We start from the raw sequence: 57671 nt of genomic DNA, 5'->3' as shown, positions 1-57671 counted from the left end.
TAATGATACAATTAAATCGTTAAGAATAAAAAAAGGAAATCTTGTTTATAATATAGAGTCTGATTTTTATATTGATGCTTCTCAGGATGGAGATCTTGCTGCAGAGGCAGGAGAAAAATTTTTCCTGGGTACAGCTGATATGAATTTAAAAAATAGCTGGATGGCTTCTACTCAGATCTTAAAGTTTTCCAATGTTAAACCTGCAAGACTAAAAGAGGCTCTTAAAAATAATAAATATCGGGCAAGTTATTTTAGAGATGATCATGCCTGGGGTTTTTCTGAATTTGGCAAAAGTTATCAGCCGCAGGCTTCAAACTTACGTCTGCGGGGTTTAAATATTGTTTTTATAAAGAATCAAGAAAGCTATGACGCTTATATCAATGCACTGCTTTTATTCAGGGTAAATCCTCTATTAGAATCATCTCTTAAACAGGCAAAAAAGAAGGCTGCAGTAGAAGCAGAATCAATACTCGTTTATCTTCAACAAAACTTAGCTGGCTTTAAAAACTCAGAACTTGCTGATTTACCGCCTGAACTTTATCGTAGAGAAAGCAGACATTTTTTAACAGAGTATCAGCTTGGTGTGGATGATTTATTTCGTCAGAAAATATTTTTTGATGCTATAACTCTGGCATCTTATCCGCTGGATTATCAGGCTGCGGATCATGATTATCCAGGTTTTGTGCTTTTTAATCCAGAATACTATTCTATTCCGTTAAGGTCTTTAATTGCTCGAAAAAATAACAATTTATTGATAGTTGGACGCAGTAGTGGTTATAGTTCTCTGGCAGCTGCCAGCAGTCGAGTTTTACCGGTTGGAATGAATACGGCAGAAGCAGCAGCTATAGCAGCTGCCGAGGCATTAAATAAAAATAAAAATCTGCTGGAGATTGCTAAAGATAAAGCAAGTTTAAATAAAATTCGGTTCAATTTAAATCTTGATTTAAGTAATTATCCTCTCGAAAAACCAATTATAAAAGAAGAGAAACTGTTATTGAGCCTGGAAAAATTACTTTCCTGGGGGATTACTATTGGTGGCTATAATAATAATTTTAAATTAAATATTATTCCTACGGAAAAAGAATTTACAGCTATAATTTTAAAAATCATGCAGAAAAAGGAAGCAGAAACTCTATACGAATGGGTTCCTGGTAGTCTTGAAACTTTAAGTAGAGATCAAAAATTGAGTACTTATAATGCACTAAAATTATTGCTGGCAGCAGAAAGTCAGCGGGTTTTAGAAATGGAACAGAAGGATTATTTTAAGAAAGCTCTAGAATTAAAATTAATACCTGAAGATTTAGAAGGTATTTTGGCTGAAAATAGAAATATGAGTCGCAGAGAAATGATTATTTTGTCAGCACATTTTTTAGATCGTTTTAGAACTCCATCGGAATTGAAATACATAAGGGGTGAATAATTTGACTAAAGCCAGCTACCATACATATTATCCCTCACCAATTGGTATCTTAAAAATTGAGTTTAATAACCAGGCATTATTAAGAGTTGAATATGATGATCATCTAAGGGAAGTAAAAAACAACTGTCAGAAAAATTTTTATGAAGATCCAGAAATTTTAAAGATTTATAATCTGATTTTTGATCAATTAAATCAATATTTTATGGGGCAGAGAAACTTTTTTGACATTCCTATTCAACTTAGCGGAAGTTATTTTGAGTTAAAAGTCTGGAAATTCATTCAGAAGATTCCTTATGGTAAAACATTTTCATATTCAGAACTGGCAGCAGCAATTGGAAATTCAGGTGGTGCAAAAGCAGTTGGTCATGCAAGTTCTCGTAATCCCATTGCAGTTATTATACCCTGCCACAGAGTGATTGCCGCTGAGGGTAAACTCAGTCATTATTCAGGTGGAGTCTGGCGTAAAGAATGGTTATTAAAACATGAAAATAATAGAAGTAAAAAATTAGAAAGGAAGATTTCTTTTGTCTAAAGAATTAAAACAAAGAACAGAAATTGATGATAAATATAAGTGGAATTTAAATGATATTTATGCTGATGATGAAACTTTTGAGACTGAACTGGAACTGGTATTAAAGAAAGTTAAAAATATTAAAGATTTAAAAGAAAATTTTACTGAAAGCGCTGATCAATTACTTTCTTCTTTAAATGAAATTATTGATATTGAAGAAAAAACAGCTCGGTTATACGCCTATGCTCACATGAAATATGATCAAAATACGCAACTGGAAAAATATCAGAACTACAAAAATAAAGCAATGATGTGTTATAATAGATTGTCTGACTCAACCTCTTTTATGGTTCCAGCTATTATTCAGCTGGGCGAGGATAGATTAAATAAGTATAAAAAAGAAAATAGTAAGCTGGAATTTTTCGATCATTTTTTTGATAATATCTTAAGACAGCAAAAACATTATCTTTCTGCTGAAGAAGAAAAAATTCTGGCTTTAGCGGGAGAAGTTACACAGAGTTCAGAAAACATATTTAGCATGTTAAATAACGCTGACCTCGAATTTCCGCTGATTAAAGATGAAAATAATCAAGAACTGCGTCTGACTCATGGTAGATATATTGACTTATTAAAAAATGAAGATAGAAGAGTTAGAAAAGATGCTTTTGAGGGAATGCATGGTGAATATCAGGATTTGGAAAATACCTTTGCAGCTGTACTTGACAGTTCAGTTAAGGGAGATATTTTTTATGCCCGTGCCAGAAAATATAACAGTGCACTGGAATCTGCTCTTGATAATGATAATATTAGTACAGAGGTTTATAATAATTTAATTGATACGGTTTCGGATAATCTCAAGCCACTGCATCAGTACATGGAACTAAAAAAAGAAATGCTAGATCTGGATGAGCTTCATATTTATGATACCTATACACCATTAATCAAGGAAGTTGACCTTAAGTTTGAATATGAACAAACAAAAGATATAATAAAAAAAGCAGTTAAACCGCTGGGAGAGGACTATATTAATAAGGTTGAAGAGGGTTTTAATTCGGGCTGGATTGATGTTTATGAAAATAAAGGTAAACGTTCCGGTGCTTATTCCAGCGGCTGTTATGGGGTTCATCCCTATATTCTGATGAACTATACTCAGGATATTAGCAATCTCTTCACTTTAATCCACGAGATGGGACATGCTATGCACAGTTACTATTCCAATAAAAATCAGCCCTATTTATATGCCGATTACAAGATTTTTGTAGCTGAAGTAGCCTCAACTCTAAATGAAAACTTACTTTTAGATTATATGCTAGAAAATGCAGAAAGCAGAGAGGAAAAACTCTATCTTTTAAATTACTTTTTAGAAGGTTTTAGAGGAACCGTTTACAGGCAGACAATGTTTGCTGAATTTGAAAAAATGATTCATGAGACTGTAGAGACGGGTGAAGGGTTAACTTCTCCGAAAATGAAAGAAATGTATAGAAAGTTAAATCAGAAATATTTTGGTAAGTCTCTTGTAATTGATGAAAAGCTGGACTATGAGTGGGCCAGGATCCCTCATTTTTACTATAACTTTTATGTTTATAAATATGCTACTGGCTATTCTGCCGCAGCTGCCCTGGCTGAAAAAATCCAGACAGAAGGTGCAGAAGCTGCAGCAGATTATTTAGAATTTTTAAAAGCTGGAGGTAGTGATTATCCTCTTAATATTTTACGAAAAGCTGGAGTTGATATGGAAAAGTCGGATGCTATAGAAAATGCAGCTGCTAAATTCAAAAAATATCTAAAACAGCTGCAGAAGTTAATATAAATTAGTTCTTTTTCAATTTATTCACTAAAGAAATTAATGATATCCTGAGCACATCTTTCTTTTTCAACATCATTGACGATTACATGGGATGATTTTTGATAGATTTTCTGATCTATTAAAAATTGTCCCATTTTTTTATTTAAATAATTTTTAATCCGTTCACTGGCTACCTGTTCATCATTGTTGGATAAGATAAGTTGGGTTGGGGTTTTTATTTTAGAAACATTTTTTCTTCCTTTTTTCATTAATTTATATAATTCAGCCAGAGCCTGAGGATAATAATTAAAACTGTAGTTATTATGATAATCAATTTCTGCTTTTGATAAATTTCTTTTATCAATTTTGAAATTATTGTCCATTTTTTTAATAAAATATTTAAGATAAGGAGCAAAAACTATATTTTTGTTGACTGTAAAAAAGGCTGGGGCAACAAGTGATAATTTATCAACTTTAAAGTTTGAGGCTACCATTGCTGCCAGCAGTCCTCCCATTGAAAGACCTGAAATATAAATTTTTTGATAATTATTTGCTAAAAAAAGATAACTATCTACAGCTTTACGCAGCCACTGTTCAGCACTGCTGTTTAAAAAATCAGATGTATTAGTTGCATGGCCGGGCAATCTGGGTATATATACAGCTAAATTAAGCTGATTATTAATTTTTTTTGCAACAAAATCCCAGTTGCTGCTTTTGCCTCCAAAACCATGGATTAACAGTACTGCTGTATTTATTCTATTATCATTAAAACCATATTTAATCTCTCTTCCAAGAGGATTAACCTTTGTTAAGCTATCTATTTCATTTAATTGCAATTTAAACCCTCCATTTTTTCTCTTTCTTTAATCTTATTATATCATTTATTAAAATTCAAAAGAATATTATTTTAAATTCATAAATAAAAGTGATAGAATGATATTTAGAAAATAAATTTAAACTGCAGGAGGTGAAAGGTTTAATAGTTTAAACTATTAAACTAAAATATGAATGATAAAATTAAAGAACGAGCAAATTTTTTAAGAGATAACATGATTCTAAGCACTCAGGAACTGGTTAGGATCCCCAGTGTTGAGGCAGCTGCTGAAGCTGATTATCCTTATGGTAAAGAAGTCTATAAAGCACTGGCTAAAGCGTTAGAAATCTCTGAGAAATTAGGTTTTAAAACAAAGAATATAGATAATCAGGCAGCTCATGTAGAAATGGGAGAGGGAAAGGAAGTGCTTGGCCTGCTCTGCCATCTGGATGTGGTACCTGAGGGTAGTGATTGGACATATCCTCCTTATGCTGCTGAAATTCATGATAATAAGATATATGGTAGGGGAACTATAGATGACAAAGGGCCTGCTGTTGCTGCTCTTTATGGAATGAAGATTGTGCAGGAACTTGGAGTTGAGTTGAATAAGAAAGTGCGATTAATTCTCGGTACTAATGAAGAGTCGGGCATGGCTTCTCTTGATTATTATCTGAAAAAAGAACAAATGCCTGATCTGGCCTTCAGTCCTGATGCAACCTTCCCCGCCATCCATGCAGAAAAAGGGATTTTAGATCTTAAATTTTCAGCCAGCCTAAAAGTTGAAAATCAGAAAGGCCTTCAGCTTCAAAAAATCAGGGGAGGAAATGCGACTAATATGGTTCCTGATTATGCAGAAGCAGTGATTTCAGGAATCAAAAAAGAAAAATTGCTGGAATTGCTATCTGATCTTGAATATGATAAAAATCAGTTAAAATTAGAGTCAGAAAATGAAAATTTAAAACTAAGCTATCATGGCATTTCAGCCCATGGGAGTATGCCGGAAGATGGTAAAAATGCTATTTCGTATTTAATTTCTGTACTGGCTGAGCTTCCATTTGTAAATTCAGGAGTAAAAGATTTTTTGGATTTTTATAAGAATAAAATTGGTCTTGAATACGATGGTGCTTCAATTGGTTGTAAGGATCAGGATGATGTACCAACTGCTTTAACTTTTAATACAGGTATTATTAAAGGAGATCAGTCGAAGATAGAATTTATTGTTAATATTCGCTATCCTGTTAAATCCAGTGCTGAAAAAGTAGTGGCTGACATTAAAGAAAATCTTAATCGACTTATTGAAGTGGAATTGTTGAGCGATGCCGAACCATTATATGTTGCAAAAGATGATCCATTTATCAAAAAGCTGCTTTCAGCCTATCGAGAATTTACTGGTGATGACAGTGATCCAATAGCTATTGGCGGTGGAACCTATGCTCGTAAAGTTAAAAAGGGGGTAGCATTTGGACCTCTCTTTCCAGGACAGCCTGAACTGGCACATCAAAAAGATGAAAATATTAGAATTGATGATCTGGTTAAAAGTGCTGCTATTTATGCCAAAGCAATTATTGATATAGCCGGGGTGAACGAAAATGAATAGACAGGCAGAAGAACTGATAAAATTTATTGATAATTCCCCAACTGCTTTTCATGCAGCAGCAGAATTGAAAAAACAATTAAAAAAGGCGGGTTTTAAGGAACTAAACGCCGCTCATAAATGGGATTTAAAAAAAGGAGAAAAATATTTTGTTAGCCGTAACGATTCTGCTCTAATAGCTTTCGTTACTGGCAAAGATTTTTTGAATCAGGGTCTGAGAATTATTTCTTCCCATACTGACAGCCCGGGATTAAAAGTGAAACCAGACCCAGTAATTAACAGTGATGGACAGTATGTATTAAATACTGAAATTTACGGGGGGCCAATTTTAAACACCTGGTATGATAGGGATTTATCACTGGCCGGTAAAATTGTACTCAAATCTGAAAATTCATTTGAGTTAAAAGAACGACTAATTGATTTAAATAAAAATTTGGCTGTGATACCCAATCTGCCAATTCATCTTAACAAAGATGTTAATCAAAAAGGGGAAATTGATCAGAAAAAAGGTCTGCGCGCCTTACTCACTCAGGATTTAGAAAAAAATAATGTTAAATCAAATTCTAAAACTGATTTAACAATTAAGGATTTAATTGCCCAGGTAAGTGACTTTAGTGCAGCTGAAATTTTGGAAACAGAATTATATCTTTATCCGACTCAAAAAGCTCATTTTTTGGGACCAAACCAGGAATACATCGCAGCTGGCCGCCAGGATAATCTGGCTATGGTTCATGCTTCCTTAAAGGCTCTCCTGATGTCTAAGGTAGAGGACTGGACTCAAATGGCTATTTTTTATGATAATGAAGAAATCGGGAGCCATACTCCTCAGGGAGCTGACTCTCCTTTTGCTGGAGATTTAATTGAAAGAATAATTTACAATCTGGGAGCAGACAGAGAAGATTATTACAGAATTATAGAAAAATCATTTCTGATTTCTGCTGATATGGCCCATGCAGTACACCCAAACTTTAGTGAAGAATATGATCAAAACAACAGACCCTTATTAAATCAAGGTCCTGTTATTAAATATAATGCTAATTTAAAATATACCACTAATGCAGGTACAGCCGGGGTGCTGATTGATTTAATGCAAAAAAATAATATCTCCTATCAAATTTACAGTAATCGTACTGACAAACGCGGCGGCTCAACAATTGGGCCCATTGCAGCAACACAGCTGGGAATTAAAAGTATCGATCTGGGTAATCCTCTGCTGGCAATGCATTCCAGTCGAGAATTGGGTGGTAGTTCTGATCAAAAAGAAATGATTAAGTTGATGAATTTATTTTTTCAGCAAAAGTAGCTAGGAGGAATCACTGTGACAAACTTTAGTTTTTCAAAATTAGAAGATAGAGAAAATACAATGTCGGCTAAATGGGATAAAAAAAGCGATATTTTTGGCAACGAAAATATTTTACCGATGTGGGTTGCTGATTCTGACTGGCAGACAGCTCCTTCAGTTAAAAAAGCTCTCCAAAAGAGGGCGGAAGCCGGAATTTTTGGCTATAGTTTTGCTGATCAAAGTATTTATGAGGCAGTAGAGAACTGGCTTAAGAGGAGATTTGACCTTGAAATTGAGAGAGATTGGTTATTGTTTGATACAGGTGTTGTTCCAGCAATAAATTTTACTCTGAAGGCGATTACTAGAGAGAATGATGCTGTAATTATTCAACCCCCTGTTTATCGACCCTTTTTTGGCGCAGTTAAAAATAATAACTGTCATCTTATTAAAAATCAATTATTAAAAGAAGATAATCACTATCGAATGGATTTAAATAGTTTAAAAAGAGATATAGAAAGAGCAGAGGATAAGGGTCAGAAAGTAAGAGCAATGATTCTCTGCAGCCCCCATAATCCTGTTGGTCGGGTCTGGCAGCAGGAGGAGTTGGTGGAGCTTCTTCGTCTGCTTAAAAATAAGGGCATCTATCTTTTAAGTGATGAAATCCATTCTGACCTCATCTATCCAGAATATCAGCATACGCCAGTACTTAAATTACTTTTGAAGCAGGAAGAATTTAATGATTATCGACAAAAGGTAGTAAGTTTTATGGCTGCCAGTAAGACTTTTAATATTGCAGGTTTACATACTTCCTATACAATTATTGAATCAGAAAAAATACGCAGGCAATATCAAAAAACAAAAGATGGCTTTGGAACTGGAAATAGCCCTTTTGGTCTGCTTGCACTAAGGGCAGCCTATAATGAAGGAGAAGATTGGTTAGAGGCACAGATGAAGTATTTAGCAGCAAACTATAATTTTTTAAATGAATTTCTTAAAAATGATTTACCAGAGATAAAAGCAGTTGCCTCCGAAGGAACTTATTTAGTCTGGTTGGACTGCAGTGGGCTTGGTTTTAAAACTGATGAAAAATTAATTGAATTTATGAACAAAAAAGCAGAGGTTGGTCTTAATCCGGGGCGTTGGTTTGGAGATGCGGGCTCAATGCATATGCGGCTGAATCTTGCCTGTCCCCGTCAGAGACTTAAAGATGGGTTAGAGAGAATCAAAGCTGCTGTAGAATCTTATTTATAAAATGAAATAAAAGAAAGGAAGTTTTTATTTGACAGATGTAATAATAATTGGAGGTGGTCCAGCAGGGATGATGGCTGCTCTGCAGGCTGCCAGTAATAAGAATAAAGTTACTTTAATCGAAAAGAATAAAAATCTTGGCAAAAAATTATTGATTACGGGTAAAGGACGCTGTAACCTGACAAACTATTCGGATTTAAATCAGCATATAAAAAATATTATAGATAATCCTCAGTTTATGTACAGCTCTCTGGCCGAATTTGACGCTTACAGACTTTATTATTTTTTTGAAGGACTGGGTCTGCCGCTCAAAATAGAAAGAGGGGACAGAGTTTTCCCGGAATCCAATCGCTCACAGGATGTACTAAAAGTTTTACAGAAAGAATTATTTAAAGCAAATGTTGGGATAATACAGGATCAGGTTGAAGAAATAATTATTAATGATCAAAAAGCTCAGGGAGTAAAATTAAAATATCAGGGCCAGCTTAAAGCTGAAAAAGTAGTTCTGGCGGCCGGAGGCAGTTCTTATCCACAGACAGGTTCTGATGGTAGTGGATTTCAACTGGCCAGAACCGCAGGGCATCAAATTATCACTCCCAGACCCGGGCTATGTGGTTTAACAACCAGAGAAGACTGGATATATGAGGCAGAAGGTTTAAAATTAAAATACGTAAATCTTAAATTATTGAAAGATGGAAAAGAAATTTTCAGTCAATTTGGAGATGTAGAAATTAGAAGTAATTATTTAGATGGACCAACTATAATTTCTGCTTCAATGTATATTGACGATGATTCCGAAAATTATCAGCTAGAAATTGATTTAAAACCAGCACTTGATTATCAAAAATTGGATCAGAGACTTTTAAGAGATTTTGACAGATATTCTAACAAGTTTTTTGGTAATAGTCTGGGCGATCTTCTGCCGCAGAAGCTAATTCCTGTAATCTTAGGTCGTTCTTCTATTGAATATAAAAAAACAGTAAACCAGATTACTGCAGCGGAAAGGGAAGAGCTGATACACTTGTTAAAGAATCTAAAATTAAATATTAAAGCAAAAAAAGGATTCAAAAGGGCAATAGTTACGAGAGGTGGAATCAGTACCGAAGAAATTGATCCGGGAACAATGGAATCCAGGTTGATTAAAAATTTATATTTTGCAGGAGAGGTAATAGATCTTGCCGCAATGACCGGGGGTTATAATCTACAAATAGCCTTTTCAACAGCCTATAAAGCAGGAAATAATTTGAGTTAGATAAAAAATAACCGCAGCCAAGTGACTGCGGTTCTAATTTGAAAATTAAATTGTGAATCTTTGATATAGTAAATTACTCAGCGTCTTCTTCGTTACCCTGAAGTTTTTGAGTTATTACCTGATTAACAGAGTTCATTAACTGATTAAAATGGTTCTGTGCTTCATAGAATTCAGAGATTTTATCATTTTGCTTCATCTTTTGTTCCATCATCTGTAATTCCTGCTTTTGTTCATCACTAACCTGCTTACCATTCTGCTGCATCATTTGTACCTGCTGATATTTAGCATTTAAGTTATCAAGCATTGATTTTGCGTCTTCATCTTCTACCATGATTTCTTCTTTTTCTTTTAATTCCTGAAATTCCTGTGAGTCAACAATTGCTTCTGCAAGATCTTCCGCATGTTCCATTACTGTTGCCATTAATATTCACCTCAAATTAAATATTTAAATTTTTTCGTTTTCTAACAACCATATTTATGTTAACATCCACTACAACTTATGTCAAATAAGAATAGCATTAGGGGGAATTAATTATGTCAAATGAGTTAAAAATTGAAGTTTATTCTAAAGATTGGTGTCCATACTGTAAAAAGGCAAAAGCTTTTTTAAAAAGTAAGGGCCTTAGTTTTACTGAAATTGATATTAATGAAAAGGATAATTATGAGGTAATGCAGAAGCGAACTGGAGGAAAAACTGTACCTCAGATAATAATTAATGATCAGAGTCTTGGGGGCTATGATGATCTAATTGAGTTAGAAAACAAAGGTGAATTTAATCAATTGATCGGTAGAGAATCAAAAGACCTTTCAACCAAAGAATGGGAACTTATAATTCTGGGAGCCGGGCCAGCTGCTTTAAATGCAGCTCTTTATGCAGCGCGTAAAGGTATCGATCTTCTCTTATTGACTAAGGATATAGGAGGACAGGTAATTACTACTAATGAAATTGATAATTATTTAGGGAAAGCAGAAACTACAGGTGCAGAGCTGATCTATGATTTTTGGGACCATATTGCTAAATACGAAGTAGAGACTGTAATTGGAGAAGAAGCCGTAGAAGTTGTGGCTGGAAAACAGGGGAAAGTTATTAAAACAGATAATGGAAAAGAATATTCAACTAAAGCTGTATTAGTTGCAACCGGTGCTCAAAAAAGACACTTGGGTATGAAACAGGAATATGTATTAACAGGTAAAGGGGTTCATTACTGTGCCAGCTGTGATGCTTTTCTTTATAAAGGCCAACCGGTTGCTGTAGTAGGTGGAGGAAACTCAGGCCTGGAGGCCGCTTTAGATCTGGCTAAAATTGGTTGCAAAGTTGATCTGATTGAGCTGCAGGATAAACTAATGGGAGATGAATACCTGCAGGAAAGAGTAAATAATAATCAGGATATAACTGTTCATACTTCAACAACAGTAGATCAAATTATTGGTGATAATAAACTGGAAACAGTGATAATTAAAAATGTTATTGATGATTCAACAGAAGAACTGGATATCAATGGTTTATTTATAGAAATTGGACTGGTTGCCAATAGCGCTTTTGTTAGTGACCTTTTAGAAACAAATAAGCAAAAAGAAATTATTATTAACGAGAGAAACGAAACAGGTGTTGAAGGTATCTGGGCTGCAGGTGATGTAACAGATATTATTGATAAGCAGATTATTATTTCAGCTGCGGAAGGTGCTAAAGCGGCCCTGAGAATTAATCATTATTTAAATTAAATTATTAAAGATCAATTAAATAATTAAACTGACTATTAAGGGTCATTTCTGTAATCTGGAGATGACCCTTTTTTTATCAAAGAAATTTGCCAGATATTATAATACTATGTATAATATAAACAAATGGAGGTGGATAAGATGGCTGCAGAAGAAATTCAAAAGCACATATTTATTTCAGGTAGAGTTCAAGGAGTCGGATTTAGAGCCTTTACTCGTAAACAGGCAGCTGTTTTGGACATAAAGGGATGGGTAAAAAACCTTAGAGATGGCAGAGTAGAAGTTAAAATTAAAGGCAAAAAGAATAAAGTAGAGAAAATGATTAATAAATTAAAAGAGGGACCTTCATTTGCTCGTGTTGATAACTTTGAAGTTAAAACAGAAAAAGCTGACGATTTTAATGAATTTGAAATACGGTTTTAATTATTTTAATAAATGAAAAAGGTTAAATTTTAAGCTGGAATAGAAAAAGAGGTGATTAAATTGGCTAAAGCTTTACTGGCTATTGATCTTCAGAACGATTTTTATGAAAATGGGGCTCTGGCTGTTCCCCAGGCTTCAGAAATCAATGCTAAAGTCAATGAACTTTTAGAATCCGACAAATACAAACTAATAGTTGCCTCTCAAGACTGGCATCCTGCTTCTCATCTTAGTTTTGCTTCGAATCATAATCAGGAGCCATTTACCCCTTATAGTGATGATCAGGGGCTGGGCCCTGTTTTATGGCCTGATCACTGTATTCAGCAGTCAGAAGGAGCAAGATTTAATTCTGAGATTAAAACTGTTCAATTTGACTATATAATGCGCAAGGGAAAAGATAGAGAGGTAGATAGTTATTCGGCTTTTCAGGATAATGATGGTTCAGATCTGGGGCTGGCCGGGCTCTTAAAGTCACTTGCAGTTGACGAAGTTGATATTGTAGGTTTAGCATTTGACTATTGCGTTAAATATACTGCTCAGGATAGTATTAAAAATGGTTTCAAAACAAATATTATTCTGGCCGGTACTAGAGCGGTAAATCCGGATAAAGTTGAGAAATTAAAAGCAGAATTAAAGGCTGCTGGAATAAATTTAAAATAATAAAAATTAAAGCAATATCGAAATTATTTTTAAAAGCAGCAAAGATTAAAATAAGAACAAATATATCTTTAAAAAGGAGAGAATTTATTTGGATAAAATAGAACTTATGGCGACCAGTACTTTTGGCATGGAAGCCCTGGTCAAAAAAGAAATAAATGATTTAGGTTATAAAATTAAGGAAGTTAAAAATGGCAGAATTACCTTTGAGGGAGATCTGCAGGCAATTGCCAGAGCAAATCTATGGCTGCGAACAGCCGAAAGAGTACTGTTGAAAATTGGAGATTTTAAGGCACGTGATTTTGATCAACTCTATGAGGGAGTTAGAAGTCTAAACTGGCCCCAGTGGCTGCCCGAAAATGCAGAATTCCCTGTTAGTGCCAAGTCCATTGATTCCAAGCTGAGCAGTGTTCCTACCTGTCAGTCAGTTACAAAGAAAGCTGTAGTTGACAGAATGAAAGCAGAATATCAAAGAGATTGGTTTGATGAAGATGGCCCACTTTATCCTATTGAGCTGGCCCTTTACAAGGATCGAGCAATCTTAACAATTGATACTTCCGGTACCGGTCTCCACAAGAGAGGATACAGAGAACTTTCAGTTAAGGCTCCAATTCAGGAAACAATTGCAGCCGGGATGGTTTATTTAAGCCGCTGGGATAAGGATAGAATTCTAATCGATCCTTTCTGTGGTTCAGGAACAATTTTAATTGAAGCCGCTATGATGGCCAAAAATCAGGCTCCTGGTTTGAAAAGAAAATTCAACTCAGAAAAATGGCCGATTTTTAATGATTTCGAATGGCCCCGGGCCAGAGTTGAAGCCAAAAAAGCTAAAAAGATTAATGTTGAGCCGCGGCTGATTATGGGTTATGATCAGGATTCGGAGGCGATCAGCATTGCCCGCTATCATGCCAAACAGGCAGGGGTAGAAGATATAATTCATTTTCAGGAACAGAAGTTTAAGGATTTTTCAACCAATCGTAAATATGGTTATATAATAACCAACCCTCCCTATGGTGAAAGAATGGGAGAAAAAGAAGAGGTAGAAGAATTATACAGGGAAATGGGAGAGAAGTTCAGAAAATTAGAGACCTGGTCCTATTATATTATTACCTCTCATTCTAAATTTGAAGAACTATTTGGTAAAGAAGCCAGTAAGAGAAGAAAACTTTACAATGGTGGGGTAGAGACTCAGTACTATCAGTATTATGGTCCCTGGCCGCCAAAGAATTGAGGGAGTTAAATGACTAAATTAAGAAAATATTTTCCTCATCTTGCCGGTCTGGTCTTTAGTTCAATATTTGGCTTTTCATTTTTATTTACCAAGGAGGGACTGGAGCTAATGTCTCCATTCCACTTACTTGGTTTTCGTTTTGCAATTGCTTTTATTTCCTTGAGTATTTTAAGAATTACTGGTATAATAAATATCAATTTGAAGGGTAAAAACTTAAAAAAGCTAATTCTTTTAGCTTTTTTTCAGCCCGGAATTTATTTCATCTGCGAAACTACCGGGATGTTATATACCACCTCTTCTGAAGCCGGAATGATGATTGCTTTAATACCCGTAGCAGTTACAATACTTGCGGCACTAATTTTAAATGAAAAACCCACTTTTATTCAGAGTATCTTTGTAGGTTTATCTGTTGGGGGAGCTTTTTTTATTATTTTTAATCGGGGAGCAGCTCCGATTGCTTCTAATTACTTTGGTTTACTTTTGTTGGGAGGAGCAGTTATTGCAGCGGGATTTTATAATATTATATCCAGACAGCTTTCTCTGGAGTTTAGACCGGTAGAAATTACATATGTAATGATGGGTTTTGGAGCTTTAATTTTTAACATAATTGCGATTTATAGAAAGAATTTTGAACTGAGTAATTATTTTGATCTTTTGCTGGAAAAAGATGTTTTAATATCTGTGATTTATCTGGGTGTTTTTTCGTCAGTAGTGGCTTTTTTTATGATGAATTACACTCTTTCTAAAATCACAGCAGCAGAATCAGCTGTTTTTGCCAATCTGACCACCGTGGTTTCTATAATTGCCGGGGTCGTGTTTAGAAATGAGCCGTTTTTTAAATTCCAGGTAGTGGGAGCAGTTTTAATCATAATTGGTGTCTGGGGGACAAATTACTTTGGACGCCCCGTAGTAGAGAAAGGAGAAGAAATTTATGAAAAAGTATAATGTAGCAGTAGTAGGAGCAACAGGTTTAGTAGGTAGAGAAATGCTTAAGACTCTAAGTCAGAGGGATTTTCCAATTGATCAGCTTAAGGTAATTGCCTCTGAGCGTTCTGAAGGTAAAAAAATTCAATTTGAAGATAGAGAATTAACCGTAGAATCTGTCAGGGAAGGTACTTTTGAGAGCATAGATATCGCGCTCTTTTCTGCCGGTAGTGGAGTCTCAAAAGAAGTGGCACCTCAGGTAAAAAGTGCTGGCGGGATTGTTATCGATAATAGTAATGCTTTTAGAATGGATCCGGATGCTCCTTTAGTTGTGCCGGAAGTTAATGGAGAAGATTTAAGAGAACATCAGCAGATTATTGCCAATCCAAACTGTTCGACTATTCAGATGGTAATGCTTTTAAAACCACTTGCCGAAAAATTTGGTCTAAAAAGATTGGTCATAAATACCTATCAGGCAGTTTCCGGGGCTGGCAAAAAAGCAGTTGATGAGTTAATAGAGCAGACTAAGGCCTATTTAAATAAAGAAGAAATCAAAAAAGAAAATTTTAATCATCAGATTGCCTTTAATGCAATTCCACAGATTGATGTCTTTTTAGATAATGATTATACAAAAGAAGAAATGAAAATGGTAAATGAGACTCATAAAATTTTACACGATCCTGATTTACCGGTAACAGCAACCTGTGTTAGGATACCTGTAATTTTTGGGCACGGAGAATCTTTAAATATTGAACTGCAGAATGATTTTAAAATTGAAGCGGTCAAGGAATTGTTCAGTCAGACTAAAAATGTAGAAGTAATTGATAATCCTGCAGCAGAAGAATACCCCCTCCAGATTGACACTGAAAATAATGATAATGTTTTAGTAGGCAGAATCAGAAGAGACAATTCGGTGGAAAATGGAATCAATCTCTGGCTGACAGCAAATAACCTGCGTAAAGGTGCGGCTTTAAATGCTGTTCAGATTGCAGAATATTTAGTGGAGAATAACTTAGTTTAGAACTAAAAAGATTTTCTTAAAATTATAAAAGCTTAATTCTGCTTGTTTTTTATTTGGTTTATATGTATAATAGTATTAACGCTTTGGACGGGTTTCTATTATATTTTCAATTACAGGCAGAATTAAGTATTTTTTTTGTGTAAATTTATTTGAATGGAATTATTAAAAAATAAATATGTAGTTAAGGAAGAATGTTTAGATTGTTTGGAATAAGTTTTTAGATTTGTTTTAAAATACTATGGAGGTGTTTTGTTTTTTAAATGAGTGATAACAATAAAATAAAGAATGTTTCAATGACCAACTTAGGTGGAGTCGGAGAAATTGGAAAGAATATGTGGGTTCTGGAAATTGACGATGAAATGTTGATAATTGATTCGGGTGTTAAATTTCCAGAAAATGACTTGCTTGGAATAGACCTGGTGATTCCTGATTATGATTATGTGATTAAGAATAAAGATAAGATTAACGGGATTGTTTTAACACATGGTCATTTAGATCATATAGGAGGGCTGCCCTATTTATTAAAGGAAATTAATGTTCCTATTTATGGAACCAAACTGACCCTTGGTCTTTTAGAAGGCAACTTAAAGGAGCATCGACTCTTAAAAGATACAAGATTAAAGGTAGTTCATCCTGGTAAGCAGTATCAGGTTGGTAATTTTGGAGTTGAATTTGTAAGAGTAAATCACAGTATCGCTGATACTTGTGCTCTTGCTATTGAAACTCCGCTGGGTTCAATTGTTTACGCCAGTGATTTTAAATTTGATCAGACTCCTATTGATGGAGAGGTTGCAGATTTTCACAGGCTGGCAGAACTTGGAGATAGTAAAGAAGGTGTTCTGGCCCTGTTTTCTGATAGTACAAATGTTGAGAGAGAAGGATATACATTATCAGAAAAAGTGGTGGGCGAAACTGTTGATGAAATACTCAGGGGAGCAAGAGAGAGAGTAATTATTGCGACTTTTGCTTCTAATATTCATCGGGTTCAGCAGGTTGTAGATGCAGCCTTTAAATATAATCGAAAAATTGCCTTTTCCGGCCGCAGCATGCTTAATAATGTTGATATAGCTCGCAGACTTGGTTATTTGCAGATACCAGAGGACATGATAGTTGATATTAGAGATATAGAAGATCTGCCTGATAGTAAAGTAACTTTATTAACAACCGGAAGTCAGGGTGAGCCTTATGCTGCTCTAACCAGAATGTCTCGCGGAGACCATTACCATATCAACATTAAAGAAGGAGATACAGTTATGATTTCTGCTTCTGCAATTCCAGGTAATGAAAAATTTGTTGGTCAAACTATCAACAAATTATATCGTCGAGGAGCTAATGTTATTTATGAAGATGTTTCTGGTGTTCATGTTTCCGGTCATGCCAGTCAGGAAGAATTGAAATTAATGCTTAATCTGGTTAAGCCGAAATATTTTGTGCCTGTACACGGTGAATACAGACATCTTTACAAACATGCTGATCTGGCAGAAAAAGTTGGTATACCACGGGATAATATTTATATTTCCGACGTTGGTGATAAGATTAAATTCACTGAAGAAAAGGTCGAAAAAGACTATAATGTTCAGTCCGGGGATGTTTTAATCGATGGTCTGGGCATTGGTGATGTTGGTAATATAGTGTTAAGAGATAGAAAATTATTATCAGAAGATGGGATAATAATTGTTGTTGTAACAATTGATAAAAATGGTAATATTCTGGTTGGTCCAGATATTATCACCAGGGGTTTTGTTTATATCAGAGAATCTGAGGAACTTATTGAAGCAGCGACAAAAAGAGTTGAGGATGCACTTAAAGACTGTGAAAATAATAATGTAACAGAGTGGTCAGTGCTTAAAAATACTATCCGCAATTCACTTAATAATTATATTTACCAGAAGATAAAAAGAAATCCGATGATTTTACCTGTGATTATGGAAGTATAGAAACTGAGCTTAAATTAACCAGCTGTGTAAAAGCAGCTGGTTTTAAATTTGAACATATGTTTCTAAGTGTGATATAATGCATATTGTAGAAAGGGAGGAATTAAAATTGAATAGTTTACAGGCAATTTTTCTTGGTTTAATTCAGGGTTTAACAGAATTTATTCCGGTTAGCAGTTCCGGTCATTTAGTAATTGCTCAACATTTTTTTAAGATAAAGGAAGATCAAATTTTATTTAATGTTATTTTACATATCGGGACTTTGATTCCAATTTTTATTATTTTCTGGCAGGATATTAAAGATATGATTTTATTAAAGCAGGAAAAAAGGAAAGAAACATTTTATATATTACTGGCGATCATACCAACGGGAATTATTGGAGTTTTATTTGAAGATTTTTTTGAGAATCTTTTTTCAAATGCTTATTTAACAGCTTTAATGTTAATTGTAACAGGCCTTATTTTATATATTACTGAAAAAATTGATGGAGGAGAAAAGGAAGTAGCGGAATTAAAATTCTGGCAACCAATAATAGTCGGTTTGGCTCAGGGAGGGGCAATAATACCGGGGATTTCACGTTCTGGTACTACAATTGCAGCTTCTTTATTTCAGAATCTGAATAGAAAAGCAGCAGCTCGATTTTCATTTTTAATGTCAATACCGGTTATTGGTGGAGCTGGTTTTCTGCAATTTTTAAAAGTAGTAGATAGCGGAAGTTTTGATTTAGAGCTAAAAGTTGTTTTGCTCGGTTTTTTTTCAGCAGTAATTTCAGGTTATCTGGCAATTAAAATTTTGTTAAAAGTGCTGGCAGAAAAAAAATTAAACTATTTTAGTTATTACTGCTGGTCTGTAGCTGCTGCAGTTATTATAATTAATTTAATCAGCTAATTAAATTATAAATATAGAAAATCTTGTTATTTTGATTTTTTTAATTAATATTAGAGTTTTAAATATTTAATTTTTAATAAATTAACAATTCAGGAGGGGCAGAGATGAGTGAGCAAAAAACTGATTCTAGAATTGAAAAAAGAAAAAATGAGATTCTGGGTCTCTTTTTAATTACCTTTGCTGCAATTAGCTATTTTGCTATTTTTAGTCATTCAGCAGGTCTGCTGGGTAATTATATTAGCCGAGCTTATTATTTTTTGGTGGGAAGCGGCAGCTATATTCTGCCTCTTTTATTTATCTACTGGGGTATCCAGCTTATTCGGTCAAAAAAAATAAAGTTTTCAGGCAGATTTTTAGGGCTTCTTGTTTCATTTATTGCGATTATATCTATTATTAATTTAAATGAAGGTGGAGGATTTTTTCTTAATACACCTCAAAATGCAGCAGGCGGAATCATTGGAAGCACTATTAGCTATTTTTTGACAGAATTATTCGCTGTAAATGGAGCCTATATTATTCTATCGGTTATATTATTAATTGGAATTCTTTTATTATTTGATCTATTTTTACATAATATTTTTCAAAAAACCAAAGCGCAATTTTTAGCTTTTAAAAGTTTATTATTAAGTTTAAATGATAAAATTAAAGATTTTTTTGCCAATCTTTCGTTAGCTAGATTTAATATTTTTGCTAAAATAAAGAAAATGACTGCTGCAAGAAAGCAAAAAAAGCAGGCTGAAAAGAAAAAAAGAGAAGAGCAAAATAGCATTGTTCGAGCAGATAAAGGTAAAAAAGATAAGGAAAAAGCAGAAATAGCCGAAAATACTAGCCTTAATCCAAATCTGGCTGAGAATAAAACTAAGCAAAAAACGAATAAAAAGCAAAATATTGATAACAAAAAGCAGGGAGAGGAAAAATCTAATTCTGTTGAATCAAATACGGAAATTACTGAAGATTTTGATATCACTAGAGATCAGTCAAAAAATGTTAAAGATCAGGGTGAAAAACATGGTGATTATACTCTGCCCGGGATTTCTCTTCTAAATGATTCCGGGAAAAAGAAAGTTAAACTTGCAAATAAAAGTGAACTGCTGGAAGAAACACTAAGCAGTTTTGGAGTTGAAGCAAAAGTAATAAATGTTAACCACGGACCAACAATTACACGTTATGAGATTCAACCAGCCACCGGAGTAAAGGTCAGCAAAATTGTTAATCTTTCTGACGATATAGCTCTCGCCCTGGCAGCCAGAGATGTAAGGATAGAAGCGCCGATACCAGGTAAGGCTGCAGTGGGAATTGAGGTTCCTCATGGTAATGATATTACAGTTTCATTTAGAGATGTTATTGTATCAGAAGAATTTCAAAAAGCTGAAGATAAACTTACCCTTGCTCTGGGAAAAGGAATTGATGGTGATACTGCAGTCTTTAATCTGGCTAAAATGCCTCATCTCTTAGTTGCCGGTGCGACTGGTTCAGGTAAGAGTGTCTGTATTAATACCTTAATTAGCAGTATTCTTTATCGTGCCACTCCAGAAGAGGTTAAATTATTACTTGTAGATCCGAAAAAAGTAGAACTAAATATTTATCAGGGTTTACCTCATCTAATAACTCCTGTGGTTACAGATCCCAAAAAAGCAGCCAATGTATTAAAGCTTGTTGTAGAAGAGATGGAAAATCGCTATGATTTATTCTCTGAAACCGGAAGCAGAGGAATTGAATCTTATAATAAACAGGTTGATGATCCCGAGGATAAATTGCCATATATTGTAGTGATAATTGACGAATTGTCTGATTTGATGATGGTAGCTGCTAATGAAGTTGAAGATAATATTTGTCGGCTGGCTCAAATGTCAAGAGCAGCAGGTATTCATTTAATAATAGCTACTCAGCGACCATCAGTCGATGTAATTACTGGTTTGATTAAGGCAAATATTCCAAGTCGGATTTCTTTTGCTGTTTCATCTGCTACTGATTCTCGTACAATTTTAGATATGGGAGGAGCAGAAAAATTACTGGGTAAAGGAGATATGCTTTTTGCTCCGGTTGGTATGCAAAAGCCTCAGCGAATTCAAGGTTCCTTTTTAACTGATCAGGAGATTTCTGAAATAACATCTTTTGTTAAAGAACAGGCGACAGCCGAATATAAAATAGAAAAAGATGATATTAAGGAAGTGGAATTATCAATTGATGATGAGCAGGACGAATTATACGAAGAAGCAGTAAAGCTAGTTGTCAAGTATAGAGCCTCTATTTCTATGCTGCAGAGAAGATTACATATTGGCCATTCTCGGGCAGCAAGGTTGATCGATACTATGGAAGAAGATGGCATTGTAGGTCCCTATGCTGGCAGTAAACCTCGCGAAGTTCTGGTAGAAGAAGAAGATCTGGAAGCAATTTTGAATGGTGAATATGAGGATGAGCAAAATAAAAATAATGATCAAAAGAGTTAAAATCTTGACAAAAAAATTGAATTGTGATACTATTTAGGTAGTTGTCAGACAGGTAAGACGTCTGAAGAAAGGAGGGGTGGACTGGGAATTTGGATATACTAAAACATGATAAGAGACCACTTTATTTAAAGATTAAGGAGCACATTGAAAACTTAATTGATCAGGAGATTTATGAGGCAGGAGACAAACTTCCTTCTGAGACAGCTTTTGCAAGAGAATTAGATGTCAGCAGAGCCAGCCTGAGAGAAGCGCTGCGAGTCTTAGAAAAAGAGGGTAAGATTATTAAAAGTCAGGGGGTAGGAACCTTTGTTTCAAAACCAATTCCCCGTTTTAAAAGAGGAATTGAAGAGCTATTTAGTGTAACTGATACAATTAAAAATGAAGGCTTTACCCCGGGAACAAGAGGTTTGGAAATTAAAAAGACAAAAGTTGACAAACATCTTGCTCTAAAGATGAATATTAACGAGGATGATCAAATATTAAAATTACAGAGAATAAGAACTGCAGATGAAAAACCTGTTGTTTTCTGTATTGATTTTTTAAATACAAATCTTTTTCCAATTAATATTGATGATGATTTTAGTCACTCTTTATTTGATCTACTGGAAAATAAATATGACTTAAAAATTAAATATGCTGTGGCAGAAATTATACCAGTTACTGCCAAAGGAAAATTAATGGAAAAATTAAATGTAAAAAAACACAGTCCAATATTACTTTTAGAACAGATGCATTATGATGAACAGGAGAGATTATTTCTATATTCAAAAAATTATTTTAGAAGTGATCAATTCCAGTTTAAAGTCTTAAGAAGTAGGTAATTTATTAATTATTTTTAATATAGTTAATTTTGGAACAATTAACTAAAATTGAAGTGTTTTATGTTGCAAATATAATATAAAAATGTTATATTATAATTGCAATTCACAAATTTTGGTACCATTAAAAAAATATATGAGGGGGTCATTATTTTGAAAAAAGTTTTAAGTTTAGCTATTGTTTTTGCCTTTGTTATGATGGTGGTATTTGCCGCAGTTCCAGCAGCTGCTCAGGACACTAGAGTAGGTATTGTTTTATCTACTGGTGGTCTTGGAGATCTATCATTTAATGATGCAGCATACCGCGGTCTGCAGAGAGCAGAAGATGAACTGGGTATTTCATTTGATTATATTGAACCTGCTGATCCTTCTGAAGATCAGACAGCCTTACGCCGTTTTGCTTCCAGAGGTTATGATTTAGTTATCGGTGTAGGTTTTCAAATGGCAGATAGTTTAAGAACTGTTGCTGGTGAATATCCTGATACAAAATTTGCTCATGTTGATCAGTATTTTGAAGATATTCCTGATAACATTGTCAGCCTTAACTTTGCTGAATGGGAAGGTTCATTCCTTGCAGGTGCTCTTGCCGCACTGACAAGTGAAAATGGTAATGTTGGTTTTGTTGGTGGAGTAGATTTTGCTTTAATTCACCGTTTTGAAGGTGGTTTCTATCAGGGTGCAAGATATATTAATCCTGATATCGAAATCCAGAGCAGATATGCTGATGATTTTGGTGATCCAGCAAGAGGTAGAGAAATTGCACTTGGTATGATTGATGATGGTGCAGATGTAATTTATCATGCAGCTGGTGGTACAGGTTCTGGAGTTTTCCAGGCAGCTGAAGAAGAAGATATTTATGCAATTGGTGTAGATTCAAATCAGAACTATGTTGCTCCAGGTCATGTAATTGCAAGTATGCTTAAAAAAGTAGACAATGCTGTATTTGATACAGTGAAATCTGTTGTAGAAGGTAATTATCAGGGTGGTAACAACTTATACTTTACCCTGGCTGATGGTGGTGTTGATCTAACCAGTTTAACTGAAGTTGGCCAGCCAGTATTAGATGCTCACGATAATGGAACAATTACTGATGAAGAATTGGAAACTATCAGACAAATGAAAGAAAATGTAACTTCTCCTTATGCAGATCGTATCGCTGAAATTAAAGAAATGATCATTAATGGCGAAATCGAAGTAGAAAACTGGGGAGAAACTGGCAGACCTGATAACCTTTAATAATTAGTACAAATTATATTTAACTTAAAGGGCTCTGCTTTTTAGCAGAGCCTACTTAATTTCTAGTATATTTTAGGGAGGAATAATAATGCCCAGGGAAGATAATTATATTTTAGATATGCAGAATATAACTAAAATATTTCCAGGTGTAAAAGCAAATGATAATGTTAACTTATCAATAAAAAAGGGAGAAATTCATGCCCTTGTTGGTGAAAATGGTGCAGGTAAAACAACTTTAATGAATATTTTATATGGCCTTTATGAACCCGATGGAGGTCAGGTTTTTTATGAGGGAAATAAAATTAATTTAGATGGTCCTCAGGATGCAATTGAGTTAGGGATTGGAATGGTTCACCAGCACTTTATGTTAGTGGACCCATTGACTGTAACCGAAAACATTGTGCTTGGTAATGAACCGCGCAGTGGTTTGATGTTAGATCAGAAAACTGCCAAAAGAGAAGTTAAGGAAATTTCTGATAAATATGGGCTTTTTGTAGATCCGGATGCCAAAATACAGGATATTTCTGTTGGAATGCAGCAGAGAGTTGAAATTATAAAAACTCTTTATCGTGGCGCTGAATTATTGATTTTTGATGAGCCAACAGCTGTTTTAACTCCTCAAGAAATTGACGAATTATTTGAAATTTTTAGATCTTTAAAAGAACAGGGTAAAACTATTATTTTTATTACTCATAAATTAAAAGAGGTTAAAACTATTTCTGATCGAATAACTGTTTTAAGAAATGGAAAAAGTATTGATACTGTAAATACAGCCGATGTAACAAAAGAAGATGTTGCCGAACTGATGGTAGGGCGGCAGGTTCTACTGGAGGTTGAAAAAACCGAGGCAAAACCAGGAGCAGAAATCTTTAGTGTAGATAATTTAAACGTAAAGGATAATAGAGATATTCCAGCAGTTAAGAATATTTCTTTATCGGTTCGCAAAGGTGAAATTCTGGGAATTGCTGGTGTAGAAGGTAATGGACAGTCCGAATTAGTTGAAGCCATAACAGGGCTGCGTAATGTTGAAAGTGGTAAAGTTAATCTTCGCGGTAAAGATATTAGTAAATACAATGCCAGGCAGATTAAGCGCGAAAAGGTAGCTCATATACCGGAAGATAGACAAAAACGTGGTTTAATTATGGATTTTGATTTAAAAGAGAATATTATTCTGGGCTATCATGATTTGGAGCCTTTTTCTAAAAACGGAATTATGCAGTATGATAATGTTGCCAAATATACACAGGATTTGATTGATAAATATGATGTTCGTGGTGGAGGTATGGAGGCACAGGCTAAAAATTTATCAGGGGGTAATCAGCAGAAATTAATTGTTGCTCGAGAGTTTTCTCATGACCCTGAATTTTTAATTGCTTCTCAACCTACTCGAGGAGTCGATGTTGGTTCAATTGAATTTATCCATAAACAAATTATAGATAGACGCGATAATGGTGCAGGTGTTTTATTAGTTTCTGCCGAATTAAGTGAGGTATTATCTTTAAGTGATAGAATTGCAGTTATTTTTGAAGGAGAAATTGTTGATGTGTTAAAGGCTTCAGAAACAGACGAAAGAGAACTTGGTAAATTAATGACCGGTTCTAAATCTGAAGCAGGAGGTGAGAGCAATGAATAATTATTCAGATAAAATAAAATCTATTTTAACTGATTTAGGTTTATCCTTATTATCAATCGTAGTGGCATTAATTGTAGGTACTTTATTTATTTTTCTAACAGATAAATCTCCTCTGGACGCCTATTCTGCTCTTTACATAGGGGCTTTTGGTAATTTTAGTGCAATTGCAAATACTCTATGGCGCTCAACTCCATTAATTTTAACCGGACTGGCTGTTGCGCTTCCTTTTCGAGCTGGTCTGTTTAATATTGGTGCAGAAGGGCAGCTTTTAATGGGAGGATTTACTGCAGGAGTTGTTGGTTTTTATTTTACTTCTTTACCTGCATTTATTCACCTTCCTTTTGCTATTATAGCAGGTATGTTTGTTGGCGGACTCTGGGGAGGTTTACCCGGATTTTTAAAAGCAAAAATGGATGTTCACGAGGTTATTGCAACAATTATGTTAAATCATATTGCCATTGCTTTAACTATTAATTATGGAATAAATATTTTTAGAGATACAGGTCGGCCTGCTACTCCAAGAATTATGGATTCAGCAGCTATGTTTAATTTCAAAAATATTATGGATCATCCCTTTCTTTCTAAGCTTCCGTTTGCAGAATTATTTGCTCATCCTGCAATCAGGCTTCATATTAACTTTTTTCTTGCTCTAGCAGCAGCTGTTGTTTTATGGTATTTATTATTTAAAACAACACTTGGCTACGAAATGAGAGCTGTTGGTTTTAATCCGGATGGTGCAGAATATGGTGGTATTAATGCCAGTAAAGGTATTATAACTGCTATGTTTATTAGTGGTGCTGTAGCTGGACTGGCTGGAGTCGGAGAAGTTCTGGGTACTCACTTTAGCTTTATGCAGGGTATGGATGCCGGTTATGGTTTTACAGGAATAGCTGTTGCCTTAATAGGTCAAACTCATCCAATTGGAGTTATTCTGGGTGGTATTTTATTTGGAGCTTTAGCACAGGGTGGTCTGGAAATGCAGTTTTCAGGTATTCCTTCTGAAATTGTAATGTTAATACAGGCTTTAGTAATCTTCTTTGTTGCAGCCCTCCAGGTCTTTAAAGTATATCTTGCTAAAAGAAAAGCAAAAGGAGGGGTTGAATAATGGATACTTTAAAACAAATTTTCTCTTTGTCGTTATTTTTGGCCAGCTTTCGTTTTGCTACTCCGTTAATTCTGGCTGCTTTAGGAGGAATTTTTTCTGAGAGATCAGGAGTTGTAAATATTGCTCTGGAAGGAATGATTTTAATCGGTGCTTTTGCTGCTGTTTACGGTAGTGCAAGTACAGGAAATCCCTGGATTGGTGTGCTTTATTCTATGATTGCTGGTTTAGTTTTTGCAGCTATTTTGGCTCTTGTTTGTGTAACTTTTAAAGCTAATCAGATAGTTGTGGGAACTGGTATTAATATTTTTGCCTCTGGTATTACTATTTTCTTACTTCAGGTATTATTTGGAGTAAAAGGAACTTCACCAATGGTTGGAAGATTGCCAGCATATAGATTTTTTGGAGTTCGTTTTAATCCAATAACTTATATTGCACTGATCTTAGTACCTGTAGTCTGGTTTATTTTCTTCAAGACTCACTGGGGTCTGAGGATTCGTTCAATTGGTGAACACCCGGCAGCTGCGGATACCCTGGGGATTAGTGTTAATAAATGGAGATTTATTAGTGTTCTAATCAGTGGTGTTTTAGCCGGTTTGGCTGGTGCTCATCTTTCCATAGGAGATGGTAGTGCTTTTGTTAGAGAAATGTCTGCAGGACGTGGTTTTATTGCTCTGGCGGCTATGATCTTTGGTAAATGGCATCCCTTTGGTGCTTTTGGTGCGGCAATGTTATTTGGTTTTGCCGAAGCAATTGCGGTTAGAGTCGATTTTGCTTTTATACCTTCGGAATTAATCAGTGCAATTCCTTATGTACTTACTTTAGTTGTACTGGCTGGATTTTTTGGTAAATCTATACCACCAGCAGCTTCTGGAGAACCATATTATAAAGGTGAAAAATAGAAATTATTTAATATAATAGATTACTAATTAAGGACAGCATTTTTGCTGTCCTTAATTTTATTTTCTATGTAAAATTTTATTTATTTCCTCTCAAAAATAAAAAATAAGCTTAAAAAGATTAAATTAATTACTAAAGTATGTTATAATAATAAATAGTGTAAATTTATTTTGAATTTCAAAAAAATTTATTAATAAATTATTAACTGCTGTTAATAGTAATTAGTGCGTAAGGAGGACAATAAATTGGAAGAAATGGAACTTGAACTTGGCACTTTATTAAAAAAAGCCAGACAGGAAAAAGGATTAAGCCTGGATGATATTCAGGAAGAAACAAAGATTAGAAAAAAATATCTTGAAGCTATTGAAGAAAATAATTTTGATGTACTTCCCGGAAATGTTTATTTAAAAGTTTTTATTAAAGGTTATGCAAGAGAAGTAGGTATTAATTATCAGGCACTACTTGAAAATTACAAGATTTTGAATATTAAAGAAGAAAAAGAAAGCAATTTACAAAAAGATTATTTGAATGGGACTAAGGTTTCTACAGCCAATAAAAATAAAAACCGTAAGAATCCAGTAAAAATCATTTTTATTATATTATTAATATTATTTTTAGGAGCTGCTGCAGTTTATACCTATCAGTATGTAAATAATTCTGAGATTCGCTTATTAAATCAAAAGAATAATAGTCAAGAAAATATAAATGAAGAATCTGAACTTTTAGAAGTTCAAAATAATAATGATTCAGCTTCAGCAGCAGAGGAAGTTAAAAATAAAGACCAGGAGACAACAGGTGAAAATTCAGTAGCCGATCAAAATTCTGAACTTAATGTACTTAATAATGATAATTCTCCTGCTGATGATTTAACAGCTGAAATTTTTGATTCAATGGATTCTGATGTGCTTACGGAGGAAAATACTGAAATAATAGATCAGAATAGTTTTCAAGAACTGGATGGTTTGAATTCTCAGGAGCAGAGCCAAATTAACAAAATAATCGTTTCTGAAGATGCTGAAACACAAGAAACTGATTCAGCAGAAATGAAAACATCAGAAACACAGCCTGAGTTGGAGTCAGATACTCAGATTGATAATAATCAGAGTAAGATAGAAATTACAGCAGAGGAAACTGCAAGCAGTTCTGTTGAGGATGAGGCTGATCCGGACTTTGATAATACACTTTTATTTTTAGCTTCTGATACAGTCTGGGTTACAGTTGATCTGGATGGAAGCAATGTATTTAGCGGTATTTTAGAAGCAGGTGATCAGCGTCAATTTGAAATAGATGAGAGACTTTATATAAAAATAGGGAATGGAAAAGCAATAACAGCTGAGATAAATGGAGAAGCTTACGGTCCCTGGGCTGGAAGTGGTGAAATAGCAGAGGTAGAGTTTGTTAATGAGGGAGAAGATATAGTAATAAATAATTTGCGTGATTAATTTTATCCTGTTCTTTAAAAGATAAAAAATAATAGAACATAAAAAAACACCCGTTATTACGGGTGTTTTAAATATTCAAATGGTGGAGGGGAAAGGATTTGAACCTTTGTAGGCATCGCCGGCAGATTTACAGTCTGCTCCCTTTAACCACTCGGGCACCCCTCCAGGTTGGAAGTTAGAAGTTGGACAAGATAAGAAATAAAATATAATTTCCCAAAATACTTCTAACTAATTTAATATTAAAATTTAGAAAGTCAGAGATAGAATTAATCTTACTTCAGACTTCTGACATCTTAGATCTTAAAATGGTACCCTCAAGGGGATTCGAACCCCTGCCGCCAGGATGAAAACCTGGTGTCCTGGACCCCTAGACGATGAGGGCAGATAGCTTTTTCACAAGCACAATTAATAGTATATAGTAACTTTAGCAGTTGGTCAATTTAATTTGATAGTGATTATTTACTTTGATATTAAATTAAGTAGTTAATACTATTTTTTTTAAGTATTTTCTTAACTTTAAAGCTTAAAACAAAAATTTAGGAAAGAGTGATTTTATGTCAGTTAATTTATTTAATGCAGTCGAATTTTCGCATTTATTATTAAAAAAGACACTTAAACCTGGTGATAAAGCTCTTGATGCTACAGCAGGTAATGGATACGATACGAAATTTTTAGCTGAGCTTGTTGGTGCGGAAGGTAAAGTTTTCTCTTTTGATATCCAAAAAGAAGCTGTTAATAACACCCAGAAACTGCTGCAGACAGCTGATTTAGAAAAAAATGTTAAAATAATCAAAGCCAGTCACGCTGAACTTGACAGTTATTTAGAAGATAAAATTAATGCTGCAATTTTTAATCTGGGTTATTTACCAGGGGGGGATAAAAAAATTATAACTAGAGCTAAAAGCACAGTCAAAGCTCTTAAAAAGACAATTAAATTGATAGAAAATGATGGAATTGTTGTTCTAGTTATTTACAGTGGTCATCCTGGTGGAGATGACGAAAGAGATGCTGTCTTAAAATTTGTATCTGATCTGGATTATAAAAAATATAATGTTTTAAATTATAAATTTTTAAATCAGCCAGGTCCTCCCCCACAGGTAGTAGCAGTAAAAAAAAGGATTTAAAAGCAGGCTAAAACCTGCTTTTAATTTTATATAAACTTTTTAGCCAATTTGGGAATAATTCCTGAATCAGTTTTGTTCATCATCCATTTTTCTGCTACTCTTTTGTTCATTAAGGAAATAGTTGGGAAGGAGTGTTGAGTCATCATAATATCAAACATTGAAATATTATGCTGAATTGCCAAGATCCATTCATGGATCAGTTCACTTGCTGCTTCTCCAACAATTGTGGCTCCAAATATTTTTCCCCTGCTGTTAGTTATAACTTTGACAAATCCTTCTGGTTTACCATCTGCTATTGTCCTTCCATAATCTTCATATCTTTCTTTTACAATCTGATAATTAATACCTTTTTCATTTGCCTCTTTTTCTGTAATTCCAGCCTGAGCAATTTCTGGTTTAGTAAACACTGACCAGGGAACCAGATAATCATCATAATTAAATTGTTTGATTGGAGTCGGGTTAATTGCATTCATTAAAGCCAGCATTCCCTGATGCATGGCAGCATGGGAGAGAAGAGCCTTACCATTACAATCACCAACAGCATATATTCCCTTTATATTAGTTTCTAAACGTTTATTAACCTTAATTCCAGTCTTAGCTGATTCAATACCTGCGTTATCAAGTTTTAACGGTTCTAAAACAGCTTTACGTCCGGTAGCAACTAAAATTTTATCAGATTCGAAGACTCCTACATCTGTATGAGTAATTATTTTTCCGTTTTTTTCTTCTACTTTATTGATTCCTGTGCTATTGTGAACTCCAATACCTTCTTTTTTGAATTTTTCTTCTAGAACTTTTCCGGCTTCTTGATCACCGGTTGGAACCAGGTGATCATCAATTTGAAAGATATTTACCTTAGCTCCAAGACGAGAGAAGGCCTGAGCCATTTCGGATCCAATTGCACCTCCACCAATAATTGTTAGAGTTTCAGGTATATCTTCCTGTTCGAAGATATTTAGATTAGTTAAGCGGGGAACATCTTTAAGACCCGGGATTGGAGGAATCATCGGTTCTGTACCGGTTGCAATAAATATTTTGTCAGCAGTATACTTTTTCCCGGCAACTTCTACTACTTTTTTATCAACAAATTTTGCTTCACCCTGATCAACAATTAATTTTGCTCTATCAAAAGCTTTCATTGTTTTATTACCACTAATTTTTCCAACCTTATTTCTAACTATCTCTAAAGGATTTTCAATTTCAGTTTTTCCAGACAATTTTATTCCGTACTGTCTTAAATTTTCAGCAACTTCGTTAACTTCTCCAGCTTTCAATAAGGCTTTACTTGGTACACAGCCATAATTTAAACATTCTCCCCCAACTTTATGTTTTTCAATTGCTAAAACATCAAGTTCCATATTTGCAGCCATTGCTGTTACTGCCATGCCTGCCGGTCCCATACCGATTACTATTAAATCATGTTTTTCCATTTATAACCACCTCATATTTACTTATATTTAACTTTTGCGATATATATGATAATATATTCTCAAATCAATTTCAAGTTATTTTTTATATTTAGTGTTTAAAAACACAAAATGTATTATAGTTTACATTCTTAAAGCTGAGATATGCAATATTTAGAATATTTTTATTAAATATCCAGCTAAAAATTTTGAAAATCAGGGTATAAGCAAGTATTTTCAAGATAAAATAAATTAAACTAATCTAAAGTAGAATAATTCCAATAATAAGACTTGACCTATACCTCTAACTCTATTATAATAATTATTGCTTGATTGAAAAACGCCTCGATTTAGGGGAGTAGCTCAACTGGCAGAGTAGTGGACTCCAAATCCATTGGTTGCAGGTTCAACTCCTGTCTCCCCTGCCATTTTTCAATTTTATATTATGCTGATGTAGCTCAATTGGTAGAGCAGCTCACTTGTAATGAGCAGGTTACCAGTTCAAGTCTGGTCATCAGCTCCATTTTTAATTTTTAGGGGAGTAGCTCAACTGGCAGAGTAGTGGACTCCAAATCCATTGGTTGCAGGTTCAACTCCTGTCTCCCCTGCCATTTTTCAATTTTATATTATGCTGATGTAGCTCAATTGGTAGAGCAGCTCACTTGTAATGAGCAGGTTACCAGTTCAAGTCTGGTCATCAGCTCCATTGAATTTTAAGGAAGTCGTTAGCGACTTCTTTTTTTTATTATAAAAATATTATTTTCTTTTGTTCTAGGCTACTGGCTTTTAAAATTTGCGGAGCTATACTTTCAATGCTATAATTAATAAAGGATGTGATTAATTTGGCAAATAAATACAGGCAGAATAAGATCAAACAGGAACATACTATAATCGAAGATATATTACCCCTGCTGGAGGATATTGCTCTTTCTAAACTGGTTAAAAGTATTATTCCAGGTAGAATAAATAGAAGAAAGGGTAGTGGAACTCCTGCCTACATTCAGTTGAAATATAATACAAGAAGTGGTATTAAATTAATTGCAAAGAATAGTTCATCTTTGCAGGAGGTTTTTGTAGTAACAGATTATCCAGACAAAACTATGGAATATTTAAAGAAACTTGATTTTATAAAGTAGCTGTTTAGAATTTAATTTGACAAAAGGACTTAATTTATATATAATATCTTTTGTTGGCAACGGGCTATGGCGCAGCTTGGTAGCGCGCTACACTGGGGGTGTAGAGGTCTCCGGTTCAAATCCGGATAGCCCGACCATTTTAGTATTAAAGCCCTTAGGAGGGCTTTTTTGTAGTTATAGAGCCTTAAAATTAGGGATATTATATATTTATTTATTAAATTTGACATTATAAAGGAGTAAAAATGATAAGATATTCTTTAATGACTTTAGGCTGTCCCAAAAACGAAGTTGACAGTCAGCATATGAATGGTTTTTTAAGAGGAGAAGAAGATTTTCAATATACAGATAATTTTGAAGAAGCAGAAGTTATAATTATTAATACCTGTGGCTTTATTCAGGATGCCAAAGAAGAATCCATTGAAACTATTTTGGCTGCTCTTGAATATAAGAAACAATATCAGTGTAAGTCTGTTATAGTAACAGGTTGTTTAACTCAGCGTTATAGTGAGGAGTTAGAAACTGAAATTCCAGAAATTGATGCTGTTTTGGGCACCTCAAACTTTGATAAAATTGCAGAAGTAATACGAGAAAGTCTGGAAGGAAAAGAGACTGGTGGAATTGAAGAAGCTGGATTTGATTATAGTTCTGCTCTGCCCAGAGAATTGGATAACAATGTTTATGCATATTTAAAAATTGCCGAAGGTTGCAATAATAATTGTACTTACTGCAGTATTCCTCAAATTAGAGGAACTGTAAAAAGTAGATCAATTGCTGATATTAAAGCAGAAGCTGAAAAAATTGCCGAATCTGGAATCAAAGAGATAATTATTATTGCTCAGGATACAACTCAATATGGAGTTGATATTTATGGTCGTTCTGCTCTGGCACCACTTTTGAGAAAATTAGCTGAAGTTAAGGGGATTAAATGGATTAGAGTTTTGTATAGTTATCCAGAATTTATTACAGATGAAATAATTGAAGTATTTGCTGAAGAAGAAAAAATTTGCAATTATTTTGATTTGCCAATTCAGCATTCTTCTGCAAAAATAAGAAAGTTAATGAATCGCAGAGGAAATGAAGAAGATATCGCTAATATTATTAATAAGATTAGAAATAAAATTCCTGATGCAAAAATTAGAACATCACTGATTACTGGTTTCCCAGGTGAAAATGAGGAAGACTTTAGAAAGCTGAAAGAATTTGTCAAAAAATCTAAATTTGATAGATTAGGAGTTTTTGAGTTTTCAAGAGAGGAAGGAACTGCGGCCTATAATTTTGATCAGAGAGTTTCGCAAGAACTAAAAGCAGAAAGAAAAGAAGAGATAATGCAGTTACAGCAGGAAATTTCGCTGACTAAAAATAAAGAACTGGTTGGCCGTAAAATTGAGATAATAATTGAAGATCGTGAACAGGAAAATTATCTTGCCAGATCTCGTTATGATTCACCGGAGATTGATAACCAGATTTATATTCCAGTTGAGGAAAATGAACTTGAAATTGGAGAGATCTATCAGGCTGTAATCAAAGAGGCCTTCCATTATGATTTAATAGGAGAGATTGAGGATGAATCTACCAAATAAACTATCAATTTTAAGAATTCTGCTGGTACCGATAATTATTTATCTGCTTTTAATTAATTCTTTATCTAGCACTACTGCGGCCTTGGCTGTATTTATTCTGGCAGCATTAACTGATAAATTTGACGGACATTATGCTAGAAAACATAATTTAATAACTACACTTGGAAAAATTCTGGATCCACTTGCAGATAAATTATTAATTATTGGTGTTTTTACAGCTTTTGTTCAAATTGGAGTTCTTTCTATCTGGCCATTATTGATTATTGTAGCAAGAGAACTGGCAGTTACAGGTTTAAGAGTGGTAGCAGCTGATCAGGGATCGGTAATTCCTGCAAATATCTGGGGTAAAACAAAAACAACAATTCAGATGATAACCGCAATTGCGTTAATTATTAATCCCCAAATTTTTAACTTACCACTAATTTTAACTGAAACTTTAGTCTGGCTGACAGTAATAATAACAATTTATTCAGGATATACTTATTTTGCTGCGGCAGAAGTTGATTACTCGTAAGGGAGGAAAACCATGCTTAAAAAAATAAATCATTTATTAGCAAGTGGATTTTACAGTGGTCATTTGCCTTTGGCTCCAGGAACCTGGGGCTCTCTATTAATGGTTTTGCTTGTTTTTTTCTTTCCAATTCTTAACAACATCTATTTTATATCTGCCCTTGCCATTGGTGGAATTGCTATTGCAAACTTTGAGGAACAGCAGACTGGGATAAAAGATGACAGTAAAATTGTTATTGATGAGATGGCAGGACAGTTATTAGCTTTTTATACTCTAAAAACAAGCATACCGGTTTTAATAGGAGGATTTGCTCTATTTAGATTATTTGATATAACTAAACCCTGGTTGATTGATAAGGTTCAGAGACTACCAGCTGGCTGGGGAGTAATGCTTGATGATATTCTTGCTGGTTTAACTTCATTAGTTATTTTAAAAATAATAATATTATTAATTTGAGAAATTTAATCTGATTTTAATCAAATCGACCTATTTTAGGTCGATTTTCTTATTCTAAAATGATATAATCATATTGAGGTGTTTTTATTGAAGACAGCAATAGTAGCAACAGGTTCGGAATTAATTAATGGACTTGTACAGGATAGCAATTCTAAATTTTTAGCAGAAAATCTTAGTAATTTTGGTTTTGAAATTGAAAATATTTTAATTTGCGGGGATCAAAAAGAAAGTATTAAAAATACTATTTATTATGCTTCTCAAAATGCGGATTTAGTTTTTGTAACAGGAGGTCTCGGGCCTACAGAAGATGATCTAACCAAAGAAGCTTTTGCAGAAGTCCTGAATTTGGAACTAATTTATTCTCAAGAAATAGAAAAAAAATTAAAAACCATATTCTGTAATCATGGTTCAGATATGAGTTCTAATAATTTATCTCAGGCATATATTCCAGAAGGAGCAGAAATTATTAATAATGAGAGAGGAACAGCTCCTGCCCTAAAGTTGGAAAAACAAAATAAGACTTTTTATTTGCTTCCAGGAGTTCCTGCTGAATTAAAATATCTGTTTAAGAATAAGGTTTTAAAGGATTTAAAAAAGATTAGTCAGAATAAAATAATGATTAGAGAATTTAATTTTATTGGTATTGGTGAGTCGACTCTGGCTTCCCAAGTTAAGCAACTTAATTTACCTTCAGAATTGATAATTAGTTATCAGGCTGGTAAAGCGGAGGTTAAATTGAGACTCAAAATTATTCAGAATAACTCTTTAAATATTGAAGATCAAACTGAACTTTTAAATCAGGCTGTGAGAGTTATTAAGTCTGAGTTTAGTGACTATATCTACAGTGAAGATCAGCAGAGTATAACAGAAAAAGTCCATGAATTATTGGTAACTAAAAATGTTCGGGTTGCCACAGCTGAATCTTTTACAGGAGGATTAATTGCAGAAAGATTGACTGAAAAAGCAGGTAGTTCAAATTATTTTTTAGGTTCAATTGTTGCTTATAATAAAAAAATTAAAAATCAGATATTAAATATTAAAACAGAGCTTTTAAACAATTTTGGAACAGTTAGTAAAGAATGTGTTCAGGCTATGGTTGAGAGTGCAGCAGAAATTTTCGGCTCAGATCTTACAGTTGCAACAACAGGAGCTGCTGGGCCTGACAATCACGATGGAAAAAGAGCAGGAACAATGTTTATTGCCATTTTGTATCAGGAACAGCTTAAAATTTTTGAACTTCATAAAAATTATGGCCGAAAATTAAATCGTTATTATACTTCGCAGATCGTTTTATTTGAAATTTATAAATTGATTAAAGAAAGTGAGGAAAAATAAGATGCTAAAAAAATCTCTTTATGTAACATTCATTATTTTTTTAATGTTTTCCGTTTCCAATTCTGTTCTGGCTCAGCAAAATTCCGAAACTACTCAGGTGCATACAGCAGCAGATATTTTTACTGAAGCTCTAAATGATTATAATTCTGGAAACTATGCTCTGGCAGAAGAAAAATTAAATAAGCTTCTTAAAGAAGACCTGGATGAGGGGCTGGAATTTAGTGTTCTCTATTATTCTACCATGACTGCTGTCAATAGATATCAAACTTCTAAGGCAGTCGATTATCTGGAGCAGATGAATAAATTAGGTTTTCAAAGCGGGACTCTCAACTGGAAAATTGCAGAGTTATATTTAAATAAAAATAATCAATTTGATAGTGCAGATTTTAAGGAAGCTTTAAAATATCTAAAAACAGCAGCAGAACTGGGTTTAAAAAGTAATAATTTTAAAAGAGATTTAGCCTATGCATATTTAGAAAGCAGAGAACTTGAAAAAGCAGAAACTATATATCTGGAAATAATTGATTCCGATCCAACTGCAGTCGATTATTTGAATCTTGCTAAAATAAAGGAAAAACAGGATGATTTAAATCAGGCAGTAGAATATTATGAGACTGCTTTAGAATTAAATGGCTCTCAATCCTCACTTTATTTAAATCTGGGAAACTTATATCAAAAGTTAGAAGATTATAATTCAGCTATCTCGATATTTAACCAGGGTATAAAAAATAGAAAAGATTTTGCCCCCTATTATATTGGACTGGGAGAAAGCTATCTTGAACTTGGACAATATACAGAAGCTGAAACAGCACTAAAATCTGCTGTTGAGATTAATAAAAATTCTTACTATGGATACTATTTACTGGCGGAAGTAGCGGAGGCAAACGGAGATTTAAATCAGGCCTTAAATTATTACAGCCAGGCTTTAAAATACAATCCTAATTATGTAGAAGCTTATCTGGGGGAAGGGAAAATCCATCTGGATAGGGAAGAATATTATCGTGCTATTTCTAGATTTTCTCTGGCTGTAGAAAACAATCCTGATTATGCAGCAAGTCGTTATTATCTTGGACGGGCTTATTATGGAGCAGATATGCTTGAAGCTGCAAGGGCTGAATTAAGAAGAGCACTGCATATTAATGATAATTATCAGGAAGCTCGGGAACTGCTGGATAAAATAGAAAGAGAACTTGACATAGACTAAAGGGTGTTAAAATGAGATTATTTATAGGAGCCGACATTAATTCGCGCAGCAAAGAACTAATAGAGAATAGATTATCCAATTTAAAATCTGAATTAGATAATAAAATAAATTGGGTGGAAAAGGATAATTGGCATCTTACCCTTAAATTCCTGGGGGAAAGTACGGTTAAAGAAAAAGATAAACTAATCGATATTTTAAAAGAGACTGATTTTTGTGGAGAAAATAAGTATTTACAATTTTCAAGACTGGATGCATTTCCTGATAAGGATGCGGCAAAAATTATTTATCTCGGACTTTCCAGAGGAAAAAATATACTGATTGATTTGCATCAAAACTTAGAAAATAAGCTTTCTAAAAATGGATTTCAAAAAGATGTGAGGGAATATAAACCTCATCTGACTCTAGGCCGTAATAAGGGTAAACCTTTCAAATTAAAAAAAGAACTGGGACAGCGGTATTTGATAAACATTTATGCCCGTCTGGAAAGTGTAAATCTTTATCAAAGCAAACTAAAAGCGGATGGTCCAGAATACATTAAATTATTTTCCATTAAATAGAAATCAAACCTTGCAATCATTAAACATTTGTTCTATAATATAATTAAAGACAAAAATTGCAGTTAAAATAAATTTGGGGAGGACGATGAATTTGGCAACTAGTGATAAAGAAAAAGCTCTGGATAAAGCAGTAAAAAGAATTGAAAAACAATTCGGTAAGGGTTCAATTATGAGACTTGGTGATTCACAGAAATTAAATGTGGAGGCTATTCCCACAGGTGCTCTGCCGCTGGATCTGGCTCTTGGAATTGGTGGTATTCCTAAAGGAAGGATCATTGAATTATATGGAAATGAATCATCGGGTAAAACTACTTTGGCCCTTCATATAATTGCAGAAGCTCAAAAAATGGATGGTATTGCAGCATTTATTGATGCAGAGCATGCACTTGATCCAAAGTATGCAAAAAATTTAGGAGTAAATATTGATAACCTTTTAATATCACAACCTGATAGTGGAGAAGAAGCTCTGGAGATTGGAGAAGCACTGGTCCGCAGTAATGCAGTAGATCTGGTAGTCATTGACTCTGTAGCTGCTCTGGTACCAAAGGCAGAATTAGAAGGAGACATGGGAGATTCTCATATGGGCTTACAGGCCAGACTGATGTCTCAGGCAATGCGCAAACTTTCAGGAGCAATCAGTAAATCTAAAGCTTCAGTTGTTTTTATTAATCAAATTAGAGAAAAAATTGGAGTTATGTTTGGTAACCCGGAAACAACTCCCGGTGGACGTGCACTTAAGTTTTATTCTTCGGTCCGAATTGAAATGAGGAGATCTCAAACTATTAAAGATGGAGATAAAATGATCGGAAGTACAGCTAAAGTAAAAATTGTGAAAAATAAGGTAGCTGCTCCGTTTAGAAATGCTCAGTTTGATATTATGTATGGTACTGGTATTTCACAGTCGGGATGTATCCTTGATCTTGGTGAAGAAATTGGAATCATCGATAGAGCCGGTTCCTGGTACTCTTATGGAGATGTTCGTCTTGGTCAGGGTCGAGAAAATTCAAAAGAATTTTTAAGAGACAATCCAGAAATTATGGAAGAAATAGACAATAAAATTAGAGTTAAGGTGGGCCTGGAAGAAGGAGAAGTTGAAGCAGAAAGTGAAAAAGAAAAGGAAGAGGAATAGTTTTCAATGGCTCAAATAGATAAAAAAGAATTTTCTAAAGCTCGTAATAAAGCTTTTAAACTGCTTAGCTACCGAGAAAGGACAATCAAAGAAATTGAAGATCGTCTGCGAAAAAAAGATTTTAGTGAAGAGGTTATTAAAGAAGTAGTTGACTTTTTGCTGGAAAATGATTATTTAAATGAAGAACGTTTTGCAGAAATGTGGATCAGGTCAAGAAAGAAACATCATCCGAGAGGGAGAAAATTGATTTACAAAGAACTTAAGGATAAGGGAGTTAATCAACGGATTATTAATTCCGCTTTAAACAATTATTTATCTGATCAAGATGAACGCGAAATGGCGAATTATTTAAAAGATAAATGGTTGCGCAGACGGACAGAAGAAGATAGCTCAAGTTATAAGTTGAAAAATTATCTGGCCAATAAAGGTTTTAGTTATGATTTAATATATAAGATTACAGATAAATAGATATAAATTGATGACTTAAAAGTCTGCCGGCGGCAGGCTTTTTCCTTTTAGTACCAGATTATCGTCTTTTCTTGACATAAGCTGCGAAAAAAGTTAAAATATTATTAGAAAATGTAAATATAAAATTAAAAAATTGAATATAGGACAGGGGGTGAATATTATTACTGGAGGTGTATTTTATTTTATAATAGCCCTACCTCTCGGAATTGTAATTGGGTATTTAATTAGGAAATATATTGCGAAAGCACGTATGCAGTCTGCAGAAGAAGAAGCAGAGAAGATACTCCAAGATGCAGAAAGAGATGCCAAGGCAAAGAAAAAGGAAATCACTCTTGAAGCTAAGGAAGATGCTCATCAAATTCGTGAAGAAGCAAATAAAGAAAGTCAGAAAAGAAGAGATGAGCTGCAGAAGTTAGAGAATAGACTGATGCATAAAGAAGAAAATCTTGATCGAAAATCTGAGAACTTAGAACGTAAAGAGCAGAGCATTAAAGATCGAGATAAAAACTTAACAAAGGCTGAAGAGGAAATTGAAGAAATCAAAAAAGAACAGAAAGAAAAATTAGAAATGATCTCTAGTTTCTCAGAAAGTGAAGCCAAAGAGTACCTTTTAAATAAGGTTGAATCTGAATTAGATCATGAATACGCAAAGATGATTAAGGAAAAAGAAGCACGGGCTAAAGAAGAATCTGAGAAGAAAGCGCGAGAGATTATTTCACTTGCAATACAGAGATCTGCTGCGGATCATGTAACAGAATCAACTGTTTCTGTTGTTAACCTTCCAAATGATGATATGAAGGGTAGAATTATTGGCCGTGAAGGAAGAAATATCAGGACTTTAGAAAGTCTTACAGGAATTGATTTAATTATTGATGATACTCCTGAAGCTGTTGTTATTTCTGGTTTTGATCCTATCAGAAGAGAAATTGCAAGAATTGCATTAGAAAAATTAATTGTTGATGGTCGAATTCATCCGGCTAGAATCGAAGAAATGGTAGAAAAAGCTGAGAAAGAATTGGATCAGCACATTAAAGAAATTGGTGAACAGGCAACATTTGATACCGGGGTTCATGGTTTAAACCCTGAACTTGTTAAACTGTTAGGAAGGCTTAAATTTAGAACAAGTTATGGCCAAAATGTATTACAGCACTCTATGGAAGTGTCCTATTTAGCAAGCATTATGGCTGCTGAATTGGGTGCAGATGTTACTCTTGCCAGACGTGGAGGTCTTCTTCACGATATTGGTAAAGCAATAGATCATGATATGGAAGGTACTCATGTCAATATTGGTGTTGATACAGCAAGAAAATATGGTGAAAGCGAAAAGGTACTTCATACAATTGAAGCTCATCATAATGATGTTGAATTTAAATCAGTAGAAGCTGTTTTAGTTGCAGCAGCTGATGCAATTTCAGCAGCAAGACCAGGAGCTCGAAAAGAAACACTGGAGTCTTATATTAAGAGACTTGAAGAGTTAGAAGAAATTGGTGAATCCTTTGATGGTGTAGAAAAAGCCTATGCCATTCAGGCAGGAAGAGAAATTAGAGTTATTGTTGAGCCTGATAAAATTAATGATGTTGAAAGTACTAAAATGGTTAGAGATATTACTAAGAAAATTGAAAAGAATCTCGACTACCCTGGTCAGATTAAAGTAGTTATTATTCGTGAAACCAGAGTAGTAGATTATGCTAAATAAAAATAACTAATTCTGAAATTAATGGGCTCCTCTTTGAGGAGCCTTTAATAAATTTACAATAAAAACTAGGAGAGCCTTTATGAATATTTTATTTATTGGAGATATTGTTGGTAGAGCCGGCAGACGTGCTGTCAGAACTTTTTTAAATGATCTGATTAAGGACTATAAGCTTGATTTTGTAATAGCTAATGGAGAAAATTCTGCTGGTGGTTTTGGTATAACTAAAAAAGTAGCAGAGGAATTGTACGGTTATGGGATAGATTTTTTTACTATGGGAAATCACACCTGGGATAATAAAGATATATTTAAATTTATTGATGAGGATCCAAAACTGATCCGACCATTAAATTTTCCTGACAATAATCCCGGTCGTGGCTGGCAGACTATTGAAATAAATTCTACAAAGCTAACTGTGGTAAATTTAATTGGTCAGGTTTATATGCAGGGAGCTGATTCTCCTTATCATAAGTTTATGAAACTTTATCCAGAAATTGATGATTCGGATATTATTTTAGTTGATTTTCATGCAGAAGCTACGGGAGAAAAAATGGCCTTTGCCAGAGCTGTTGATGGACTGGTAACAGCTGTCATAGGAACTCATACTCATGTACAGACAAATGATGCACAGATTTTTCCTGAAGGAACAGCATATATTACTGATGTTGGTTTAACTGGTGCTGTTGATTCTATTTTGGGAATGAAACCGGATAAGATGATTGAAAAAATGAAAAATTCCTTACCCGTTAGATACGAAGTTGGTACTGGTAGGGTTAAAATTGAAGCCTGTTTGATCAAAACAGATGATCAAAATAATTCTGTTAAACAAATCATGGAAATAAAGAAAAATAATTTATAATTTTTCGAAAAAAAGCAGGAATTTATTTCATATATGGCTAATATATTATATAGAGGTAATTAATATATTATTCAATCAAGATCAAGGAGGTAATAAATAAAGATGGAAGTACTTAAAGTATCATCTAATTCTAGTCCTAACAAAGTTGCCGGAGCTCTGGCCGGTGTTCTCAGGGAAAATGGAAATGCAGAACTACAGGCTATTGGGGCAGGAGCTTTAAATCAGGGGGTAAAAGCAGTAGCAATTGCAAGAGGATTTGTAGCTCCCAGCGGAATTGATTTGATTTGTATTCCTGCTTTCACTGATATTGAGATTGATGGAGAGGAAAGAACCGCAATTAAATTAATTGTGGAACCCAGATAGAAATTATATCTGTTTGCCATTCTGGCAGACAGATTTTTTTTATTTTTAATCTTATTTTAACTTGTGTTATACAGGGGTTAAGTTATATAATAGATAATAGTTAGGGATTATTTATTAATCTGGAATAAGAATATTTGATTATTTTTTGAGGTGGCAGTATGAAAAAAATTTTGATAGTTGAAGATGAACAGAAGATAAGAAAAGTTATTAAAAGTTATCTTCAAGATGAATATAATATTTTTGAGGCTGTAAATGGAAAAGAAGCCCTGTCTCTTTTTAAAACTGAAAACTTTGATTTAATTATTTTAGATTTAATGCTGCCCGAAATTAGTGGAGAAGAGGTCTGTCAAACAATAAGGCAGGTATCTGAGGTACCAATAATTATGCTAACGGCTAAAAGTAGTGAAGAAAATAAAATTGAAGGTTTTGATTATGGAGCGGATGATTATCTGACTAAACCATTTAGTCCTCGTGAGTTACTTGCAAGAACCAGAGCTATTTTAAGACGAAGCAGCAATCAAAATAGGGCGAGTATTATTTCACTAAACAGGGGAGAATTTAAAATATATCCTGATGAAATGACTGTAAAAAAAGAGGGTCAGGAATGTGATTTAACGAGTACTGAATTTAAGATTTTGATGACTCTAATAAATAATGCAGGTCAGGTTTTAAGTAGAGAACAACTCGCTGATCAGGTTATGGGTTTAGAATTTAGTGGTTTTGACAGAACTATTGATGCTCATATAAAAAATATTCGTAAAAAAATGAATCTGGATAAAGACCAGTATATTGTTACTGTTTATGGAGCAGGATATAAATTTACAGGTGATATTTGATGTCAAAACTTGGTCAAAAACTTTTTGTTGTATTTTTAGTACTGGTTATACTCTCATTATTACTGGTCGGAGTTTTTATAAACTTTTCTATTGGGGAAAGATTTGATGATTTTATTAACTTACAGAGAGAAGAAAATGTTTCTGATCTTGCTTCAGTACTCAGTGAGAATTTTAAAAATAATGATTTTGCAGCCGTCCAAAATTTAGTAAATAATTTCAGTAGAACTAATAGAATTCCACTCTGGGTTGAAAATAATCAGGGAGAATTTATTTATTTTCCATCCCAGAATAATCAGATGGCACAGATGATGAGGAGAATGGGGATGATGAGTAATAATTCCCATTTCAATGGTGTTAGACAGTTACCGGATAATTACCCTGGCAGAACCAGGAGTCAGGAAGTTTATATTGGTTCTGAAAAAGTCTTAACATTATATTGGAAAGAAGTTAATGCAGAAAATCAGATTGATTCCGAGTTATATGATTATTTTAAGAATAATATCTATCGAGCAATTGTTTTAAGTGCTCTAATTGTAATTTTAATTGTTATTATTTTTTCTTTTATTTTATCAAAGAAAATTACTGAACCTTTAATTAAGCTAAAAAACGCAGCACTAGATGTAGCCAGAGGAAATTACCAGCAAAATATTAATAGCAAAGGAGATGACGAATTAACTGAGTTGATTAGGTCCTTTAATTTAATGAGTAAAAAACTTAATAAATTGGAAAAGATAAGAAAAGAATCAACTTCTGATTTAGCCCACGAATTAAGAACTCCTCTTACGACTATTAAAGGTTATCTGGAAGCGATAGAGGATGGAAAAATAAAAGCTAATCAGGAGAATATCAGTGAAATGCAGGAAGAAACTGAAAGAATGACTACTTTAATTGAAAAATTAAATGAATTCGCTGATGCTCAAAATAAAATATTTAATCTAAAAGAGGAAAAAATAAACTTAACTCCAATTATAAAAAAAATAACTAATCAGCATCAGAAAGCCCTAAAAGAAAAAAACATTGAACTTAGTTTAACTTTAAATAATGAGCTTAATGTTAAAGGAGATCAGGATAGTATTTTTCAAATTTTCAACAATATTATTGAAAATGCAATTAAATATAATGTTGAAAATGGAAAAATTAAAATTAATTCTCTGGTAACAAAAAATGAGATTGATGTTTTTATTAAAGATAGTGGTATTGGAATCAGCAGTGAGGACCTACCATATATTTTTGAAAGATTTTACAGAGCTGATAAATCTAGAAATTCTACAAATCAGGGTACAGGTATCGGCCTTGCTGTTGCTAAAGAATTAATGGAAGCTCATCAGGGTCAAATTAGCGTAGAAAGTAGTAATAATGGTACAGAATTTAAGTTGGTTTTTAAAAGGAGCAAGGATTAATTTAAAGGAATATGATTTTTTATATTGAAATAAAAAATTAGTGCATATTAATTATTTAATTATTAGATTTAAGAGGAGTGATTGGATTGGATTTAAATCGTATCTGGAATTTGTTGACATTAGGTGGACCAATGACTATACCACTTTTGATAGCTTCAATTTTTAGTCTGGCTGTAATAATCGAAAAAGCTATATTCTTTTATAGAAATAATGACAATAATTTTCGTTTAATTAAAAGAATTGAAATTTTAGTTGAAGAGGGTGACATTTTAAGTGCACTAAACGAATTAAAAGGAAAAAAGAGTACTAATGCCAAGCTTCTTTCAACAGCTTTAGCTCATAATAGTGAAGATCCTTCTCGATTAAGAGAGGTTTTGCAGGCTGTTGGAGAAGATGAAATTAAAAAAATGGAAAGACATTTGCCAATACTGGATGTTGTTGCTATGATTTCTCCTCTATTAGGTCTGTTGGGAACTGTTATGGGGATTATTAGCAGTTTTAATATTCTTGGAACAGCAGCAGGTGCTGCAAATCCAGCTCAGATTAGTTCTGGAATTGCTGCTGCACTGATCAGTACTGCTTTAGGATTAATTATTGCAATTCCAACAGCAATATTCTATTCCTATTTTGCTCATAAAGTAGAAAGAAGGGCTCATCAGATGAATTTAAGCATGGTGGAGATTGTTGATGTTGTAAGTAATAATAGAGGTGACAGTGATGTTCAAAACTACTCTTAAGAAAAAAAGTTCAATCAACATAATACCCATGATTGATGTTATATTTTTTCTTTTAGTATTTTTTATGCTTTTTACTACTTTTAGAACTACTCCTGAGGGTATTGAAATGCAGCTTCCAAAGGCAGTTACTGCAACAGAACAGGATACAGAAAATTTTATTGTCCAGATTGATTCGGATGGAAATTATTATTATCAAGACCAATCTTTAGCTTTAAATCAAATTATTTCTGAAGCGGAAGTTGCAAATAATGAAAATACTAATTTGACAATTGTAATTAGTGCTGATAAAAATACGCGGTATGAAAATGTTGTCTCTTTAATGGATGGAATGAGAAATGCAGGAATTACACAGCTGGCACTAGCTGCAGATAAAGAAGGTAGTTAATGGGATGGTGAATTTATGCCTAATAAAAATGACGATCGAAAATTACTGTTATATATAAGTGTATCAATTATACTACATTTAATAATTTTGTATTTTCTTCCAATTGGTTTTCTGCATGGGAGTGCTCAGAGTGAGAATGAATTAGATGATTATGGTTATGTACAAATGGTTGAATATCAACCTGCTCCTTTAGATGAAGAAAATGTTGACAAAAACGCTGAACTAACTGAAAAACCAGCAGAAAAAAGGCAGGAAAAAACTAAAGAAGAAGTCTTAGAAGAGCCAAAGCCAGATGAGGAACAAAAAACTGAATCAGTAAAACCTGAACCAGTAGAACCCGAAAAAAAAGAAGCAACAAAACCGGAGCCGGAACCTGTAGTTAAAGAACAGCAAAAAGCTCAGATTGAAGAAAAACCAGCTCCCAAGAAGGAGGTTAATAATTCTGAAGCGGTAGAAAAACAGAAAACTGATTCTAAGCCGGAACCTGTAAAACAGGAAGTCAAATCAGAACCAGTAACTGAAGATGTTGAGCCTAAAACTGAGACTAAATCAAAACCGGAACCGGAAGCAGAATCAAGTTCTGAAAAAACCGATATTATGGCCAGTAAAGATAGTGAAAGCGAGCTGGAAGTTGCTCAAAAAGAACCTGAAAAGAAAAAAGAAATAGAAAAAAACAAAACTGAGACAAAAGAAGAAAATATTGAAAAGCCAAAAGAAGAAAGCAGCCAGAGCTCTCAAACTAAACCAGAAGAAGTTACTCAGTCTGAACAGAAAACAGCTGAAACTAGTTCTGATGAAACCAGTACAGATAATAACACTACTCAGGAGAAGGAGGAAGTTAATCCACCACCTCCGCCTACTGCAGGTGATTTGATTGGTTTGATTGAACCACCAACTTTTCCCAAAGATTTAGTTGGAAGTCGTTCTGAGGGTACAGTTAGACTAATGGTTGAACTTTCACCAGGTGGAATTGTCAATAATATTGAGGTAGTTGAATCTTCTGGATATGATTCTATGGACAGAGTGGCTCAGCTTACTTTAGAACACGGCTGGGAATTTAAAGAGTATCAGCGTTCCTATAGAATTCCTGTCTCAGTAAGATATTATATTGATGAATCTGATAACAGTCAGGTGGAAGTAAATATTGGAGAAGTTGAATTTGTTGCTGGAGGTGAGTGATAATTAATGGAAAAATATAGAAATATAATTTTAGTGTCACTAATACTTTTATTAATCTTTTCAATTCAAACATCAGCTCAGGATAATTTTTTTCAGAATGTAGATGAAGATAATAATCTTCGATTTGGAAATGAATATATAGTAATTGTGGTTAATCAAAATCAAAACTCGCAGGGGAGGTTTGCTGTCGAAACAACTGGTGGTGCTCCAGCGCGAGAAAATGATGATAATAAACCGCTAATTTATGGCCGGCCTAATCCCTGGACATCCTATACTTCACTCTGGATTAATGATCAGAAATATGTTTTTGGTGGTTCAACAGAGAGAAGAGCTGGTGATGGGGCTAAATATGGTGAGGTTATCCAGGAACCAACAGTAGAGGATAACCAAATTGTTACCAGAACTCGTTTTGATAATATTGTAGTTGAACAGATTCTTTCAATTGTAAAAAGTTCAACAACTGGACTGGCAGATAGTGCACAGATACAGTATAGAGTTACAAATGAAGGTCAGAAAGAAGAAAAAGTTGGGCTCAGAATAATGCTTGACACTATGCTGGGGGAAAATGATGGGGCTCCCTTTAGACTTGGTGAAGACACCATTTCAACTGATAAACTATATTATGATAAACAGCTTGATGATTTCTGGCAGGCTTTTGATAGTGTTTCTAACCCTCAGGTTACTTCTCAGGGATCATTTATTGGTCCTGATGTAAGTACACCAGATAGAGTTTATTTTTCTGACTGGGGCAGTCTGGCAGATGGTGTCTGGGATTTTGATTTTAACCCGGGTCAGGATTTTATGCGTAAGGGCGAATATGAGATAGACAGTGCTATAGCAATGTACTGGGTACCTGAAATAATTGAGCCTGGAGAAACTAAAACCTATATTACAAAGTATGGACTTGGAGGTATAACAATAGTTCCTGGTATTTTGTCACTGGGAGTAACATCACCGGCAGAAGTAACATTGGATGATAATAATCAGACTTTCCCTGTGGTAGCATATTTAGAAAACACTTCCGAAATTAATGCCCGGAATGTATCAATTAAAATTGAACTTCCCGATGGTTTTAGTGCAGATCAGTTAAGCAGAAATCTTGGTGATATGGAGCCGGGAGGTATTTCTCAAATAACCTGGAATGTTAGTGCTAGTAATAGAGATAATCTTCCTGAAAATATGACCTACAGAGTTATAGTGGATGCTGACAATACAGATTCCAATGAAGTTGAAAGACGAGTCGAATTTCTTGGTCCACCTGAGCTAAATGCTGATATTACATTAATGGAGGATGTGCAATCTGTTGATGGTAGATTAGAACCCAATCCATTTAGAATTCAGGCTGAGATTAATAATTCTGGAGAAACTTCACTTTATGGAGTTGAAGCAGAATTAATACTGCCACCCGGTTTAGTTACAGCCAGCAGAGAAATTAGTAAAAAGAATATTGGAATTCTGAGAACTAATGAAAAGATTAATATAAACTGGGCAATCGAAGCCTTAAGAGTTGATGGTACTCTACCTTTTGCTTTAAAGGTTAGTGGTTTAAATAATTACCAAAAAACGATTGTTGAAGAGATTAGTTTACCAGAATTAAAACCACTTATTTTGCTCAGGGAAACCAGGGGACAGAAAGATGAGGATTATTTTGCTGTTGACATTGTTGCTGCAAATATTGCAGAAGCTGAAAATATATCCTTTACCCTCAATTATGATAGCGAAAAATTACTGTTAACTCATATCTCGCGTGGAGATTTCTTTGTTGGTGAAAATAACAATCTGCTGCCATTTAATAGGCCGGATAGATCTGAAAGAGGAAAAATTTTATTTAATCAAGAATTTCCATTTAATAAGTCAAATGGGATTATTGCAACAGTTCATTTTAAATTAAAGGAAGAGGATCCGGGGAATATAAATATTAGTAATCTAAAAGCAGTAAATGGACCTGGTAATCCTTTTAAAATTGAAATCAGAAATATTTTAGAGGAGGAAAATTAAATGTTAAAATATAAAAACATATTTTCGATAGCTTTATTATTTGTCTTAATCTTTACTTCAGGTGTTTTTGCTCAGCAGTTTGATGATGTTCCTCGTGATCACTGGGCTTATGATAGTGTTCAGTATCTGGCTGATAAAGGTTATTTAAGTCTTTATTCGGGAGAGGATTTTAATGGAGATCAACCTTTAACAAGATATGAAATGGCAGAAATTATTACTAATGTACTGCAAAATACCACCAGTGGAGCTGCTTCTCAGAATCTTTCGGAAGAAGATGTTGATGTAATTCGCGAACTTTCTCTGGAATTTAGAGATGAACTGGTTACGGTTGCTCAAAAGCAAAAGGAGTTTGAAGAAAGATTACAGAATACAGAAGATAAGAACCAGATTCAGGATGAAGATATATCTAACATTAATGTTCGGGTATCTGAACTTCAGGAAGAGGTTCAGGATATTGCTGATCATATATCCAGAATGGCAGAATTAGAAGAAAATGTTAACGGTCTGGACAACCAGATTAATAGTTTAGAAAAGGAATTAAATGCTATTAAAGAAGAAGGAGTTTCCGGACAAAAGCTGCAGGAACTGGAAGATAATCAGAGTATTAATATGACAAGAATTGAAGAATTGGAAAATAGAATTTCAGAACTTGAAGCTGAAAAGAAAGCGGCTAATAAAGAGCTGAAAGAAGAAAAGGGTTCTTTAAATACTGGTTATATACTTGGAGCACTGGCATTACTTGCTTTAATTCTTTAATTTAAAATAAGGGATTATGGTAGATTGATTATATTTTAATATCATTAAGTATCTTATATAAGGAGAATAGTCTATGCAGAAGATTCATTTTAAACAAATAATAATTACACTTGCTTTGATTTTACTGTTTAATTCAGTATTTCTACCTTATTTAATGCCTGTTTCAGAACTTAAAGCAGCATCTATAGAAAAAGAAGATATTTACACAGGTCTGGGACTTATGTTTTTGCTTGTTGTTCTTTCCGGTGGTAAAAGCAGTAATAAAGAAGTTGCAGTAAGGGATGATTTTTATAGTTACAAAAATTTTAGTGCAGATGAAATTGAAATACTGGCAAGTATAATTAATGCGGAGGCGCGTGGTGAAAGCTACCAGGGCAAAGTGGCAGTAGGAGCGGTTATAATTAATAGGGTTTATCATCCTTCATTTCCAAATTCAATTAGAGAGGTTGTTTATCAAACTGGGCAATTTACTCCAGTTGAAAATGGGATGATTGATTTATCACCAGATAATGATTCTTTTAAGGCTGCCTATGATGCTGTAAGCGGTCTGGATCCAAGTCAGGGAAGCCTTTATTTTTATAATCCTGCTAAATCAAGAAACCCTGAGTTTTTTGCTAAAAGAGATAAGGTAGTAACTATTGGCAACCATGTGTTTTTAAAATAAAAACTTATTTAGCTTAAATAAAAACCTCAGTCATATGACTGAGGTTTTTTATCTTTGATTATTAAGTTTTATTCCACTTCAATAATTTTTTTGACAGCCACTATTTTTTCAAAATCAAGTTCTTTTGTAACCTGATACATATTACCTCCCGGTGAGGTTTCTGGTATATCAGCGACAACTATTTCATTTATTTCTCCATTTTTAGCAGCAATTAATATTTTATCATCTCTGGCTGCTGTGACCGCTCCTGCAAGTTTGTATTTGCTATTAGAAAAGATTCTAATTCCTTTACCATTTCTTTTTTGAGATCTAAAATTGTTTAATTTAATTTTATTAGCTCTACCATCCTCACTAATTGAGATTAAGAAATCATTTTTATCAAAAATGTTAAAGTATATTACATGATCATTCTTGCTTAAATTGATTGCTCTACTGCCAAGAGTATTCCGACCGGTAGTCGAGAAGGTATCCCCGCTAAATCTAATTAAATAACCATTTTTGCTAACAACAATTATATCTTCTATCGCATTTGTTTTTTCAACATTGACTAAGCTATCATTGTCCAGTTTGATTGCTCTAATATGGCTATAATTGGTCCTATATTCATCGACATTACTCCTTTTGACCAAACCAGAACGAGTAACAAAGGTATAATATTGATTCTGATTCTTATTCTGTTCCTTATCTAAAATATTTAATGAAATAATATTTTCCTTGATTGGAATCTGAAGATATTTACTTAAATTATCTCCGGTAGCAAGTCCGTGATGTTCTTCAATATCATGGACCTGTAAATTATATACTTCTCCCTGATCACTAAAAAAGAGAAGTTGATCTAACGAAGAACCTTCAACTGCTGCAACGAGATAGTCGTTTTTAGCCGCTCTTAGATTCTTGAATTCTTCATTTCGTTTAATAATTCCCCGGTAGGATAGTGATAAAACAGCATTTTTCTCTTTGATCAGATCATCTTTAGTTATTTCAGCTTTACTGTCATCAGCAATTATTTCGGTTCGCCGCTGATCATCAAAGCTTTTTTTGATTTCTTTAAGTTCATCACGGAGTACATTATTCAATTCATCCTCGTTATTTAAAATGTTTTTATAATACTTAATTTTCTCAGCTAGATCCTCTCTTTCAGCTTCCAGCTTTTCAAATTCCATTCCTACCAGACGCTGCAGCTGCATCTCCAGAATTGACTGGGCCTGTTGTTTTGATATATCAAGTTCCTGCATTAATTTTTCCCTGGCTTCTTTTTTTGATTGAGAGTTTCTAATTACCTTAATTACTATATCAAGCTCATCGATTGCTCTTTTTAGACCTGCTAAAATATGATAACGATTTTCGGATTTATTTAAGTTATATTGAGTATGATTTTTAATAACCTGTTTGCGGAAATCTAAAAAGTGATTCAAAATCTCGAGCAGCCCCATCACAACTGGCTTTTTATCATTGAGGGCCAAAAGATTAATCCGAAAATTAGTCTGCAGATTTGTGTATTTATAAAGTCTATTTAATGTTAATTGTGGATCTGCCTTACTTTTTAATTCAATCACAATTCTAATTCCCTTTTTATCTGATTCATCTCTTAAATCAGAAACTGCTGATATTTTTCCTTTGTTAACCAGATCAGCAATTTCTTCAATTAATTTTGCTTTATTAACCTGATATGGGATTTCGGTAATAATTAGATTTTGATGTCTTCCTTCTTTTTCAACTTTACTTTTAGCTCTTAAAGTTATTTTCCCTTTACCATTTTGATAGGCTGATTTTATACCGTCATTGCCAACTATAGCTGCACCGGTTGGAAAATCAGGACCGGGTAGATGATTTTTAATAATTGTCTCCAGTCTGGCGTTAGGATAGTCGAGAAGGTGAATTAAAGCATCTATTACCTCTCCTAAATTATGAGGTGGTATAGAAGTACTCATTCCAACAGCAATACCACTGGAGCCGTTAACTAACAGATTTGGTATTTTTGAGGGCAGCACTTCAGGTTCCTGCAGACTGCCGTCAAAATTATCAATAAAATTAACAGTTTCTTCATCTATATTGTCTAAAAGTGCTTCAGCAATTTCAGTTAATTTTGTTTCAGTATATCGCATGGCAGCAGCACTATCACCATCAATTGAACCGAAATTACCATGGCCATCGATTAACTGATAACGCTGGTTAAAATCCTGAGCCATCCTGACCATAGCATCATAAACAGCACTGTCACCGTGAGGATGAAATTTACCTAAAACTTCACCGACCAGGCGAGCTGATTTTTTGTGAGGACGGTTATGCAAAAGCCCAAGTTCCCTCGCAGCATAAAGTATTCTTCTATGTACCGGTTTTAAACCATCTCTAACATCAGGCAGAGCCCTGCCAATAATTACACTAAGTGAATAATTCAGGTAAGCATCTTTCATTTTATCTTCAATTGCAATTGGATAAATTTCTTCTTTCATTATCTATCTCCTCTCAAATTTAATCGTTTTCTGCTAATTTATAATATCATTCTTATCATAGAATTTGCAAATTTAAAGCTTAAACGACTGGCATTCTCTAAATCTCTTTGTTATAATAATGAAATGGAGGATGGTGAAGACTTATGGATACACTTTTTGATAATGTAGATTATAATGCTGATCAGATACAGGTGCTTAAAGGTCTGGAAGCAGTTCGTAAAAGACCGGGAATGTATATTGGAAGTACAGGGATAAAAGGTTTACATCACCTTGTCTGGGAGGTAGTAGATAACAGTATAGATGAATTTTTAGCTGGAAATGGTGATCAAATTAAGGTTACTATTCACGAAGGGGAAGAAGTTACGGTCGAAGATTTTGGTCGTGGTATCCCGGCGGATATTCATCAGGATACTGGCCTGCCTGCTGTAGAAGTAGTTCTGACAACTCTGCATGCGGGAGGAAAATTTAATAATAATAGTTATAAGGTTTCCGGTGGGCTGCATGGGGTTGGTGTCTCAGTAGTTAATGCACTTTCCGAAAAGTTAACGATTACAACTCACTGGAAAGGAAATAAATATCAGCAGCACTATAAAAAAGGAATTCCGCAGGATAAATTACAGAAGATTGGTAAAACTGATCGCAGTGGTACAGTGATTCGCTTTAAACCTGATTCGGAAATCTTTACAGCTACAGAATTTAAATATGAAAATTTAGCTCATCGACTGCAGGAATCTGCTTATCTCAATAAAGAATTGACTCTTATTTTAAGAGATGAACGGGGAAAAGAGGTTGTAGAGGAAAATTTTCAGTATGATGGTGGAATAAAAGCTTTTGTAGAATTTTTAAATAAGGATCGTAATGTAATTAATGATGATATTATATATTTTGAGTCAAAACCTGATGAGTATGAGGTTGAAATAGCAGTTCAGTATAACGATGGTTATAATGAACGGATTTATTCTTATGCTAATAATATTAATACTGTGGACGGTGGTTATCACCTGACTGGTTTTAAAACCGCCTTAACCAGATCTATTAATAATTTTGCTAAAAATAATAATCAGCTTCCGGCCAGGATATCTTCTCTGAATGGAAAGGACGTTAGAGAAGGTATAACAGCTGTCATTAATGTTAAACTACCGGAACCACAGTTTGAAGGACAGACAAAAACAAAATTAGGAAATAGCGAAATTCGAAGCATTGTAGAGAGCGAAGTTTATGAATATCTGAGTTTATATTTTGACACCAACCCAGAACTGGCTAAAAAAGTAATTGATAAAGCAGTTCAGGCAGTTAGAGCTCGTAAAGCATCCAAAAAGGCAAGAGAACTAACTAAAAGAAAAACTGCTCTTTCTTCTAATTCACTGCCCGGTAAACTAGCCGACTGCAGCAGCAAAAAAGCCGAAAAAAGCGAACTTTTCATAGTTGAGGGAGATTCAGCTGGTGGTTCGGCAAAACAGGGGAGAGAACGTAAATTTCAGGCTATTTTACCGCTTAAAGGTAAAATATTAAATGTAGAGAGAGCAAGGCTGGATAAAATTTTAAACAATAAAGAGGTAGCTTCAATCATTACAGCCCTGGGAGCCGGGATTGGAGAAGATTTTAATCTCAAGAAGTTGCGTTATCATAAAATTATTATCATGACTGATGCTGATGTGGATGGGGCTCATATTGCTACATTAATTTTAACTCTTTTCTATCGCTATATGCCTGAGCTTATTGATCATGGTCATATTTATCTGGCCAAACCTCCTTTATATAAGGTTACTAAACGAGGTAAAAGTCATTATTTATACAGTGATCAGGAATTAGAAGATTTTAGAGCAGCAAATGAGAAAAACAATTTTTCTCTGCAGAGATATAAGGGGCTGGGAGAAATGAATCCAGAGCAACTCTGGGATACAACCATGGATCCTGAAAATCGAGTGCTGCAGAAGGTCGAAATTGATGATGATATTGAAGCTGATGATATATTTACCCGTCTGATGGGATCAAATGCTTCTTTGAGAAAAGAATTTATCTTTAACAATGCAGAACTTGCCCAGACTATAGATGTTTAACAGTTAAAAGTTATTGAGGTGGTGATTTTTTGTCAGCTAAAAGAAAATACAATAATATATTTTCAAAAATAATTTTAGTGTTTTTACTCGGTCTGACAGTAGGCTTAATTGCTCTTATTTATAACCATCTTTTAGATTTTTTTACTTTTTCGCTGATTGATATAGGAATGGAACTGACTTTTTATAATCGCCTTACATTTTTATTTTTGCCTGCACTGGGGGGGTTACTGGTTGGATTTATAATAAAATATGGCAGCATGTCCGCTAAAGGACATGGTATTCCCGCCATTTTGTCTTCAATCAAAAGTAAAGAACGACATTTAACATATCGTGATCTTTTAACTGAGGGTTTTGCCTCGGCGATTACTATTTCCAGTGGAGGTTCAGGTGGAAGAATTGGACCAATTGTTGAGATTGGAGCCGGAATGGGAGATCTGATTGCCTATAAGCTTGACTTTGATCTTTTTGACTATCAAACCTTTTTAGGGTGTGGCGCTGCTGCCGGTATTGCTGGTTTATTTCATGCTCCTCTGGGTGGGATTATGTTTGTAACCGAAATATTATATAATAAAATAGAAAAAAACCGCCTGATAATGGTTGCTATTTCTGCTATTTCTGCAGATATGGTAGTTCGCTGGAGTGGGAAGGATCTTTTTCTGGCTGATCTAAATCTGGGACAGGTGGGGAGTGCCTATAATTTCTTAGCAGCTGCTTTAATTGGAGTTTTTGCAGCAGTTTTGGCAGTGGTTTTTGTTGCTATTTTGCGTCAGCTTTCAAATAGATTTGACCGTTTACCGATTGACATTATTTTCAAACCGGCTTTAGGTGGATTGCTGCTTGGCATAATTGCTTTTAAACTTCCTGAGATTATGGGTTCGGGAAATAGAATTATTGTATCTTTATTTAATCAGCTGGAATATAATTTAGGATTTTTATTTTTGCTTATTATATTCAAAATCCTGGCAACTTCGCTAACTCTTGGTTCTGGTGGTTCAGGCGGGATATTTTCGCCCTCGCTTTTTATCGGCAGCCTTACTGGTATAATTATTGGGACTTTATTTTATAGATTTTTACCTTTTTTAAATGGTTCCCCTTCTTTGTATGCCTTAATTGGAATGGCCGCAGTAATCAGCGCGGTTATTAGAGCACCTCTGACAGCTACTTTTATTATATTGGAGTTTACCCATAATTACAGTCTGACAATTCCTCTTTTAATTGCCTCTCTTATTGCGGAAAGAATAGCAGATATGAGTGGCTTAAAATCAGCCTATTCTCCGGAATATTTTGAACGTCTGTGAACAGTAAAAACTTGACATTTCAGCTATTTCTGTTTTATAATTAGTTAAGTAAATAAATATTAAAATGAGGAAGGAGAGACTTAATATGCAGAAGTATCAGTGCACAGTTTGTATGTACATTTATGATCCAGAAGAAGGAGATCCTGTAGGTGGAATTGAGCCAGGAACATCTTTTGAAGATCTCCCAGATGACTGGACATGTCCTGAATGTGGTGTAGGTAAAGATATGTTCGAACCATATGATGGCTAATATTACTTATATTTTAATATTTTTAAAAGCTGGGGCTTGAACCCCAGTTTTTATTTTACTTTCAAAATTAATTATAGTATAATAACTTCGAATAAGATACAGGGCGGGGGAAAAAATGAATTTAAAGAAAAAGAATTTAACACCAGCTCAATACTTAGTGAGTGGCTATTTTGTAATTATTATGCTCGGATCACTACTTTTGATGCTGCCAGTTGCCACAACTGACGGCCAGGGTTTGGGAGCCGTTGATGCAGTTTTTACAGCTACTTCAGCTACCTGTGTAACCGGTCTGATTGTAGTAAATACAAAGGAAGCCTTTACAATTTTTGGCTCCACAGTTATAATGTTTTTAATTCAGATTGGTGGACTCGGAATTATGTCTATGTCCACTCTCTTTGCCTTTATAGTTGGTAAAAAAATAAGTTTAAAAGAAAGGTTGATTATCCAGGAAGATCTTAATCAATATCAGATTTCCGGTATGGTCAGGCTTGTCCAGTATCTTTTAGGTTTTACTTTTGCTATTGAAGGTACTGCAGCAGCAATTTTATTTTTGCGTTTGAGTCAGGATTATCCATTTTGGAAATCTGTTTATTTATCAATTTTTCATGCAGTTTCAGCATTTAATAATGCCGGTTTTGATCTTTTCGGTAATAGTCTGGAAAATTTTACTGGAGATTTAACAATTAATATAGTCATTATGGCTTTGATTATTCTTGGTGGAATTGGTTTTGGTGTAATGATGGAAGCCTATAATCGGGTAAAATTTAAAAAGACTACTCTGCAGACAAAAATAGTTATTGTAATGACACTGGCTTTACTTGTCTTTGGATTTATTAGTTTTTTTATTTTAGAGTATAACAACACCCTTGCTGGTTTACCACTGCTTGATAAAACTCTGGGAGCAATGTTTCTTTCAGTGACACCTCGTACTGCAGGTTTTAACACAGTTCCAACTGGAGCTCTAAAACAGTCTTCATTATTTTTAATTATTGTTCTGATGTTTATTGGTGCTTCACCAGGTTCAACGGGTGGTGGAATTAAAACTACAACTTTTGGTGTTATTCTGGTGACAATGAAAAATATGATTACTGGAAAAGAAGATATGGAAATATATAATAGACGTTTTGAAAAACAGATTGTTTATAAAGCTTTTACAATTACAATGCTTGCTGCCGGACTTGTTATTCTTGTTACAACATTATTATTGATCATTGAGGATTTTAGATTTATTGATGCTTTATTTGAAACAGTATCTGCTTTTGGAACAGTTGGTTTATCTACAGGCATTACAGGTCAGTTATCAGACATTAGTAGAGTTCTGATTACTATTACTATGTTTGCAGGTCGGGTAGGACCACTGACTCTGGCGGTGGCAATTGGAGAAAAACAGCGAAAAGGAACTTATCATTATCCAACCGAAAAAGTAATGGTTGGATAAGTAATTAGAAGTTTATTTGATAACGTCAAATAAAATATGATAGTTACCATAAAATGTAAGTAAATAGTAATAGAGTATCACTAATTTTAATTATAATAAAAATCTTAAGAATG

The 57671-nt window shown here is 34.1% G+C and carries 51 protein-coding genes and 7 tRNA genes (1 of these 58 running past the window's edge); 52 read left to right on the top strand and 6 right to left on the bottom strand.

The window, feature by feature from the left end; translation table 11 throughout:
- The 3 genes in view from DFR80_RS08995 to pepF are tightly spaced (at most 1 nt apart) and all read left to right on the top strand, a layout consistent with a single transcriptional unit that may run on beyond the window.
- Nucleotides 1-1420: the 3' portion of an FAD-dependent oxidoreductase gene (locus DFR80_RS08995; protein ID WP_114489779.1), read on the top strand. 422 nt of this gene lie to the left of the window's left edge; only the last 1420 of its 1842 coding nucleotides appear in the window; its start codon lies off the left edge, out of view; it ends in the stop codon at nucleotides 1418-1420.
- 1 nt (nucleotide 1421) lies between these two features.
- Nucleotides 1422-1952: a methylated-DNA--[protein]-cysteine S-methyltransferase gene (locus DFR80_RS08990; protein ID WP_076543517.1), complete on the top strand. Its 531-nt coding sequence runs from the start codon at nucleotides 1422-1424 to the stop codon at nucleotides 1950-1952.
- Complete coding sequence (gene pepF, locus DFR80_RS08985; RefSeq protein ID WP_114489778.1) at nucleotides 1945-3741, top strand: oligoendopeptidase F; 1797 nt, start codon at nucleotides 1945-1947, stop codon at nucleotides 3739-3741. Before DFR80_RS08990 ends, pepF begins: the two co-directional genes overlap by 8 nt.
- 17 nt (nucleotides 3742-3758) lie before the next feature.
- On the opposite strand, the gene DFR80_RS08980 is transcribed toward pepF, so the two are convergent.
- Nucleotides 3759-4553, bottom strand: a complete 795-nt coding sequence (locus DFR80_RS08980) for a carboxylesterase (RefSeq protein WP_076543515.1) — start codon at nucleotides 4551-4553, stop codon at nucleotides 3759-3761.
- Between the two features lie 168 nt (nucleotides 4554-4721).
- Here DFR80_RS08980 and pepV point away from each other — a divergent pair, with 168 nt between their 5' ends.
- From pepV to DFR80_RS08960, 4 genes are read left to right on the top strand one after another with little or no spacing between them, the layout of a single operon-like run.
- Nucleotides 4722-6128 carry a dipeptidase PepV gene (gene pepV / locus DFR80_RS08975; protein WP_076543514.1) on the top strand — a complete coding sequence of 469 codons (1407 nt, stop codon included), beginning with the start codon at nucleotides 4722-4724 and terminating at the stop codon, nucleotides 6126-6128.
- A complete protein-coding gene (locus DFR80_RS08970) occupies nucleotides 6121-7428 on the top strand; it encodes a M18 family aminopeptidase (protein ID WP_076543513.1) in 1308 nt (435 codons plus the stop codon). Before pepV ends, DFR80_RS08970 begins: the two co-directional genes overlap by 8 nt.
- Nucleotides 7429-7443: 15 nt before the next feature.
- A complete protein-coding gene (locus DFR80_RS08965; RefSeq protein WP_114489777.1) occupies nucleotides 7444-8658 on the top strand; it encodes a MalY/PatB family protein in 1215 nt (404 codons plus the stop codon).
- Nucleotides 8659-8686: 28 nt separating this feature from the next.
- Entirely contained in the window at nucleotides 8687-9907 is a 1221-nt protein-coding gene (locus DFR80_RS08960) for an aminoacetone oxidase family FAD-binding enzyme (RefSeq protein WP_076543511.1), read from the top strand.
- Between the two features lie 73 nt (nucleotides 9908-9980).
- Here the strand turns inward: DFR80_RS08960 and DFR80_RS08955 are convergent, their stop codons facing one another.
- Nucleotides 9981-10328: a YlbF family regulator gene (locus DFR80_RS08955; RefSeq protein ID WP_076543510.1), complete on the bottom strand. Its 348-nt coding sequence runs from the start codon at nucleotides 10326-10328 to the stop codon at nucleotides 9981-9983.
- Between the two features lie 113 nt (nucleotides 10329-10441).
- Here DFR80_RS08955 and grxC point away from each other — a divergent pair, with 113 nt between their 5' ends.
- The 15 genes from grxC (at nucleotide 10442) to DFR80_RS08880 (ending at nucleotide 28283) form a co-directional block, all read left to right on the top strand.
- On the top strand, nucleotides 10442-11629 hold the full coding sequence (gene grxC, locus DFR80_RS08950) for a glutaredoxin 3 (RefSeq protein ID WP_114489776.1): 1188 nt from the start codon (nucleotides 10442-10444) through the stop codon (nucleotides 11627-11629).
- A 138-nt stretch (nucleotides 11630-11767) separates the two neighbouring features.
- Nucleotides 11768-12049: an acylphosphatase gene (locus tag DFR80_RS08945; RefSeq protein ID WP_076543508.1), complete on the top strand. Its 282-nt coding sequence runs from the start codon at nucleotides 11768-11770 to the stop codon at nucleotides 12047-12049.
- 60 nt (nucleotides 12050-12109) lie between these two features.
- The gene (pncA, locus tag DFR80_RS08940) at nucleotides 12110-12706 is read left to right on the top strand and encodes a bifunctional nicotinamidase/pyrazinamidase (RefSeq protein WP_076543507.1); all 597 of its coding nucleotides are present in this window, start codon (nucleotides 12110-12112) and stop codon (nucleotides 12704-12706) included.
- Between the two features lie 88 nt (nucleotides 12707-12794).
- Complete coding sequence (locus tag DFR80_RS08935) at nucleotides 12795-13934, top strand: class I SAM-dependent RNA methyltransferase (RefSeq protein ID WP_076543506.1); 1140 nt, start codon at nucleotides 12795-12797, stop codon at nucleotides 13932-13934.
- Nucleotides 13935-13943: 9 nt separating this feature from the next.
- A complete protein-coding gene (locus DFR80_RS08930; protein WP_114489775.1) occupies nucleotides 13944-14879 on the top strand; it encodes a DMT family transporter in 936 nt (311 codons plus the stop codon).
- Nucleotides 14866-15879: an aspartate-semialdehyde dehydrogenase gene (locus DFR80_RS08925; protein ID WP_076543504.1), complete on the top strand. Its 1014-nt coding sequence runs from the start codon at nucleotides 14866-14868 to the stop codon at nucleotides 15877-15879. Before DFR80_RS08930 ends, DFR80_RS08925 begins: the two co-directional genes overlap by 14 nt.
- Before the next feature lie 260 nt (nucleotides 15880-16139).
- The gene (locus DFR80_RS08920) at nucleotides 16140-17816 is read left to right on the top strand and encodes a ribonuclease J (RefSeq protein WP_076543503.1); all 1677 of its coding nucleotides are present in this window, start codon (nucleotides 16140-16142) and stop codon (nucleotides 17814-17816) included.
- Nucleotides 17817-17922: 106 nt separating this feature from the next.
- Nucleotides 17923-18702, top strand: coding sequence for an undecaprenyl-diphosphate phosphatase (locus DFR80_RS08915; RefSeq protein WP_076543502.1), 780 nt, complete (start codon nucleotides 17923-17925; stop codon nucleotides 18700-18702).
- 104 nt (nucleotides 18703-18806) lie between these two features.
- Nucleotides 18807-21152, top strand: coding sequence for a DNA translocase FtsK (locus DFR80_RS08910; RefSeq protein WP_114489774.1), 2346 nt, complete (start codon nucleotides 18807-18809; stop codon nucleotides 21150-21152).
- A gap of 89 nt (nucleotides 21153-21241) precedes the next feature.
- Nucleotides 21242-21973, top strand: coding sequence for a GntR family transcriptional regulator (locus tag DFR80_RS08905; RefSeq protein WP_114489773.1), 732 nt, complete (start codon nucleotides 21242-21244; stop codon nucleotides 21971-21973).
- Nucleotides 21974-22123: 150 nt separating this feature from the next.
- Entirely contained in the window at nucleotides 22124-23206 is a 1083-nt protein-coding gene (locus DFR80_RS08900; protein ID WP_076543500.1) for a BMP family protein, read from the top strand.
- A gap of 88 nt (nucleotides 23207-23294) precedes the next feature.
- Entirely contained in the window at nucleotides 23295-24839 is a 1545-nt protein-coding gene (locus DFR80_RS08895) for an ABC transporter ATP-binding protein (protein ID WP_076543499.1), read from the top strand.
- Nucleotides 24832-25944, top strand: coding sequence for an ABC transporter permease (locus DFR80_RS08890; protein ID WP_076543498.1), 1113 nt, complete (start codon nucleotides 24832-24834; stop codon nucleotides 25942-25944). The genes DFR80_RS08895 and DFR80_RS08890 overlap by 8 nt, the downstream gene beginning before the upstream one ends.
- The gene (locus tag DFR80_RS08885; RefSeq protein WP_076543497.1) at nucleotides 25944-26843 is read left to right on the top strand and encodes an ABC transporter permease; all 900 of its coding nucleotides are present in this window, start codon (nucleotides 25944-25946) and stop codon (nucleotides 26841-26843) included. Before DFR80_RS08890 ends, DFR80_RS08885 begins: the two co-directional genes overlap by 1 nt.
- Before the next feature lie 252 nt (nucleotides 26844-27095).
- On the top strand, nucleotides 27096-28283 hold the full coding sequence (locus tag DFR80_RS08880; protein WP_233493798.1) for a helix-turn-helix domain-containing protein: 1188 nt from the start codon (nucleotides 27096-27098) through the stop codon (nucleotides 28281-28283).
- 80 nt (nucleotides 28284-28363) lie between these two features.
- Here the strand turns inward: DFR80_RS08880 and DFR80_RS08875 are convergent.
- Nucleotides 28364-28448 (bottom strand) — tRNA-Tyr (locus tag DFR80_RS08875).
- Nucleotides 28449-28589: 141 nt separating this feature from the next.
- Nucleotides 28590-28665 (bottom strand) — tRNA-Glu (locus tag DFR80_RS08870).
- Nucleotides 28666-28837: 172 nt separating this feature from the next.
- Between DFR80_RS08870 and DFR80_RS08865 the strand changes: the two genes are divergently transcribed.
- Nucleotides 28838-29407, top strand: coding sequence for a class I SAM-dependent methyltransferase (locus tag DFR80_RS08865; protein WP_114489771.1), 570 nt, complete (start codon nucleotides 28838-28840; stop codon nucleotides 29405-29407).
- Between the two features lie 26 nt (nucleotides 29408-29433).
- On the opposite strand, the gene DFR80_RS08860 is transcribed toward DFR80_RS08865, so the two are convergent.
- Complete coding sequence (locus DFR80_RS08860) at nucleotides 29434-30837, bottom strand: NAD(P)/FAD-dependent oxidoreductase (RefSeq protein ID WP_114489770.1); 1404 nt, start codon at nucleotides 30835-30837, stop codon at nucleotides 29434-29436.
- 328 nt (nucleotides 30838-31165) lie between these two features.
- Between DFR80_RS08860 and DFR80_RS08855 the strand changes: the two genes are divergently transcribed.
- From DFR80_RS08855 to DFR80_RS08735, 25 genes are all read left to right on the top strand, one after another.
- A tRNA-Trp gene (locus DFR80_RS08855) sits at nucleotides 31166-31241 on the top strand.
- Between the two features lie 19 nt (nucleotides 31242-31260).
- Nucleotides 31261-31336 (top strand) — tRNA-Thr (locus DFR80_RS08850).
- Nucleotides 31337-31348: 12 nt separating this feature from the next.
- Nucleotides 31349-31424, top strand: a tRNA-Trp gene (locus tag DFR80_RS08845).
- Nucleotides 31425-31443: 19 nt separating this feature from the next.
- Nucleotides 31444-31519: transfer RNA gene (locus tag DFR80_RS08840), tRNA-Thr, on the top strand.
- A gap of 136 nt (nucleotides 31520-31655) precedes the next feature.
- Nucleotides 31656-31949: a DUF2103 domain-containing protein gene (locus tag DFR80_RS08835; protein ID WP_076543493.1), complete on the top strand. Its 294-nt coding sequence runs from the start codon at nucleotides 31656-31658 to the stop codon at nucleotides 31947-31949.
- 60 nt (nucleotides 31950-32009) lie between these two features.
- Nucleotides 32010-32086, top strand: a tRNA-Pro gene (locus tag DFR80_RS08830).
- A 105-nt stretch (nucleotides 32087-32191) separates the two neighbouring features.
- Nucleotides 32192-33529 (top strand): 30S ribosomal protein S12 methylthiotransferase RimO, encoded by a 1338-nt coding sequence (rimO, locus tag DFR80_RS08825; RefSeq protein ID WP_114489769.1) that lies wholly within the window; start codon nucleotides 32192-32194, stop codon nucleotides 33527-33529.
- Nucleotides 33513-34043 (top strand): CDP-diacylglycerol--glycerol-3-phosphate 3-phosphatidyltransferase, encoded by a 531-nt coding sequence (gene pgsA, locus DFR80_RS08820; protein WP_114489768.1) that lies wholly within the window; start codon nucleotides 33513-33515, stop codon nucleotides 34041-34043. Before rimO ends, pgsA begins: the two co-directional genes overlap by 17 nt.
- Before the next feature lie 12 nt (nucleotides 34044-34055).
- The gene (locus DFR80_RS08815; protein ID WP_114489767.1) at nucleotides 34056-34496 is read left to right on the top strand and encodes a phosphatidylglycerophosphatase A; all 441 of its coding nucleotides are present in this window, start codon (nucleotides 34056-34058) and stop codon (nucleotides 34494-34496) included.
- A gap of 87 nt (nucleotides 34497-34583) precedes the next feature.
- Nucleotides 34584-35831 (top strand): competence/damage-inducible protein A, encoded by a 1248-nt coding sequence (locus DFR80_RS08810; protein ID WP_076543489.1) that lies wholly within the window; start codon nucleotides 34584-34586, stop codon nucleotides 35829-35831.
- A gap of 1 nt (nucleotide 35832) precedes the next feature.
- Nucleotides 35833-37035, top strand: a complete 1203-nt coding sequence (locus DFR80_RS08805; RefSeq protein WP_114489766.1) for a tetratricopeptide repeat protein — start codon at nucleotides 35833-35835, stop codon at nucleotides 37033-37035.
- 11 nt (nucleotides 37036-37046) lie between these two features.
- Nucleotides 37047-37592 (top strand): RNA 2',3'-cyclic phosphodiesterase, encoded by a 546-nt coding sequence (gene thpR, locus DFR80_RS08800; protein ID WP_114489765.1) that lies wholly within the window; start codon nucleotides 37047-37049, stop codon nucleotides 37590-37592.
- Between the two features lie 91 nt (nucleotides 37593-37683).
- Complete coding sequence (gene recA, locus DFR80_RS08795) at nucleotides 37684-38721, top strand: recombinase RecA (protein ID WP_114489764.1); 1038 nt, start codon at nucleotides 37684-37686, stop codon at nucleotides 38719-38721.
- 6 nt (nucleotides 38722-38727) lie between these two features.
- Nucleotides 38728-39189, top strand: coding sequence for a regulatory protein RecX (locus DFR80_RS08790; RefSeq protein ID WP_114489763.1), 462 nt, complete (start codon nucleotides 38728-38730; stop codon nucleotides 39187-39189).
- Between the two features lie 151 nt (nucleotides 39190-39340).
- Complete coding sequence (rny, locus tag DFR80_RS08785; RefSeq protein WP_076543484.1) at nucleotides 39341-40885, top strand: ribonuclease Y; 1545 nt, start codon at nucleotides 39341-39343, stop codon at nucleotides 40883-40885.
- A gap of 79 nt (nucleotides 40886-40964) precedes the next feature.
- Nucleotides 40965-41741, top strand: coding sequence for a TIGR00282 family metallophosphoesterase (locus DFR80_RS08780; protein ID WP_108138421.1), 777 nt, complete (start codon nucleotides 40965-40967; stop codon nucleotides 41739-41741).
- A 102-nt stretch (nucleotides 41742-41843) separates the two neighbouring features.
- On the top strand, nucleotides 41844-42104 hold the full coding sequence (locus tag DFR80_RS08775) for a stage V sporulation protein S (RefSeq protein ID WP_076543482.1): 261 nt from the start codon (nucleotides 41844-41846) through the stop codon (nucleotides 42102-42104).
- 158 nt (nucleotides 42105-42262) lie between these two features.
- Nucleotides 42263-42940, top strand: coding sequence for a response regulator transcription factor (locus DFR80_RS08770; RefSeq protein ID WP_114489762.1), 678 nt, complete (start codon nucleotides 42263-42265; stop codon nucleotides 42938-42940).
- On the top strand, nucleotides 42940-44340 hold the full coding sequence (locus DFR80_RS08765; RefSeq protein WP_076543480.1) for a HAMP domain-containing sensor histidine kinase: 1401 nt from the start codon (nucleotides 42940-42942) through the stop codon (nucleotides 44338-44340). The genes DFR80_RS08770 and DFR80_RS08765 overlap by 1 nt, the downstream gene beginning before the upstream one ends.
- Nucleotides 44341-44417: 77 nt before the next feature.
- Complete coding sequence (locus DFR80_RS08760; RefSeq protein ID WP_233493796.1) at nucleotides 44418-45077, top strand: MotA/TolQ/ExbB proton channel family protein; 660 nt, start codon at nucleotides 44418-44420, stop codon at nucleotides 45075-45077.
- A complete protein-coding gene (locus DFR80_RS08755; protein WP_076543478.1) occupies nucleotides 45058-45462 on the top strand; it encodes a biopolymer transporter ExbD in 405 nt (134 codons plus the stop codon). The genes DFR80_RS08760 and DFR80_RS08755 overlap by 20 nt, the downstream gene beginning before the upstream one ends.
- Before the next feature lie 15 nt (nucleotides 45463-45477).
- Nucleotides 45478-46641, top strand: a complete 1164-nt coding sequence (locus DFR80_RS08750; RefSeq protein ID WP_108138427.1) for a TonB family protein — start codon at nucleotides 45478-45480, stop codon at nucleotides 46639-46641.
- A 6-nt stretch (nucleotides 46642-46647) separates the two neighbouring features.
- Nucleotides 46648-48639, top strand: a complete 1992-nt coding sequence (locus DFR80_RS08745; RefSeq protein WP_076543476.1) for a hypothetical protein — start codon at nucleotides 46648-46650, stop codon at nucleotides 48637-48639.
- The gene (locus DFR80_RS08740) at nucleotides 48640-49395 is read left to right on the top strand and encodes an S-layer homology domain-containing protein (RefSeq protein ID WP_076543475.1); all 756 of its coding nucleotides are present in this window, start codon (nucleotides 48640-48642) and stop codon (nucleotides 49393-49395) included.
- 73 nt (nucleotides 49396-49468) lie between these two features.
- Nucleotides 49469-50059: a cell wall hydrolase gene (locus DFR80_RS08735; RefSeq protein WP_076543474.1), complete on the top strand. Its 591-nt coding sequence runs from the start codon at nucleotides 49469-49471 to the stop codon at nucleotides 50057-50059.
- A 68-nt stretch (nucleotides 50060-50127) separates the two neighbouring features.
- Here the strand turns inward: DFR80_RS08735 and gyrA are convergent, their stop codons facing one another.
- Nucleotides 50128-52512 carry a DNA gyrase subunit A gene (gene gyrA / locus DFR80_RS08730; RefSeq protein ID WP_114489761.1) on the bottom strand — a complete coding sequence of 795 codons (2385 nt, stop codon included), beginning with the start codon at nucleotides 52510-52512 and terminating at the stop codon, nucleotides 50128-50130.
- 143 nt (nucleotides 52513-52655) lie between these two features.
- On the opposite strand from gyrA, the gene gyrB reads away from it, so the two are divergent.
- From gyrB to DFR80_RS08710, 4 genes are all read left to right on the top strand, one after another.
- Complete coding sequence (gyrB, locus tag DFR80_RS08725) at nucleotides 52656-54572, top strand: DNA topoisomerase (ATP-hydrolyzing) subunit B (RefSeq protein ID WP_076543472.1); 1917 nt, start codon at nucleotides 52656-52658, stop codon at nucleotides 54570-54572.
- 29 nt (nucleotides 54573-54601) lie between these two features.
- Entirely contained in the window at nucleotides 54602-55870 is a 1269-nt protein-coding gene (locus DFR80_RS08720) for a chloride channel protein (protein ID WP_114489760.1), read from the top strand.
- A gap of 85 nt (nucleotides 55871-55955) precedes the next feature.
- Nucleotides 55956-56120 carry a rubredoxin gene (gene rd, locus DFR80_RS08715; RefSeq protein ID WP_005488503.1) on the top strand — a complete coding sequence of 55 codons (165 nt, stop codon included), beginning with the start codon at nucleotides 55956-55958 and terminating at the stop codon, nucleotides 56118-56120.
- Nucleotides 56121-56235: 115 nt separating this feature from the next.
- Nucleotides 56236-57558 (top strand): TrkH family potassium uptake protein, encoded by a 1323-nt coding sequence (locus DFR80_RS08710; protein ID WP_114489759.1) that lies wholly within the window; start codon nucleotides 56236-56238, stop codon nucleotides 57556-57558.
- Nucleotides 57559-57671: the final 113 nt, after the last annotated feature.

The organism is Halanaerobium sp. ST460_2HS_T2, from assembly GCF_003337665.1.
GTDB lineage: Bacteria > Bacillota > Halanaerobiia > Halanaerobiales > Halanaerobiaceae > Halanaerobium > Halanaerobium kushneri.
This window is presented reverse-complemented; position numbering and strand designations above follow the sequence as displayed.

Excerpts from the sequence above, each read along its gene's own strand:
- pepV (WP_076543514.1), top strand. The coding sequence starts at position 4,722 with ATGAATGATAAAATTAAAGAACGAGCAAATTTTTTAAGAGATAACATG.
- DFR80_RS08970 (WP_076543513.1), top strand. The coding sequence starts at position 6,121 with ATGAATAGACAGGCAGAAGAACTGATAAAATTTATTGATAATTCCCCA.
- DFR80_RS08955 (WP_076543510.1), bottom strand. The coding sequence starts at position 10,328 with ATGGCAACAGTAATGGAACATGCGGAAGATCTTGCAGAAGCAATTGTT.
- grxC (WP_114489776.1), top strand. The coding sequence starts at position 10,442 with ATGTCAAATGAGTTAAAAATTGAAGTTTATTCTAAAGATTGGTGTCCA.
- DFR80_RS08945 (WP_076543508.1), top strand. The coding sequence starts at position 11,768 with ATGGCTGCAGAAGAAATTCAAAAGCACATATTTATTTCAGGTAGAGTT.
- DFR80_RS08930 (WP_114489775.1), top strand. The coding sequence starts at position 13,944 with ATGACTAAATTAAGAAAATATTTTCCTCATCTTGCCGGTCTGGTCTTT.
- DFR80_RS08925 (WP_076543504.1), top strand. The coding sequence starts at position 14,866 with ATGAAAAAGTATAATGTAGCAGTAGTAGGAGCAACAGGTTTAGTAGGT.
- DFR80_RS08920 (WP_076543503.1), top strand. The coding sequence starts at position 16,140 with ATGAGTGATAACAATAAAATAAAGAATGTTTCAATGACCAACTTAGGT.
- DFR80_RS08910 (WP_114489774.1), top strand. The coding sequence starts at position 18,807 with ATGAGTGAGCAAAAAACTGATTCTAGAATTGAAAAAAGAAAAAATGAG.
- DFR80_RS08895 (WP_076543499.1), top strand. The coding sequence starts at position 23,295 with ATGCCCAGGGAAGATAATTATATTTTAGATATGCAGAATATAACTAAA.
- DFR80_RS08890 (WP_076543498.1), top strand. The coding sequence starts at position 24,832 with ATGAATAATTATTCAGATAAAATAAAATCTATTTTAACTGATTTAGGT.
- DFR80_RS08885 (WP_076543497.1), top strand. The coding sequence starts at position 25,944 with ATGGATACTTTAAAACAAATTTTCTCTTTGTCGTTATTTTTGGCCAGC.
- DFR80_RS08880 (WP_233493798.1), top strand. The coding sequence starts at position 27,096 with ATGGAACTTGAACTTGGCACTTTATTAAAAAAAGCCAGACAGGAAAAA.
- DFR80_RS08865 (WP_114489771.1), top strand. The coding sequence starts at position 28,838 with ATGTCAGTTAATTTATTTAATGCAGTCGAATTTTCGCATTTATTATTA.
- DFR80_RS08860 (WP_114489770.1), bottom strand. The coding sequence starts at position 30,837 with ATGGAAAAACATGATTTAATAGTAATCGGTATGGGACCGGCAGGCATG.
- rimO (WP_114489769.1), top strand. The coding sequence starts at position 32,192 with ATGATAAGATATTCTTTAATGACTTTAGGCTGTCCCAAAAACGAAGTT.
- pgsA (WP_114489768.1), top strand. The coding sequence starts at position 33,513 with ATGAATCTACCAAATAAACTATCAATTTTAAGAATTCTGCTGGTACCG.
- DFR80_RS08815 (WP_114489767.1), top strand. The coding sequence starts at position 34,056 with ATGCTTAAAAAAATAAATCATTTATTAGCAAGTGGATTTTACAGTGGT.
- DFR80_RS08805 (WP_114489766.1), top strand. The coding sequence starts at position 35,833 with ATGCTAAAAAAATCTCTTTATGTAACATTCATTATTTTTTTAATGTTT.
- thpR (WP_114489765.1), top strand. The coding sequence starts at position 37,047 with ATGAGATTATTTATAGGAGCCGACATTAATTCGCGCAGCAAAGAACTA.
- DFR80_RS08790 (WP_114489763.1), top strand. The coding sequence starts at position 38,728 with ATGGCTCAAATAGATAAAAAAGAATTTTCTAAAGCTCGTAATAAAGCT.
- DFR80_RS08780 (WP_108138421.1), top strand. The coding sequence starts at position 40,965 with ATGAATATTTTATTTATTGGAGATATTGTTGGTAGAGCCGGCAGACGT.
- DFR80_RS08775 (WP_076543482.1), top strand. The coding sequence starts at position 41,844 with ATGGAAGTACTTAAAGTATCATCTAATTCTAGTCCTAACAAAGTTGCC.
- DFR80_RS08770 (WP_114489762.1), top strand. The coding sequence starts at position 42,263 with ATGAAAAAAATTTTGATAGTTGAAGATGAACAGAAGATAAGAAAAGTT.
- DFR80_RS08765 (WP_076543480.1), top strand. The coding sequence starts at position 42,940 with ATGTCAAAACTTGGTCAAAAACTTTTTGTTGTATTTTTAGTACTGGTT.
- DFR80_RS08755 (WP_076543478.1), top strand. The coding sequence starts at position 45,058 with ATGTTCAAAACTACTCTTAAGAAAAAAAGTTCAATCAACATAATACCC.
- DFR80_RS08750 (WP_108138427.1), top strand. The coding sequence starts at position 45,478 with ATGCCTAATAAAAATGACGATCGAAAATTACTGTTATATATAAGTGTA.
- DFR80_RS08745 (WP_076543476.1), top strand. The coding sequence starts at position 46,648 with ATGGAAAAATATAGAAATATAATTTTAGTGTCACTAATACTTTTATTA.
- DFR80_RS08740 (WP_076543475.1), top strand. The coding sequence starts at position 48,640 with ATGTTAAAATATAAAAACATATTTTCGATAGCTTTATTATTTGTCTTA.
- DFR80_RS08735 (WP_076543474.1), top strand. The coding sequence starts at position 49,469 with ATGCAGAAGATTCATTTTAAACAAATAATAATTACACTTGCTTTGATT.
- gyrA (WP_114489761.1), bottom strand. The coding sequence starts at position 52,512 with ATGAAAGAAGAAATTTATCCAATTGCAATTGAAGATAAAATGAAAGAT.
- gyrB (WP_076543472.1), top strand. The coding sequence starts at position 52,656 with ATGGATACACTTTTTGATAATGTAGATTATAATGCTGATCAGATACAG.
- rd (WP_005488503.1), top strand. The coding sequence starts at position 55,956 with ATGCAGAAGTATCAGTGCACAGTTTGTATGTACATTTATGATCCAGAA.
- DFR80_RS08710 (WP_114489759.1), top strand. The coding sequence starts at position 56,236 with ATGAATTTAAAGAAAAAGAATTTAACACCAGCTCAATACTTAGTGAGT.